Genomic DNA, 55,869 nt, shown 5'->3' on the forward strand with positions numbered 1-55,869 from the left:
CAGCACCGTGCCGCGCAGCCGCAGGTCGGGCCACGCGCCCTCCTGCACCCCCGGCACCGCGACGACCTCCCACTCCCGGCCGGCGGCGGCGTGCGCGGTCAGCACCGCCACGGCCTCGCCGACGGGTGCGGCGGCGGCCAGCGTGTCGCCGACGATCCGCTGCGACTCCAGGTAGTCCGCGAAACCGGCCACACCGGAGCCCGGCAACCGGTCGACGTACTTCGCGGCCGCCTCGAACAACGCCACGATCGCGTCGAGGTCGCGGTCGGCCTGCATGCCGGTCACGCCGCGGCGCGCCGACTGCGTGACCCACCGCTCCTGCAGCCCGGTGGCCGTCCACAGCTCCCACAGCACCGACTCGACCGTCGCACCGCGGCCGATCGCCTTGCGCGCCAGCGACAGCAGGTGCGAGATCCGGCGGGCGGGCAGCGACTCGACGTCCTCCAGCGCGGCCAGCCGGTCGTCGGTCAGCAGCACCTCGACCAGCAGCTCCCCGCTCGGCCGGTCACCGCCGGCGGCCATCTCCAGCCGCCGCAGACCACGCCGCAACCGCCGCAGCGCCAACGGGTCCGCGCCACCGTACGACGACGACAGCAGCATCGCCGCCGTGTCCTCGTCCAACGCGGACGGTGAGGCCGCCGCACGCACCAAGGCCAGCAACGGGCGCACGGACGGCTGTTGCGCCAACGGCAGCTCGTCCGACGGCACCGCCACCGGTACGCCCGCGGCGAGCAGCGCGCGCTGCAACACCGGCAACGACAACGTGGCCGACCGCACGATCACGGCCATCTGCGACCACGGCACCTCATCGGCCAGGTGGGACCGCCGCAGCTGGTCCGCCACCCACGTGGCCTCCTGCGCGGCCGAGGCGAGCAGCCGCACCTGCACCGTCCCCTCGCCGTCGACCGGCAGCACCGACCGCGTCGGCGACGCACCGGGCAACCGGGCGGCCAGCCGCGCCACCGCGTCGCGCACCTCGGGCAGCATCCGGTGCGACTGCGCCAGCACCACCGTCTCGCCCGGCACGTCCCGCAGGATGTCCGGGTCGGCGCCGCGGAACGTGAAGATCGCCTGGTCGGGGTCACCGGCGAGAACGAACCGCGCCGCACCCGTCCCCAGCGTCCTGATCAGCGAGTACTGCATCGGGTCGAGGTGCTGCGCGTCGTCGACCAGCAGGTACCGCACCCGCCGCCGCTCGGCCCACAGCAGGTCCTCGTCCGTCGCGAACGCCGCGTAGGCCATCGCCACCAGCTCGGCCGCGTCCAGCGCGGGGGCGAACGCCGTCGCGGAGTCCATCCCCGACAGCAGGTTCACCTCCTCGTACTGCTGCCCGAACCGCCCGGCCGCCACCCACTCGTCGCGCCCGTGCCGCTCGCCCAGCTCGACCAGGTCCTCCGGGCCCAGCCCGCGTTCGGCGGCGCGCAGCAGCAGGTCCCGCAGCTCGTGCGCGAACCCGGGCAGCTCCAGCGCCGGCCGCAACCGCTCCGGCCAGTGCGCGGCGCCCAGCTCGACGTCACCGGCGAGCAGGTCGCGCACCATCGCGTCCTGCTCCGGCCCGGACAGCAACCGCGGCGGCGGCTCGCCGAGCAGCACCGCCTGGTTGCGCAGCACCGCGAACGCGTACGAGTGCACGGTGCGCACCAGCGGCTCGCGCACCGTCGGGAACCGCCCGGTCAGCAGCCGCGTGACGTGGGCGCGCAACGCCACGGACGCGCGCCGGTTCGCCGTGAGCACCAGCACGTTCTCCGGGTCGGCGCCGTGCTCCAGCACCACGTGCGCGGCCAGCTCGGCCAGCAGCGTCGTCTTGCCCGTGCCGGGGCCGCCGAGGACGCGCACGAAGCCCTCGTGCGCGAAGACCCGCTGCGCAGCGGCGTCCCACCGGGGACGCGGGCGCGTCTCCGGTCTCCTGCGGACCAGCTGGGGTGGAAGTGCCACGCCTCGATTTCACCACGCTGCACCGACAAGATCAGTCCCGCCCGCCGATCGGAGCACCCGCCGCTGCCGTCCACCTCCTCGACGGGGAGCGGTGGTTCAGCCCGTTTTGACGGTGTTGTGAGCCTCGCCACTGCGCAGCCCGCAGCCGGTCCGGACGAACTCCCCCGGCGATCGGACGTGACCCCGACCCCGTCCGGTCACCGGGGCTGCAGGCCCTCCAGGAACTCCCCGGCCGCACGGGCCACGCCGAAGTGGTCGCCGGTCGCGAAGCTCGCCCCCGCCGCACGCCACCACTCGGCCTGCTCGGCGCTGGTGATCCCGTCGACCGCCACCGACACACCGCGTTCCCGCAGCAACGGCAGCAGCGCCGCGACATACGGCGACCGGCTCTCCACCAGGCCGCGGGCCACCCGCACCGCGCGGACCGGCAGGTCGGAAGCGAGCAGGCCGAAGTCCAGCGGTCCCAGGCCGAAGTCGTCGATCGCCGTCAGCACGCCCATGCGGGTCAGGACGGCGACGTTGTCCGCGGCGTCGGCCATCGGCAGCACCGAGCCGGGCACGCTGATCATCAGCTGGTCGGTGGGCAGCCCGACCTGGTCGAGCACGCCCACGACCCGCGAGACCAGGTCCGCGTCGGCCGACTGGTGCGCGGTGAGCCGCATCGCGAGCGCGCGGTCGAACTGGCCGCGCTGGCGCCACCACACCGACTGGCCGGCGGCGACCCGCAGCGCCCACTCGCCGAGCGGCAGGATCAGCCCGGTCTGCTCGGCCAGCTCCGCGCACCGGTCGTGGCCCAGCTCGCCCGCGTCCGGCCGGTCCCAGTGCAGCGCGGCCTCGACACCGCTGACCACCCCGCCGACCAGGTCGACGACCGGCCGGTACCGCACGGTGATCTCGCCGTCCTCCCACGCGCTCGGCATCGCCACGGCCAGCGCGTCGTCACGGCGTTCCTCGGCGTCCTGGCCCGCGTGGAACAGCTCCCACTGGCCGCGGCGGCCCTTCTTGGCCCTGCGCAGCGCGCGTTCCGCCGAGCGCAGCACGTCGAGCGGCTCGCTGTCGGCGGCCGGCCGGTGCACGACGCCCGCGCTGACCGACACCGCCAGCCCGTGACCGTCCACATAGGTCGGTTCCAGCCCGAGGTCGTCGTTGATGCCGCGCATGACGGCGTCGATGCCCGGCGTGGTCGCGGTGTTCTCGACCAGCACGCCGAACTCGTCGCCGCCGAACCGGGCGATCATGACCTTCTCGTCCGCCAGCAACGCCTTCAGCCGCTGCGTGACGTGCTGCAGCAGGCGTTCGACGACCCGGCCGCCGAAGGTGTCGCGCAGCATGCCGAACGCGTCGAGGTCGAGGTGGAACACCGTGATGCCGTGCTCGGGGTCGCACTTGCGCAGCGCGATCTCCAGCTGGGTCGTGAAGAACTGCCGGTTCGGCAGGCCGGTGAGCACGTCGTGCAGCGCCTGCCGCTTGAGCTCGCCCTGCAGCAGCGCCAGCTCCGTGCCGTCCTCGACCACCACGACGAAGTGCATCGGCTTGTCGTCGGCGCCGCGCAGCAACGACGCCGTCAGCGTCACCCGCGCCGACTCGCCGTCCTTGCGCAGCAACCGCTGCGACTGCCGGACCCGCTCGGTGGCGCCGGCGGCCAGGTCGGCGAGCGCCTCCCGCAGCATGTCGGTGAAACCGGGCTGGATCAGGTCGAGCAGCGGCACACCGGTGAGCTCGTCGGAGGTGCTGCCGAGGATCTGCCCGATCGCGGCGTTGACCTGGAGCAACCGGCCGTCGAGGTCGACGATCAGCACGCCGTTGGTCGAGGAGGTGACCACCTCGTTGAAGCGGGCCTCGCTCTCCCTGAGGTTCCAGTTCGCGTCGCGGACCGCCTTGAGCAACGACTTCTGCATGCCCTCCTGCTGGGAGAGCACGGACTCGGTGCTGGCGGCGGTGAACCCGACGCCGAGGGCGCCCACGGCGAGCGCGACCCGTTCCGCGTACCGCTCGACGGGCTGGAACTCCGGCAGCGCGAGCAGGCCCTTGCCCAGCACCTCGGTGGTGCAGCGCAGACCGGCCTTCCCGAGGTGGCCCAGGCCCACCAGGTCGGCGCCCAGCTGCTCGACCGCCGTCGCGCGGAACGGTTCCTCGTGCAGCAGGGCGCACAACGCGTCGAGCCGGCCGCTCAGCTCCTCGTCGAGCTCCTGGCTGCCGCGCGGGATGACGACGGTGCCGAGCAGCCGGTAGGACCACTTGCGCGCGAGCGTCAGCCGCGCCCGGACGGCGTCCTCGGGCGACGGGGTTGCGTCACGTGCACGACTCGGCTTCGGCATTCGGGGCTGCCTCGTCACGGGCTCGGAGTGTCCGGCAGTTTAGCCACGCACCGTCGGTCCCACCTCAACCGGCGACGTGAATCGACATCACCCTATCGGTATCGGCTATGACTTACGACCGACCCCTGCGAAGGCGATCCGGTTCACCGCCGGGTCGTCGGAGATGTCGCCAGGGCCGGAAGGTCGCCATTCGGCGTACTTGACCAGTCCCGGTTCGACCAGCTCGAAATCACCGAAGAAGGCTTCGATCTCGGCGCGGTCGCGATAGGCGACGTCACCGCCGCCGGCCTTGCTCATCCGGTCGGTGACGGCCCTGGCCTCGTCGTTGACGTGGTCGCCGGCCATGTGCGAGATCGCGAGGTAGCTCCCGGCGGGCAACGCCTCGCGGTAGCGCTTGAGCAGCCCCTGCGGGTCGGCGTCGTCCGGCACCCAGTGGACCATGAACAGCAGCAGCAGCCCGACCGGCTGGTCGAAGTCGAGCAGCCGCCTGACCTCGCCGCTGCTCAGGATGCTCTCCGGGTCGCGCATGTCGGCCTGCAGCACGCCGACGCGGTCGTTGCCCGCGACGATCAGCTCACCGTGCGCCACGGCGACGGGATCGCGGTCCACGTAGACGACCCGGCACTCCGGGGCCTGCTCCTGCGCGACCTCGTGCACGTTCGCCACGGTCGGGATGCCGGAGCCGATGTCGAGGAACTGCCGCACCCCCTGCTCGGTCATGAACCGCACGGCACGGCGCAGGAAGGCCCGGTTGAGACGGGCCGCGCTGCGCGAGTGCGGCATCATCTCCTCGGCCTTGTCGCCCATCACGCGGTCGACCGCGAAGTTGTGCGCGCCGCCGAGCAGGTAGTCGTAGACCCGCGCCGCACTGGGCACGGACACGTCCACGCTCTGCGGGATCCAGTTCTCGTCGGCCACGGCGACCACCCTCTTGAGGTTGCGGACGCACAAGCTTAGTCATGCACGAAGCGCACTCGATTAGGCCGCAAGTGTGAACACACGCCACCCGAACGGGCACTGTCATCCTCACCCGAACGACTCATAAGGTGGTCCATCCTTTCCACGTCGCGAGGAGCGATGATGTCCGTCCCGGTGGCACCCGGTCGGCTGCCATTTCTCGGGCACACGTTGCCAATGCTCAGGAAAAGATTCGCCTTCACCGGGAATTTGCGTGGTCGCGGTGATCTGGTGGAAGTCCACCTGGGTCCGATGCGCACCTATTTCGTCACCAGCCCGCGGTTGACGCACCAGGTGCTGGTCACCGACGCGCCGAAGTTCCACAAGGGCCGGATGTACGACAAGTTCCGCCCGTTCGTGGGCAACGGGCTCGCGGTGTCCAGCGGGTCGTTCCACCTGCGCCAGCGCCGGATGGTGCAGCCGGCGTTCCACCGCGACCGGATCGCGGGCTACGTCACCGTCATGGCCCGCGCGGCGCGCGAGGTCGTCGACGGCTGGCGGCCGGGCGAGGTGCGGCAGCTGGAGGCCGACATGCAGGGCCTCGCCGTCACGATCGTCGGTGAGGCGCTGTTCTCCACCGAGATCGGCCAGCGGGCGATCGACGAGGCCCGGCGGTCCGTCTTCGTGATCATCCGCAACGGCATCCTGCGCGCGTTGTCACCGGGGTTCGTGGAGAAGCTGCCCATCCCGGCGAACCGCGAGTTCGACGAGGCGGTCGACCGGATGCGGGCGATCGTGCAGGAGGTCATCGCGGCCCGCCGCGACGACCCGGCCGACCACGGCGACCTGCTGTCGACCATGCTGGCCGCCAGGGACGCCGAGACCGGCGAGCCGATGACCGACGAGCAGGTCTTCGACGAGGTCATCACGCTGCTGACGGCCGGGATCGAGACCACCGCGCTCGCACTGGCGTGGATCTTCCACGAGATCGCCGCGAACCCCGACGTGCAGCGGCGGGTCGTGGCCGAGGTCGACGAGGTGCTCGCCGGGCGCGCGGTCACGGTCGACGACGTGCCGAGGCTGACCTACGTCGGCCAGGTGGCGAGCGAGGTGCTGCGGAAGTACCCGCTGTGGCTCGTCATGCGCCGCACCGCCGAGGAGGTCGACCTCGGCGGCGTCCGTCTGCCACCGGGCACCGAGGTGATCCTCAGCCCGCACACCCTGCACCACGACCCCGCGCAGTTCCCCGACCCCGAGCGCTTCGACCCGGACCGCTGGACGCCCGAGCGCGTCCGGCAGCTGCCGAAGGGCGCGTTCGTCCCGTTCGGCGGCGGTATCCACCAGTGCATCGGCAACCACTTCGCGCTGACCGAGATCGCCGTCGTCGTGGCGGCGGTCTGCTCGCGCTACCGGCTGGTCCCGGACCGGCCCGTGCGCACCACGTTCACCAATGCGGCCTACCCCAACGACCTGATGATGAAGGTCGTCCCCCGCTAGTTGGAGGTTTGTTCCCCCATGCGTTTCCGTCGGCTCTGTGCCGCCGTGCTGCTCGCCGCGCTCTTACCGGTGCCCGCGCAGGCGAACGCCGCCCAGACCACCTGTGAGGACGTGTACACGCCCGTCCAGTTCGGACTGGTCAAGCAGACGATGTACGGCCGCCTCTGCGTCCCCCGCGGGGCCAGGGCGGTCCAGGTGCTCGTCCCCGGTGGCACCTACACCAGCGGCTACTGGGACATCCCGGTCGGTCCCGAGGCCCGGTCGGTCGTGCGCGCCATGAACAGCGCCGGCATCGCCACCATGGCGGTGGACCGGATCGGCACCGGCAAGAGCACCAAGCCGCTCAGCATCCTGGTCGACGTCCCCAACCAGGCCGAAGCGGTGCACCAGATCGTCGAGCGCCTGCGGCAGCGGTTCGCGAAGGTGCTGATCGGCGGGCACTCCATCGGTTCCGCGATCGCGATGGCCGAGGCCGGCCGGTACCGCGACGTCGACGGCGTGCTGGTCACCGGCATGACCCACCAGTGGGACTACGTCCGGGCCGTGCCCGCGCTGACGAACCTGATCCCCGCCGTGCTCGACGCGAAGCTGAGCCTGCGCGGTCTCGACCTCGGCTACCTGACCACGGCACCCGGCACCCGTTACACCATGTTCCACGCACCGGGCCCGAAGGTCACCGACGTGGTGAACCTCGACGAGTCCACCAAGGACGTCGTGTCGGCCGGTGAGTTCGTCACGACCGCGCTGATGTCGAACATCGTGCTCCCCGCGAGCGGTGCCATCGACGTGCCGGTGATGACCGTGCAGACCTCGGCCGACTACTTCTGCGGCACCCCGCCGCTCGGCGCCGACTGCTCGTCGTCCGCGGCACTGGCCCGCTCCGAGCGGCCGTTCTACCCGCGCGCACCGCGGCTGGACGCCTTCGTGGTCAACGGGTACGGCCACTGCTTCAACTTCTCGGTGACGGCCGCTGACGCCTACCACACGGCCGTCGTCACCTGGCAGCGCAGCGTCTGACGGCATCTGCAAGGGGGCTAGAGCTTCTGCAGGAACTCGCCTGCGTCGCGTGGAACGCCGAAGTGGGTGCCGATCGCGAGGTCGGCGCCCGCTCGCGCCCACCACTCGGCCTGGGCGGCGGTCTCGACGCCGTCCACGCAGATGTTCACGCCCAGCTCGTGCACGGCGGGGATGAGCGCGGCGCACCGCTCGTCCTGCTTGCGCACCAGGTCCCCCGGCACCAGCACGGACGCGATCGGCAGCTCCGAGAGCCAGTTCAGGTCGCGCGGGCCGAGAGCGAAGTCCTCCAGCGCGATCCGCACTCCCCTGGCCGCCAGCGTGCCCAGGTTCTCCGCCGCGCCGGCCACGCCCAGCACGCCGACCGGCATGCTCAGCGTCAGCCGCTCGTGCGGCAGGCCGGTCTCCTCGATCACCCGCGCCACGCGGGACACGAGGTCGCCGTCGGTCGACTGGTGGCGGGTGAGCCGGACGCCGAACTGCGCGTCGAGCTCACCGCGGTGCCGCCACCACTGGGCCTGACCGGCGACGATCCGGATCAGCCACTCGCCCATCGGCAGGATCAGGCCCGTGGCGTCGGCGAGCTCGGCGCAGCGGTCGGTGAGGTCCCAGTGCAGCACGGCCTCCACGCCCGCCAGCTCACCGGTCGCGAGCGCGCGCACCGGCCGGTAGCAGACGCCGATGTCACCCTGTTCCCACGCGCCCGGCATCACGACGGCCAGCGCGTGGTCACGGCGCCGTTCGGTGTCCTGGTTGCTGTGGAACAACTCCCACTGGCCGCGCTGGTCCTTCTTGGCCTGCCGCAACGCGAGGTCGGCCATGCGCAGCAGCTCGACCGGGTCGACGTCCGGCGAGGGCCGGTGCACGACGCCCGCGCTCACCGACACCGCGAGCCCGTGCTCGTCGACGAACACCGGTTCGGCCAGGTCGGCGTTGATCGTGGTCATCATCGTCGCGATGTCCGGTGTGGCGGCGGAGTTCTCGACGACGACGCCGAACTCGTCACCGTCGAACCGGGCGACCATCGCCTGTTCGCGCGACAGCAACGCGCGCAGCCTGCGGGCCACGTGCTGCAGCAGCCGCTCGCCGACCCGGCCGCCGAGGCTGTTGCACACCAGGCCGAACGCGTCGAGGTCGAGGTGGAACACCGTCACGCCGAGCACGGGGTCGGCCCTGCGCAGCACGGTCTCCAGGTGGGTGGTGAAGAACTGCCGGTTCGGCAGGCCGGTCAGCACGTCGTGCAACGACTGCCTGCGCAGTTCTCCTTGCAGCAGCGCGAGTTCCGTGGCGTCGTCGGCGACCACCAGCACGTGGCTGGGCTTGTTGTCGCCGTCGCGCAGCAGTGACGCCGTCAGCGTCACCTTGGCCACGTCGTCCTCGCCGCGCAACAGGTGCAGCGGTTCCCGTTCGAACTCACGGCGTTCGGCCAGCACGCGTTCGACCATCTCGCGGAACACGACGACCGACCCCGGCGCGACCAGGTCCATGAGCCGCGTGCCCGGATCGGGCTTGTGGCCCAGGACGTCGCCGACGGCGTCGTTGACCCACACCACCTTGCCGTCGAGGCCGACGACGAAGATGCCGCTGGTCGACGACGTCGCGATGCCGGCGAACCTGGCCTCGCTGCGCCGCTGGTCCCGCTGCGCGTCACGGGCGGCCTTGAGCAGCGCGAGCTGCATGCTCTCCTGCTGGTCCAGGATGGAACGTGCCCGCGCCGCGCTGAAGGCGCACATCAGCGCGCCCATGCCGCCGACGACGCGCACGACGTGCTGCTTGCTCCCGCTGAACTCGTCCAGGCCCAGCAGGCCCTTGCCGAGCACGTCGACGGTGCGGCGCAGCCCGGGCTCGTTGACGTAGCCGACGCCGGCGAGCCGCTCGCCCACCTGCTCGAACGGAGCGGGGTCGAACGGCTCGCTGTGCAACGCCGTGCACAACGCGTCGAGCTGGTCGCCCAGTTCGGCGTCCAGCTCGTCCCGGCTCAACGCGACCATCACGACGCTGCTGAGCAGGTAGCTCCACTTGCGCGCCAAGGCTTCCCGCGCGCGGGCGGTGGCGGTGCCCGCGGGTGGAGCGGCATCGGGTCTACGGCTCGGTTTCGTCATTCCCGTTGCCCTGTATGGGTTGAAGAGTGCCCGGCAGTTTACCCACCACGAGTCGGCGTCCGTTGCGCCAACAGTGTGAAAGCGCCACTCCTTGGAGTGGTTTTAACCCTTACGACCTACTTCAGCGTACCGGAACACGTTCACGGGCGCCTCCGCAGCGACGCCGCCGGGACCGACCGGCCACCGCGCGGCCGTCGCCTCCTGGGCGGTGCGGATCTGACCCTAGACTCGGCGCATGGACGAAGAGATCCACGAGCGGATCCGCGACACCATCAAGGCGATCCCCCGCGGCCGCGTCGCCACCTACGGCGACATCGCCGATCTCGCCAAGGCCCCGTCGCCCCGGCTGGTCGGCCGCATCCTGAACGAGGACGGCCACGACCTGCCCTGGCAACGCGTCCTGAAGGCGGACGGCACCTGCGCCCCGCACCTGCGCGACACCCAGCTGCAGATGCTGCACGAGGAAGGGGTGCCGAACCTCGACGGGAAGGTCAACCTGCGGGAGTACCGGTGGGAGGACGCGCGCGAAGAGGAGCTCCCCCGGGCTCTGGTAGGCGGCGCGCAGGTCGGCGACCGGCCTCGCGCTCACGCCGACCTGCGCACCCCCGCAACGCCCTCCCGGTACTTCCGCACCAACGCCTCGACCACCAGCGGATGCGCTCCGATCGGTTCCGCCACCACGTCCGCCCCGCACGCGGCCAGGCCGCCCTGGAAGACACCGGGCGCCAGCAACCACGACGCCACCACGACCCGCCGCCCGCCGTGGCGGACCGAGGCCACCACGTCCGCGATCCGGGGCGTGGCCGTGGCGACGTACCCGACGGCCTCCGCCCCCACCAGCACCGCGGCCCGCCGCACGTCCGCCAGGGCCCGCGCGTCCGACGAACCGGCCGCGCCGAGCACCACCAGGTCGCCGCGCCGGACCCCGGCCTCGCGCAACCGGTCCACCACCGCCGGCACCGCGGCCACGCCCAGCGGCTCGGTCACCACGACCCCGGGGCGTGACCCGATCTGCTCCGGGATGTCCACCCGCACGTGGTACCCGGCCGCCAGGAACACCGGCACGACGACGCACGGACCGTCCACAACGGACCGGACGTCCGGCTGGAGCACGTCGGCGTACGCGACCGCGACGGGTGCGTCCACCGCGGCGCGCACCAGGGCCGCGATCTCCTCGCACACCGCGACCCCGCGCGGGTTCCGCGTGCCGTGGAAGGCCAGGACGAGCTTCATGCGGGCTCCATCGCGAGTCGGTATCCGCGCTTGACCACGGTGCACACCATCTGCGGCGCCCCCAGTGCCGTCCGCAGCCGTCCGATCGCCGTCTCCACGGCGTGTTCCTCGCCGCCGGAGGGCAGGGCGGCCAGCAGCTCCTGCCGGGACACCACCCGTCCGCGGGCGGCGACGAGGGTGCGCAGCACCGCCATCGGCGCCGGTGCGACGGGGCGCAGCTCGCCGTCGATCACCACGGCCTGGGCGCGCATCTCCATGTCCAGCGAGGCGATCCGCAGCCGGGTCGCCCGCGCGGGCAGCTCGACGGCCAGTTCGCGCACCATCGAGCCGATGCGCGAGCGGGCCGGCTGCACCACCGGGATTCCTGCGGCCACCAGGGGACCTGCGGTGATCGCGCCGACGCCGACCACCAGCACGGTGCGGCGCAGGGCCTCCACCAGGTCGGCGCGGCGGTCTCCGGCCGTGCGCAGCACCGACGAGGCGGCCGGGGCGCTGGTGAACGTCAGCGCGTCCACCTGGCCGTCGAGCACCGCGTCGATCAGCCGCTCCAGCGGGCCGGGGTCGGCGGGCGGTTCCCAGCGGTAGACCGGGATCTCGACGACGTCGGCGCCCGCGGCCTGGAGGGTGCCGACGAAGTCCGGCAGCGGTTCGCCGTGCAGCTGCACGGCCACGCGTTTGCCGGAGACGCCCATCCGCAGCAGGTACTGCAGCAGCTCGGCGTTCGACTCGGACGACGGCGACCACGTCTCGGTCAGGCCGGCGGCCCGCACCGCGCCCTTCGCCTTCGGGCCGCGCGGCAGCACCACGGCCGACGACAGGGCGCGGTGCAGGCGCGCGCCCAGACCCCAGCCCTCCGCGGCCTCGAACCAGCCGCGGAAACCGATCGCGGTGGTCGCCACGACCACGTCGACCGGCGCCGACAGCAGGGCGGACGTCGCGGCCAGCAACGAGGTGTCGTCCGGCAGCGGCACGATGCGGATGGCCGGGCCGTGCAGGACCGCGGCGCCCTTGCGTTCGAGCAGCGCGATGAGCTCGTCGGCACGGCGGGCGGCGGTGACGCCGATGGTGAACCCGGCCAGCGGACCGGTCACGTCAGCTCCACCACACCGTCACGCACACGCACCCCGTGCACGGCGACCGACACCTCGGGCGAGTCGAGGCACTTGCCCGTGGCCAGCTCGAAGGCCTGCTTGTAGACCGGGGACACGACCACGGGCACACCGCCGCGGTCACCGAGGATGCCGCGGGAGAGCACCGCAGCGCCGCTGAACGGGTCGACGTTGTCCAGCGCGTGCAGGGTGCCCTCCGCGGTCAGGAACACGGCCACCTGCGAGCCGTCGGGGAGCAGGGCCGCGACGCCCTGTTCCGGGCGCAGCAGGGCGAAGTCACAGACCTTCGTCATCGCACGACCTCCGGGATGCCGAGCTGGACGGGAACGCGCTGACCGCGTTCGGCGCGGAACGAGATCGACGGGTCGGGGGTGCCGGGGGCGTTGACGAACGACGTGAAGCGCGCCAGCTTCTCCGGGTCCTCCAGCACGCCCTTCCACTCGTCGGCGTACGAACCGACGTGGGCGTCCATCGCGGCCTCCAGGTCGGCGCAGATGCCGAGCTCGTCGTCCACGACCACCTCGCGCAGGTGGTCGAGGCCGCCGTCGAGGCCCTCCAGCCACGCCGACGTGCGCTGCAACCGGTCCGCGGTGCGGATGTAGAACATCAGGAACCGGTCGATGGTGCGGATGAGCGTCTCCGTGTCCACATCGGACACCAGCAGGTCGGCGTGGCGGGGTGTGAAGCCGCCGTTGCCGCCGACGTAGAGGTTCCAGCCGTTCTCGGTCGCGATGATGCCGAAGTCCTTGCTGCGGGCCTCCGCGCACTCGCGCGCACACCCCGACACCGCGGACTTGAGCTTGTGCGGCGACCGCAGGCCGCGGTAGCGCAGCTCCAGGTCGATCGCGAGCCCGACGGAGTCCTGCACGCCGTAGCGGCACCAGGTCGTGCCGACGCAGGACTTCACCGTGCGCAACGCCTTGCCGTACGCGTGCCCGGACTCGAAGCCGGCGTCGACCAGGCGGCGCCAGATCTGCGGCAGCTGGTCGACCGTCGCACCGAACAGGTCGATCCGCTGCCCGCCGGTGATCTTCGTGTAGAGCCCGAAGTCGCGGGCGACCTCGCCGATCACGATGAGCTTCTCCGGCGTGATCTCACCGCCGGGGATGCGCGGCACGACCGAGTAGGTGCCGTTGCGCTGCATGTTCGCGAGGAACCGGTCGTTGGTGTCCTGCAACGAGACCTGCGCCTCGCCGAGGATGTGCCCGTTGTTCAGCGACGCCAGGATCGAGGCCACGGCGGGCTTGCAGATGTCGCACCCGCGCCCGCTGCCGTGCTTCTCGATCAGCGCGGTGAACGTCGTGATCCGGGTCGCGCGGACGATCTCGAACAGCTCCGCGCGCGAGTGGGTGAAGTGCTCGCACAGCGCCTTGGACTGCTCGACGCCGCAGTCGGTCAGCAGCTTCTTCAGCATCGGCACGCACGAACCGCAGCCCGTGCCCGCCTTGGTGCACGCCTTCAGCTCGGCGACGTCGCACGCCACACCGGACCCGATGGCGTCGGTGATCGTCTGCTTGGTGACGGCGTGGCACGAGCAGACCTGGGCGTCCGCCGGCATGTCCACGTCGACGGCGGCACCCGGCTGCAACAGGGCCGCGGGGACCTCCTTGCCCACCAGCGGGCGCAGCGACGGGTAGGCCGACGCGTCACCGACCAGCACGCCGCCGAGCAGGGTCTTCGCGTCGTCGGACACCACGAGCTTGCTGTACGTGCCCGCGACGGCGTTGTTCACGACGACTTCCAGCGCACCCTCGGTCGTGGCGTGCGCGTCACCGAACGACGCCACGTCCACGCCGAGCAGCTTCAGCTTCGTCGACACGTCCGCACCGGGGAACACCTTCGTGCCACCGGCGAGCTGGTCCGCGACCACCTCGGCCATCGCGTAACCGGGCGCTACCAGCCCGTACGTCACGCCCTCGACCGCCGCGCACTCGCCGATCGCGAACACGTGCGGGTCGGCGGTGCGGCAGGAACCGTCGACCAGGTACCCGCCGCGCGGTCCCAGCTCCAGCCCGAGGTCCAGGTCGGTGCGGGGCCGGATGCCGGCGCTGAACACCACGACGTCGAGGTCGAGCTCCAGACCGCTGGCCAGCTTGGCGATCAACCGCGACCCGTCGCGTTCGATCGAGGAGGCGGAGGTGCCGGTGTGCACGGTCAGGTCGAGCTTCTCGACCAGCCGCTTCAGCAGTCCGGCGCCGCCGTCGTCGACCTGGATCGGCATCAGCCGGGGTGCGAGCTCCACGACGTGCGGCGAGACCCCCATGCCGCGCAGCGCGTTGGCCGCCTCCAGGCCGAGGAGGCCACCGCCGAGCACCATGCCGGAGTGCCGGCCCGGCCGGTCGGCGGCCTGGACCGTCGCCCGGATCTCGTCCAGGTCGTCGATGGTCCGGTAGACGTGGCAGCCGGGCAGGTCCCGGCCGGGGACGGGCGGCACGAACGGCACGGAGCCGGTGGCCAGCACCAGCGCGTCGTAGCCGACCTCGACACCGGAGGCGCCCACGACGACCCGGTGTTCCCGGTCGACGGAGACCGCTTTCTCGCCGAGGCGGAGCTCGCACCCGTTCAGCGCGGGCAGCTCCAGGCCGACGGAGCTTCCACGTGTCCACATAGGACGACAGGGCGACCCGGTCGTAGGCGGGGCGGGACTCCTCGCCGAACACGACGATCCGCCACCCGGAGTCGTGCAGGAGTTCGGTGAGCCGGTGGCCGACCATGCCGTGGCCGATCACGACCAGGGTTCGAGTCATCGGAGTCCCTCCTTCCACCCGGAATCGTCACCGGGCGGTGTGTCGTGCCGAGGTCAGCTGTGTGTCCGAGCTGTTACACGCCCGCGTAGGCCAGGGACGGCCGCGCCGCGAAGACGGTGCGCCGCAGGTAGAACCACCACGTGGTGCCCAGGCAGAACGCGTAGAACACGAGGATCGCGGTCAGCGCGGGCGTGAGCGTCTTCGAGCCCTCCAGCGAGAACTTGAAGACCAGGTTCACCAGCACGCCACCGGCCGCGCCGACCGCGCCCGCGATGCCGACCACGGCGGCGGCCTGGCGCTTGGCGGACTTGTCGTCGTCCGACTGCGTGCGGAAGATCGCCGGGATCATCCGGTACGTCGAGCCGTTGCCGACGCCGGCCAGCACGAACAGCGCGATGAACGAGCCGAAGAACAGCGCGAAGTTCTTCGTGTCGACGCTGATGATCACGCCGATCGTGCCGACGCCGAGCCCCACGAACGTGCCCAGCGTCACCTTCGCGCCACCGACCCGGTCGGCGAGCCACCCGCCGGCGGGCCGGGCGACCGAACCGATCAGCGCGCCGAGGAACGCGAGCGCCACCCACCCCTTGTGGTCCACGAAGCTGAGCTTGATCAGCGACGGGAACGCGAACGAGTAGCCGATGAACGACCCGAACGTCCCGATGTACAGGAACGACATCACCCAGGTGTGCTTGTTGGACAGCGCCAGCCGGTACGACTGGCCGTCCGGCTTGGCCTGGGTGAGGCTGTCCATGAAGAACCAGGCGCACAGCGTGGCGACCACGATGAACGGCATCCAGATCAGCGCCGCGTAGGCCAGGTGGATGCCGGTGCCGAGCGTGATGACGACCGGCACGATGAGCTGCGTGATCGCGACGCCGAGGTTGCCGCCGGCGGCGTTCATGCCGAGCGCGAGGCCCTTCTTGCCCTCCGGGTAGAAGAACGAGATGTTCGCCATCGACGACGAGAAGTTCCCGCCGCCCAGGCCCATGGCGGCCGAGGTGAGCAGGAAGAACCAGTACGGCGTGCCGGGCGTGGACACCGCGTGGGCGAGCATCGTGCAGGGGATCAGCAGGAGTCCCGCGCTGATCGTCGTCCAGACCCTCCCGCCGAACCGCGGCACCGCGAACGTGTAGGGCACCCGCAGCACCGCGCCCACCAGGTTCGGCACGATCAGCAGCCAGAACTGCTGGCCGACGCTGAAGTCGAACCCGACCGGGCCGAGGCTCACCACCACGATGCTCATCAGCACCCAGACGCTGAACCCGAGGTTCTCCGCGAAGATGGAGAGCGCGAGGTTCTTGCGTGCGATCCGCTTGCCGGTGGACTCCCAGAACTCGGGCTTCTCCGGCTCCCAGTGGTCGATCCAGCTCATGTACGTCCTCCGCGGGGTCGGCGATTGCCGAGAAACCTAGGAACCGCGCGTTACCAGGGCGTTCTGGTCGATGACGGCGGCGGCAACTCCGCCGCACATCACGCGGTGGCCGGTTGTGAGGCCCCGAGCCAGTCGAGCAGCCCGCACACGGCGTCCTTGCAGCCACCGCAGCCCGTGGTCGCCCGCGTGGCCTCCGCGAGCTGCGGCAACGACTCCGCGCCCGCACGCCACGCGGACACGATCTGTCCTTTGGAGACGGTGTTGCAGCGGCAGATCACCGCGCTGGACGGCAGGTCCGCCGGTGACGCGGCCTCGGCCGGGAGCGCCCGGCCCAGCAGCAGCGCCAGCCGGTCGGTCGGCGCGGGGATGCCGCGGTCGTAGAGCTGGGTGATCGTGGCGGCCGCGTCCGGTGCGCCCAGCACGATCGCGCCGGTGACCCGGTCGTCGCGCAGCACCAGCTTGGCGTACCGGCCGCGGGAGGGTTCCTGGAAGCACAGGACCTCCGAGTCGGGGCAGTCCACGTCGGTGTGCACGTCACCCAGTGCCGCGAGGTCCACGTCGCGGGCCTTCAACCGGGTCACGACGGACGTGCCGCTGTAGCGCGCGGCCGGGTTCGCGCCGGTCAGCCGGTCGGCGAGCACGGCGGCCTGGTCCCACGCGGGCTGCACGAGACCGGAGACGGTGCCGGGGTGCTGGGCGCAGTCGCCGATCGCGTGGACGCGCGGGTCGCTGGTGCGCAGCGCGTCGTCCACGACGATGCCGCGGTCCACGTCCAGTCCCGCCCGCACCGCCAGCCCGGTCTCCGCCCGCACACCGGCGGAGACGACCACCAGCTCTGCGGGCACGTGCGTGCCGTCGTCGAGGACCAGGCCGTCACCGGGCAGGTACTTGGCGGCCCGCGCGTTCAGCCGGAACTCGATGCCGAGCTTGCCGAGCGTCCGCGCGAGGACACCGCCGGCGCCGGGGTCGAGCTGGCGTTCCATCAGGTGGCCGACCGGGTGCACGACCGTGACCAGGCAGCCGCGCCCGGCCAGGCCGCGTGCCGCCTCGATGCCCAGCAGGCCACCGCCCAGGACCGCGACCGGCATGCCCTTCTGCGCCTTGGCCTCGATCCGCGCGCAGTCGTCCAACGTCCGGAAGGCAACCACCCCGTCGGCGAGCTTCCCGTCCTCGACGAGCCCTTCGGCCGGCGGCACCCACGGCACACTCCCCGTAGCCAACACCAACGCGTCGTACGCGACGGTCACGCGGGGCCCCCGCGTTCCCCCCAGGGGAACGCGGGACTCCCGCGTGACCTCCAGGGGAACGTGCACGCGGGGCCCTTCCGTGCTCTCTGAGGGTACGAAAGCGCCCCGCGTGCACCTGACGTCCACCGTTCGGGTGAGGCGGTCGAGGGAGACGACCTCGTGGGAGAGGCGCAGGTCGATGTTGTGGGTGGCGGCCCAGGATTCGTCGTGGAGGCGGGTCGCTGAGGGAATCATGGTCCCGGCGACCACGGTTGAGAGCAGCACGCGGTTGTACGCCGCGTGCGGCTCGGCTCCGATGACGGTGATGGAGATGTCCTGGTCACGGCGGCGGAGCTCGTCCGCCAGCCGTGCGCCCGCCATGCCGTACCCGACGATCACGACTCGTCGCATGCCCGCTCCAATCGCACCGCGCAGACCTTGAACTCGGGCATCCGGCTCGTGGGGTCGAGCGCGGGGTTGGTGAGCAGGTTCGCCCGCCCGTCACCGGGGAAGTGGAACGGCAGGAACACCGCGTCGACGCGCATGCTCGGCACGCAGCGCACGGTGGCCGTGACACGACCTCTTCTGGACACGACGTGCGCGGGCTCGCCGGGAACGAGTCCCGCCCGCGCGGCCGTGTCGGGGTGCACCTCGACGTACGTCCCGGGAACGGCCGCGGCCAGCTCCCCGATCCGCCGCGTCTGCGCACCCGACTGGTAGTGCTGCAGGACCCGCCCGGTGGTGGCCTGCAACGGGAACTCGGCGTCCGGCGGTTCCGCCGGGCCGGTGTGGTCGACCGGGACGAACCGCGCCAGACCGTCGGCGTGGGCGAACCGGTCCAGGAACAACCTGGGGGTGCCGGGGTGGTCGGTCGAGGGCACCGGCCAGTGCAGCTGCTCGGCGTCGAGCCGCTCGTAGGTGATGCCGGAGTAGTCGGACAGGCCGCCCTGCGAGACCTTCCGCAGCTCCTCGAACGCCTCGCGCGGCGACGTGGGGAACCCCGTCGGCACGCCGAGGCGCGCGGCCAGGCCGTTGATCAGCTCCAGGTCGCTGCGGACTCCCGGCGGCGGGTCGAGCGCCTTGCGGCGGCGGATGACCCGGCCTTCGAGGTTGGTCATCGTGCCGTCCTCCTCGGCCCACTGCGTGACCGGGAACACGACGTCCGCCATCGCGGCGGTCTCCGACAGGACGAAGTCGGCGACCACCAGCAGGTCCAGCGCCTTCATCCGCTCGGTGACGTGGGCCGCGCGCGGCGCCGAGACGACCGGGTTGCTGCCGAACACGAGCATCGCCTTCAGGTCGTCGGCGGTGAGCAGCTCGTAGGCGCTGCGGCCGGGACCCGGCAGCTCGTCGACGCCCCAGACGGCCATGACGTGCGCGCGGGCCGCCGGGTCGTCGATCTTGCGGTAACCGGGCAGCTGGTCGGCCTTCTGACCGTGCTCGCGACCGCCCTGGCCGTTGCCCTGCCCGGTCAGGCAGCCGTAGCCGGAACCGGTCCTGCCCGGCAGGCCCAGCGCGAGCGCCAGGTTGATCCACGCGGAGACGGTGTCGGTGCCCGACGCGTGCTGCTCGGTGCCCCGCCCGGTGAGGACGTACGGCTTCCCGGCCAGCATCTGCACGGCCGCGCGCTGGTCGGCGGCGGACACGCCCGTGACGCGTTCGGTCTGCTCCGGCCACCACTGCGCGGCGATCCGCCAGGCGTCGTCGAACCCGGTGGTGCGCTCGGCGATGTACTCCTTGTCGACCAAGCCCTCGATCACCGCGGTGTGCAGCAGTCCCAGTGCCAGCGCCAGGTCCGTGCCCGGTGCGGGCTGCAGGTGCAGCGTGGCGCGTTCCGCGGTGGCCGTGCGGCGCGGGTCGATGACGATCAGCCGGGCGCCTTCGAGGTGCCGCAGGAACGGCGGCATGGTCTCGGCCGGGTTGGAGCCCGCGAGCAGCACCGTGTCGGCGGTCCGCAGGTCGGTGAGCGGGAACGGCATGCCCCGGTCCAGCCCGAACGCACGGTTGCCCGCCGCCGCGGCCGACGACATGCAGAACCGGCCGTTGTAGTCGATCTGCGAGGTCTTCAGCGCGACCCTGGCGAACTTGCCCAGCAGGTACGCCTTCTCGTTGGTCAGCCCGCCGCCACCGAACACGGCGACCTCGTCGGGTTCGCAAGTCCTGATCCTGTTGACCACGTAGTCCATCGCCTCGTCCCACGAGGCGGGTTCGCCGTGGACCAACGGCGTGGTGAGGCGGCCTGGATGGCGCAGCAGCTCCCCCGCCGTCCAGCCCTTCTGGCACAGCCCACCGGGGCCGGGGGCCACCTGGCCGTCGATGACGCTCATGGCGCACTGGAGCGCGCAGTACGGGCAATGGGTCACGCCGCTGACGCTAAGAAGCGCGCGTTAACCCGAAGCTCCGCAATGTTTCAGGCCGGGAAAATGGCCCGCTCAGAGCAGCTCGGTCACGTGGTGAGCAGCTCGTTCCAAGCCCGCAAACGACCGCGGCGTTGACAACGGGTGCAGCGCGTGCACGGCCAGCCGGTACAGCACCGCCCGCACCAGCGCCTGCTCCCACTCGGCCTGGTGGCTCCACCGGTGGAACAGGCCGGCGTCCGCGCCACCCCACGCGACGGCGTCCACCGCGACCACGGCCGCCGCCCACTCGGCCGGCCGCCAGTACGCGGCGAAGTCGATGACCGCGGGCGGCGCGGTGCCGGCGAACAGCACGTTGCCGAACAGGTCGCCGTGCACGACCTGCGGCTTGAGGTTGATCGGCTTCTGCACCTCGGCGAGCAGCTCGAACAGCCGGCCGCCGAGGTCGGCGTCGAGCGGCACGTCCTCCTCGCCCCACGCCAGGCGGTCGGCGACGGCGAACACGTCGGTGCGCGCGTCGAGGAACCGGGGTCTGGGCAGGTCCGCCGTGGCCTGGTGCAGGCGCTGGGCGACGGCGATCACCTCGTCGTGGCGTGCCTCGGCGCGGCCGGCGAGGAACTTGGTGGCCGACCAGCCGCCGACGACGTAGCGGCCGTCGGTGGACCGCAGCGGGCGGCCGATCCTGAGGTTCGGCACGTCGAGGTTGTCGAGGGTCTTGGCGATCCAGGTGGCCTCGGCGGGCCTGGGCGCCGGGCGGATCGTGGCGTCGCCACACCGCCACGCGGGGCCGCCGTCGATGAGCTCTGGTTCGGCGTCACGTGCCCCGAACGCCGCACGCACGTGCGCTGGGGGCGGTTCGGGACTGCGGGTCACGGCTGGGCACGCTACCTGGCTGGACCGTCCGGGTGGTGGACCACGACACGACCGATTTTCACGTCACCACGTTCGGGTCCCCTGCTCCGGCGTCTGCAAGTACCACCGACAGGGTGGTCGGCAGTACTTGCAGACGCCGTCGAGCGAGGAGGGATCAGTACGTCGGCAGGCTCGGGTCGACCTCGCGGGCCCACGCCAGCACACCGCCGCCGACGTGCACGGCGTCGGAGAAACCCGCCTTGTGCAGCGCCGCGAGCGCCTCCGCGGACCGGGCGCCGGACTTGCAGTGCAGCACCAGCGGCTTGTCCTGCGGCAGCTCCGAGAACGCCTCACCCGAAAGGATCTTGTCCTTCGGGATGAGCACCGAGCCCGGGATCTTCACGATCTCGTACTCGTGCGGCTCGCGGACGTCCACCAGCAGGAAGTCCTCGCCGGACTCCTGCTTGTGCTTGAGCTCGAGCGGCGTGATCGTGTTGCCCGCGGCGGCCTGCTGCGCGTCCGTGGACACGACACCGCAGAACGCCTCGTAGTCGATCAGCTCGGTGATCTTCGGCGACTCCGGGTCCTTGCGGATCTTGATGGTCCGGTAAGACATCTCCAGCGCGTCGTAGACCATCAGGCGGCCCAGCAGCGGGTCACCGATGCCCGTGAGCAGCTTGATCGCCTCGGTGACCATGATCGAGCCGATCGACGCGCACAGCACGCCCAGCACGCCGCCCTCGGCGCACGAGGGGACCATGCCGGGAGGCGGCGGCTCCGGGTAGAGGTCGCGGTAGTTGAGGCCCTGACCGTTCGGCGCGTCCTCCCAGAAGACGCTGACCTGGCCCTCGAACCGGAAGATCGAGCCCCACACGTACGGCTTGCCCAGCAGCACCGCGGCGTCGTTCACCAGGTACCGCGTGGCGAAGTTGTCCGTGCCGTCGAGGATCAGGTCGTAGTCGCGGAAGATCTCCAGCGCGTTCTCGGAGTTCAGGTGCGCCTGGTGGAGCACGACCTTGACGAACGGGTTGATCTCCGCGACCGAGTCGCGCGCGGACTCGGCCTTGGGGCGGCCGACGTCGGACTGGCCGTGGATGACCTGGCGCTGCAGGTTCGACTCGTCCACGACGTCGAAGTCGACGACGCCGAGCGTGCCGACCCCGGCCGCGGCCAGGTACAGCAGTGCCGGGCTGCCCAGGCCGCCCGCGCCGACGACGAGCACCTTCGCGTTCTTCAGCCGCTTCTGCCCGTCCACCCCGACGTCCGGGATGATCAGGTGCCGGCTGTAGCGCGCGACTTCTTCCTTGGTCAGCTCCGCGGCTGGCTCAACGAGCGGCGGAAGCGCCATGCTGGTCCTCCTCGACGAATGTCTCCGTGTCCGAGACAACGTCTACCCTGCCTCGACTCTTCCCCGTTGGAAAGCCGTCTCACCCAGCGGGAAACGCGTTCGGCTTGCACACCTTGCCGTCGGCGGGCACCACGTCCAGACCGGCGTTGAGCTGGGCGACGAAGTCGTTCGAGACGCCGAACGTCTGCTGCATCATCACCGGGGCCGGCGCGTCGGTCTCCTGGCAGGCCGCGTGGCCGCTGCCCAGGGCGTGACCGACCTCGTGGTTGATCACGTAGTTGCGGTACCCGGACAGGTCGCGGCTGTAGACCATGGCGCCGCGCACCCAGCGGGCCACGTTGATGATCACGCGCTTGCTCTGGTTGTCGTAGCACGACGTCTCGAACGGGATCTCCTTGCCGCAGATCGCGTGCGTCGTCTTCGTGCTGGTCAGGATGATCGTGAAGTCGGGGTTCTGGTTCGCCTCGACCCGTTGCAGCGCGACCGTCTTCGTGCCGATCCAGCTGCGCGGGTCGGACAGGAAGCCCTCGACCGTGCGCCCGAACGCCGCCGCGTCGTCGTTGTAGTCCGCGGGCCGCACGCCGTCCTCGATGGCGATCGCGTACCGGCGGAACTTGGCCGCGTTCGCCTCGCCGACGCGCGGGCCGCTGCCCGGCACGGCCTTGAACGTGCCGACGCCGTCCTGCGAGAAGTCCGGGCCCGGCGGCAGCTCGGCGGTGGGGATGTTGAGCTGCGGCTTCTGCCCCTGCACCTCGGTCGCGGGCGGCTCGACGGGGTTGACCGGCGACTCGGCGGCGTTGGTGCCCCCGGCGTCGCCGGTCGGCGTCTTCGGCTGGACCGTGTCGAGCACCACGAGCGCGGTGAGCACGACCAGCACCGGGATCGCGTAGATCCGCCAGCCGTAGTGGGAGACGAGCCGCTTCACGCCACCGGGCCTGCGGGGTCGCTGCAGCCGCCCGGTGCCCTCCGGCTCCCAGGCGGCGGCGAGCGGTTCCGCACTGGTCCGCCGCGCGCCACGGCGGTAGCGGTCTGCGGGCGGAGCACTTCGTCCTCGCTCGGGGGCGCGATTCACGTCGCCCAGGGTCCCACACCCCCTGTATGGCCGTCGTTCGTCACCACGAGTGCCGGTCGACCGCCTCCCACATGCCCAGCACCGCCCTCGCGACGGTGGCGGGCCGTTCCATCTGGGCGACGTGCCCGGTGTTGGGCAGCACGAGCAGTCGTCCCTTGGGCAGCAGCTGCGCAGTGCGGGGTCCCTTGCGGACGCTGACCAGCCGGTCGTGCTCGCCCCACAGCACCAGCGTCGGCGCCTGGACCTGCGGCAACAACCGCCACAGCGACTTCGCGCCCGGCGTGAGCCAGTGCGTCATCAACCCGACGGTGCTGCGGTTGAGCGCCCGGCCGGCCCACCGCTGCCGCGCGCGTTCCTCGTTCTCCGCGATCGACTCCTCGATCCGGTTGTCGGGCACGATGCTCGGGTCCGCGAAGCAGAGCTGGAGCATCTGCCGGGTGCGGTCGTGCGGGGTCAGCTTCGCGAGCTCGCGGCGCACCCTCGCGCCGATGACCGGCAGCACGGCGAGCGCCATCCGCGGGTCGGACATGCGGTCCAGGCGCGGCCGCAGGTCAGGCACGGCCGGCGAGACCAGCGTGAGCGTGCGGACCAGGTCCGGCCTGGTCGCGGCGACGATGACCGAGATCGCACCGCCCATGGAGTTGCCGAACAGGTGCGCGGGCTCGCCGCGGGTCTCCAGGTAGCCGATGACCGTGCGGGCGTGCGTGGCGAGGCTGAAGTCGTAGCCGGGGATCGGCTCCGACCGCCCGAAGCCGGGCAGGTCGATCGAGGAGCCGCTGACGTGGTCCCGCAGCTGCGCCGCGAGGTCCGTCCAGTTGGTCGCGCTCCCACCGAGCCCGTGCACGTAGACCGCGGGCGGCCCGTTCCCCGGCGTGACCCTGACGTGCACCTCGTGGTCGTCGATCCGGCAGAACTCACCCGGCCAGGGCGGCTGGTCGGTGTCCAGCGGCGGCAGCTCGGCCGTGGACAGCGGGGCGGGGATCAGCGTGCTCATCTCCCCAGGATGCGGGAACCGGGCGGGAGATGGTTCCCTCAAGTGGGCTACCAGCGAGTAAGGTTGGCCACGCCGCGGTCGGCCGGCGCTCGACCCGACGGCAGTGATGACCAGTGCTGGAGGCACCATGACGGAGACGGCGCAGAGCGCACCCGCAGGCAGGGGCGTTCGACTGCCGCGCACCGCACGCCGCGCGCAACTGCTGGCAGCGGCGCAGGACGTGTTCGTCACCAACGGCTACCACGCCGCGGCGATGGACGAGATCGCGGAACGCGCGGGCGTGTCCAAGCCGGTGCTGTACCAGCACTTCCCGGGCAAGCTGGAGCTGTACATGGCCCTGCTCGAATCCCACGTGGACGAGCTGGTCGGCCGCGTGCGCACTGCCATCGGCTCCACGACGGACAACAAGCTCCGCGTCCGCGCCGCCGTGGCCGCGTTCTACGACTTCGTCGACGGCGAGGGCCAGGCCTTCCGCATGGTCTTCGAGTCGGACCTGCGCTCCGAACCGGCGGTCCAGTCCGCGGTCGAACGCGCCACCACCGACTCGGTCGACGCCATCACGGACACCATCACGGCCGACGCGGGCCTCGACCCGGAGCGCGCACGGCTGCTGGCCGTCGGTCTCGTCGGGTTGTCGCAGGTCACGGCCCGGTCGTGGCTCGCGGACAACCGCCGGGTGCCGAAGGAGGACGCGGTGGCGTTGATCTCCAACCTGGCGTGGCGCGGGATCGGTGGCGGGTTCCCGCTGCAGCACTGACGTGACGCGAACGGCCTCTCACCCACGTGGGCGAGGGGCCGTTCGACCGAGCACGAAGCTCACATCAGCGCGGCGATGCGTCGCGCCACGTCCTCCGACCGTTCCAGCGGCAGCATGTGCCCGGTCTTCGGGTAGATCACGAACTCCGCCGACGGCAGCGCCTCGGCGATGGCCCGCGCGTGCCGCATCGGCGTCAGCAGGTCCCAGGACCCGGCCATCACCACGGTCGGCACGGACGACAGCACCGCGAGCGCTTCCCGGCGCTGGTGCCGGGTGAGCTCCTCGCGGAGGCCGACGAACGCGGTCCCGGTCGTGTTCCCCGCCATGGCCGCGGCGGCGCGCACGTCGGACCACCGGGGACGGCGCCCGAAGGTCACGCGCAGACCGGGCGCGAGCACCCGGCCGAACCCGATCTTCGGGCGTGTGACCAGCCACTTCGCCGCCAAGCGCTCGACGGCGCTCACCGCGGGGAGGTTCCCGCACGACGTGGCGATCAGCGCCACCCCCGTGACGCGCGCGAACAGTTCTGGGTGGGACTCGGCGAGCGCCATGATGGTCATGCCGCCCAGCGAGTGGCCGGCCAGCACGATCCGGCCGGTGGGGGCGTGCTCCGCCAGCACGGCGGCGAGGTCGTCGGCCAGTTCCGCCAGGGTCGGGCACGGGCCCTCGCCGGGGGAACGGCCGTGGCCGCGCACGTCGTAGCGGACGACCCGGCCCGGCAACGCCTCGGCGACGCGGTCCCACGTCGTGAGGTCCATGGTCCAGCCGTGCAGCAGGACGGCGGTCACGCCGGCGGACGAGGGCCCCGACGTGACGACGTTCAGGCGATCAAGAACGAGCGGCGCCACGAGCGCATCCCCGGCTTTCCGACGAGTCCGGCCTCCTGCAGGAACGACATGATCCGCTCACCGGACCAGCGGATGGTCTCCTGGAAGCGGGGGTTGGCGAGCGCCTGGCGGCGGGCCTCGCGCACGTCCAGGCCCACGGCCGCGTAGACGTCCGGGTTGACGATCGTGCGGGTGATCATCATCGAGACGTAGCCGATGAGCCACTTCTGGTACGGCTTCTCGAAGCCGCGCAGGCCCTCCATGCCGCGCAGCAGCTCCTCGCGGGCGAACCGGACGTGGCGGGCCTCCTCCAGCACGTGGATGCGGTTCACCATCCGCACGAGCGGCTGCACGGTCTCGTCGTTCATCGCCTCGCGCTGCAGGCGGTCGAGGATCTCCTCGGCGACCAGGATCGAGCCGTACATCGCGGGGCCGTAGCCGATCGCCGGCAGCAGCTTGCCCAGGCGGTGGGTGTGCTTGACCGGGCCGTACGGCGGGCAGCCGACGCGTTCGACCAGGCGCGCGAACATCGTGGAGTGGCGGCACTCGTCGGCCACCTCGGTCAGGGCGTACTGGGCGTGCCGGGTCGTGGGATCGGAGTTGTAGACGACCTTCACCAGCATCTGCATCAGCAGCAGCTCGAACCACAGGCCGACGGACGCGATCGAGGCCAGCTCGTGCTTCGAGAAGCTCGATGCGCTGCTCGTGCGTCAGCGAGTCGTACAGGGGTGTGCCGTAGAGCGAGATGCGCTGCTCAGGGATGTAGAAGAGACCGTCGACCAGCGGTGCGGACCAGTCGATGTCCACCTCCGGGTCGTAGAACTTCTCCGCGGACGACTTCAGCAGCCTCTCCGCCGTCTTCTCCCGATCGGCGACCCTCATCGGTTGCCCTCCCCGGTAAGTGTTACTTGAGGTAACGGTTACTTCTGGTAGCGTGCGTCACATGGCACGCACTGTCAAGGGGCCGGACGCGCGACGTGAGCGGTGGAAGGGGCATCGCGAGCAGCGCAGGGCGGAGTTCGTGGAGGCCACGATCGCCGTCGTGGCCAAGAAGGGCCCCGACGTCGGCATGGAGGACGTCGCCGCGGAGGCGGGCGTCAGCAAGCCCGTGCTGTACCGGCACTTCACCGACAAGTCGGACCTGTACCTCGCGGTCGGCCAGAAGGCCACCGAGCTGCTGATGGAGCGGATGGGGCCCGCGCTCGCCGCCGACGGCCCGATCCGCGCCCGCATCGAGCGGATCGTCGACGCCTACCTGTCGGTCATCGAGGAGAACCCGAACCTCTACCGGTTCGTCGTCAAGGGCTCGTTCGTGGACCGCCCGGTGGAGAAGGACGTCGCGCAGGAGGACAAGAACCTCATCGCCGCGACGCTGGCCCGAATCCTCGGCGACTACCTGCGCGCGTTCGACATGGACTCCGGCGGTGCCGAGCCGTGGGCGCACGGCCTCGTCGGCATGGTGCAGAACGCGGGCGACTGGTGGCTCGAACGGCAGACCATGTCCCGCGCGAACCTCAGCGACTACCTCGCCACGATCATCTGGCACGCCATCGACGGCCTGCTGCGCGCGGGCGGCATCCAGATCGACCCCGAACAGCCCCTCACCCAGCTGCGATTGGTGGACTGATGAGCGAGCACGACCACGACGAAGAGGGTTACACCGGCGCGGCCACGCTCGTCTTCGGGGAGGAGGAGGTCGCGGTCGAGGTCGAGCTGCGCGGCTACTTCCAGCCGATCGACGGCCGCTACCACTGGTACGGCCGCGTGAAGAAGAACGACGAGGTCACGAACCGGGTCGAAGCGGGCGCGCGGACCGCGCTGCTGCGCACCCCCACCGGGCAGGCGGAGGGGACGCTCACCGACCAGGACCCGTGGGGCCGGTACCGGGTCGGCGGCACCTCCACGCCGCCCTACCGGGTCGAAGAGCCCGCCGGGCACTGACGCCGAGCAGCGAGAAGGGCCCCGGTCGCGGTGACCGGGGCCCTTCTCGTCGACCGTGCTTCAGGCGCCGAACCCGACCTTGCGCGAGTCCTGCGGGCCGATCTCCACGTACGCGACGCGGCCAGCGGGCACGACGAACCGCGCACCCTTGGCGTCCACCAGCGACAGCACGCTGGACTTGCCGGACACCGCGTCCGCCACCAGAGCCTCGACCTCGGACGGGTTGAGCTCACTGGTCACGACGAGTTCCCGCGGGCTGTCCGCGACGCCGATCCTGACCTCCACGCTGACCTCCGTGCTCAAGAGAAAAATCTACGGCCGAGCCTACCTAGCCCAGACCCAGCTGCGTCATGCGCCGCGCGTGCGACTGCTGGAGACGGCGGAACAGCTGACCGATCCCGGCGAGGTCCCCCGACCCCCTGATGATCAGCTCCGAGAGCCCGTCCCGCTCCGCCACCACGTACTGGGCCTGCGTCAACGCCTCTCCGAGCAGCCGGCGGCCCCACAGCGCGAGCCGGTCGCGCACCCGCGGATCCGACTCCACGGCGGCCCGGACTTCGCGCTCAGCGAACGCCGAGTGACCCGTGTCGGCGAGCACGGCGAGCACCAGCTCGCGGGTCGGCTCGTCGTCGAGCCACGCCGCGACCTCGCGGTAGAAGTCCGCGGCGAGGCCGTCGCCCACGTACGCCTTCACCAGCGACTCCAGCCACGACTTGGGGCTCGTCGACTCGTGGAAGGCGTCGAACCCGGTGACGAACGGCGCCATCGCGTCCTCGACCCTGAGGTCGTGCTCGGCCAGGTGCTTCTGCAGCAACGTGAAGTGCCCGATCTCCGCGGCGGCCATCTGCGCGAGCGCGGCACGCCCGGACAGCGTCGGCGCCGAGCGGGAGTCCTCCGTCATCCGGTCGAAGGCGGAGAGCTCGCCGTAGGCCAGCGCTCCAAGAAGATCAACAACACCCTCCGCAACACCCATGGCCCGAACTCTAGTGGCGCGACCGGTGCCCACCGCCCGTCACGCCGCCCGTCACGCGCTCGGCCTGCTCCGAACGCACCCGTCGCGTGCCCCCAGCACGTGCTCGTCAGGCGTGGGAGCGGTCCCGGCGGGCCCCGGTGCCGGTCGTGTTCGGCGTAGCAGGTGGTCAAAGGCGTCTTTCCAGGTAGAATGTGCAGCAGGCGCCCGGCGTGACGAGTGTGACGACCACGCTGTGACCCCTGTCGTTCCTGGGCAGGCGCCGCGAATGGGTGCGTGCACACCTTTCCCGCAGCTCCATCGGAGAGCGCGGTCGAGAGGCCCGGCCAGGGCTGAGTGCGCGCTGGTACGAGAGAGGCTGATCACCCTGACCGCTGAAGTAGAAGCACATCTGGACCCGGTTCTCCTGGAGCACAGCGAGACCGTCCCCGTCGAAGACACGTCGCACCCGCTGCAGGCCGACGCCCCGGTGCGCACCGACTCCCCCACGTTCGCCGAGCTCGGCGTGCGCGACGAGATCGTCAAGGCGCTCGGCGAGGCCGGCATCGAGCGCACGTTCGCCATCCAGGAGCTGACGCTCCCCATCGCGCTCGCCGGTGACGACGTCATCGGCCAGGCGCGCACCGGCACCGGCAAGACCCTCGGGTTCGGCGTGCCGCTGCTGCACCGCCTCGACACGCCCGGCGACGGCACCCCGCAGGCCCTCGTGGTCGTCCCCACCCGTGAGCTGTGCCTCCAGGTGACGCAGGACCTCACCGCCGCGGCGAAGCACCTGGGCGTGCGCGTGACCGCGATCTACGGCGGCATCCCCTACGAGCGGCAGATCGCACAGCTGCGCAAGGGCGTCGACGTGGTCATCGGCACGCCGGGCCGCCTGCTCGACCTGGCCGAACAGCGCCACCTGGTGCTCGGCAAGGTCGGGATGCTGGTGCTCGACGAGGCCGACGAGATGCTCGACCTGGGGTTCCTCCCCGACATCGAGCGCATCCTCAACATGGTCCCCGACCAGCGCCAGACGATGCTGTTCAGCGCGACCATGCCGGGCCCGATCATCACGCTGGCCCGCACGTTCCTGACGCAGCCGACGCACATCCGCGCCGAGGAGAACGACGCCGGTCAGACGCACGAGCGCACCAAGCAGTTCGTGTACCGGGCGCACTCGATGGACAAGCCGGAGATGCTGGCCCGCGTGCTGCAGGCGCGCGACCGCGGCCTGTCGATGATCTTCGCGCGGACCAAGCGGACCGCCCAGAAGGTCGCCGACGACCTGACCGAACGCGGGTTCGCCGCGGCCGCCGTGCACGGTGACCTGGGCCAGGGCGCGCGCGAGAAGGCGCTGCGGGCGTTCCGCAGCGGCAAGGTCGACGTGCTGGTGGCCACCGACGTCGCCGCTCGCGGCATCGACATCGACGACGTGACGCACGTCATCAACTACCAGTGCCCCGAGGACGAGAAGACCTACGTCCACCGCATCGGCCGCACGGGTCGCGCGGGGCGCGAGGGTGTCGCCGTCACGTTCGTCGACTGGGACGAGACCGCGCGCTGGAAGTCGGTCAACGACCTGCTGAACCTGGGCCAGGACGAGCCGCTGGAGACCTACTCCACGAGCGACCACCTGTTCGCGGACCTGGGCATCCCGTCCGGTTCCACGGGCCGGCTGCCGCTCAGCCACCGAACGCGGGCCGGTCTGGACGCCGAGGAGGAGGAGAAGCTCGACGACGGCAAGCGCAAGCGCCGTCGCCGCACCGGCACCAAGGGCGCGGGCGAGCAGGCCGCACCCGAGGCGGCCGAGGAGACCAGGCCGAAGCGGTCCCGGTCGCGCACCCGCAGCCGCGGTGGCGTGTCGCTCGCGGGTGAGCAGACCGAGGCGCAGGCACCCGCCGAGGCCGCCGAGAACTCCGCGTCGGACAAGCCGCGCCGGCGCCGTCGTCGTCGAACCTCTGCCGAACAGGCCGCTCCTTCGGCAGACTGATCACCATGTCCACCCCCGGTTCCGACGTCACCGATGTCGAGGACGTCCTCGACGAGCCCGAGCACGACCCGGCGCCCGTCGAGGAACGTCCGCGTGCCAGGTCCTGGCGCACCCGCGCCGACTTCGTCGCGGTCGCGCTGATCGCGGTCGCCGCGGTCGTCGCGTCCGTGCTGACCTGGGCGTTCAGCGATGCACGGGCCACGACGTCGGTCACCGGGCCGTCCACCTGGCCGCAGCTGCCCGAGGTGGCCGCCCTGCCGCCGACGCTCGGCGAGGTCTGGCGCGCGAAGAGCGGTGCGACGCCGTGGCCGGTGGTCGTCCAGACCCAGCTCAAGGAGACGGGCGAGGAGAAGCCGTCGACGGTCGTGACCGGCGACGGCGGCGAGGTCACCGGGCGCGACCCGCTGACGGGTGACGCGCGCTGGAGCTACACCCGTGACCTGCCGCTGTGCGTGGTGGGCACGGGCTGGGGCCGCGCGATGGCGCTGTACTCCAAGGGCACCAACTGCTCCGAGCTCACCTCGCTCGACGGGGTGAGCGGTGAGCGGAAGGCGCAGCGCACGGGTGACGCCGAACCGGGTGCCGCGCTGCTGAACGAGGGCTCGCACCTCATCACGACCGGCGACCGGTTCGTCGAGGTCTACCGCCGCGACGACCTGGTGCGCTCGATGGAGTACGGCGCGCTGCGGGCGATCGTGAACCCGGGCAAGCAGCCGCGGGTCGGCTGCTCCTACGGCTCGATGGCCGTCACGTCCGGCCGGGTGGCGCTGGTGGAGCGCTGCCCGGACGACGGCTCCGACCGGATCACGGTCCTCAAGCCGAACCCGGACAAGTCCGACGAGCCCAAGGTGTTCGCGAGCGTGCTGACCGGCGGCAAGAACGCCCAGGTCGTCGCCGTCACCGACCGGCTGGTCGCGGTCGCGCTGCCCGACCCGGGCCGCATCGTCGTGTTCGACGCCGAGACCGGCTCGCAGGTCTCCGAGGCGCCGGTCGACCTCCCCTCCACCGACTTCACCGACCCGCCGCGCCACGTGGCGCGGTCGTTCACGACGGCCACGAACGTGTTCTGGTTCAGCGGCTCCAAGACGGTCGCGCTGGCGCAGGACTCGCTCACTCCACAGTGGACCGCGGACGCCACGTCCGGTGCCGGCACCACGCTCGCGGGGCGCGCGTTGGTCCCGGTGCGCGAAGGCCTGCGGGTGTACGAGCAGGCCACGGGCGCACTGGTGGGCACGATCCGGGTGAACCGCGACGACTGGACCGGCCCTGTGCAGCTCGCCACAGCCGGACCCGTGGTCCTCGAGCAGCGTGGCGAAACCCTGGTGGCGCTGCGATAGTTCGTGAGGTGTACTCGCAGATCAGCCCGCACCGGGCAGCACGCGTCGACCTCCCCGGCCGCTACGGCACGATCGCGGCGTTGCGCGCGCCGGCGGTCGACGACGCGCTGCGGGTGACGGCACTGCTGGTGCCGGGGTACACGGGGTCCAAAGAGGACTTCTGCCCGATCCTCGACCCCATCGCGGACGCCGGGTTCGAGGTGGTCGCCATCGACCTGCCCGGCCAGCAGGACTCCGCCGGTCCCGACGACGAGGCGCTGTACCGGCCGGGCCCGCTGGGCGCGGTCGTGGCGGAGCTGGTCGAGAAGATCGCCGCGGAGGGCCGCCGGGTGCTGCTGCTCGGCCACTCCTACGGCGGTCTGGTGGCGCGTGCGGCGGTGTTCGCGGGCGCACCGGTCGCGGGGCTCACGCTGATGTCGTCCGGCCCGGCCGAGCTGCCCGCCGGGGAACGCCGTTCGGTGCTGGAGGTCGGCGAGCACGTGCTGGCCGAGCAGGGCGTCGAGGGCACGCAGCGGCTGAACGAGCTGCGGTCGTCGCGGAACCCGGCGTGGGCCGCGCTGCCGCAGGAGCTGAAGGACTTCTACCGCAACCGCTTCCTCAGGTCGCCGGCCGCCGCGTTGCTCGGCATGGGCAACGGGCTGCGTTCCGAACCGGACCAGGTCGCGAAGCTGTCGCGGGCGCTGCGGTCGTCCGGTGTGCCGGCGCTGGTGGTGTGCGGTGACGCCGACGACGCGTGGAGCCCGGCCGTCCAGCGGGACATGGCCGAGCGGCTGGACGCGGACTTCGCGGTGCTGCCGGGCGTGATGCACTCCCCGAACACCGAGGCACCGCACGAGCTGATCGCCACGCTGCTGCCGACCTGGCGGGCCTGGCTGGCCCCGTGACGAGCACGCGGCCAGCCGGAACGCGCGGTCGGTGGCCGTCACGTCGAGCGTGACGGTCTCGAACCCACCGGAGCAGACCGGGCCCTCGCGGTAGGTGCCGCCGCTCGCGATGCCGCCGAGAGGACGAACGCGAGCAGCACCGCCCAGTCCGCGCACCCGCCGTGCTCCTCGCCGACGCTCAAGCTCTCAGGCCCGAGCCCAGCCCCCTACGCCCACCAGAACGTCCACAGCGTCGCCCCCGACACCGCCAGCACCGCGAGCGAGGCCACCGGTGCGCGCCAGTCGGCGTAGCGGTCGGCCACGATCTGGCCCGCGATGACGAGCACCGCGGCCACCACGTGCGCGGTCACCGAGAGTCCGCCGGGGCCCGGCAGGTCGCGGGAGTTCGCGTAGAACTGGACGCCGATGTTCCCCAGGGCGAGCAGCACCAGGCCCACCGCGAGCACCCCGCTCACGGCGCGCAGGACTCCGCTCATCCGCGCCGGCCGCTTTGCTTCGACTTCCACCTCAGCCACCCTACGGGTCCCCGATCACCCGCGGCCGGAGGGCCGCCGGCGGTCTCACGGCGCCAGCAGCGACCACGGCTCGATGGCCGGTGCCGCCGCCTGCCCCTCCGGGCAGCTGCGCCGGAAGTCGCACCACTGGCACTGCCTTCCGGTCTGCGGCGGGAACAGGACGTCCTCGTCACCGCCCGCCTTCAACGTCTCCGCGGCCAGGTCGATCTCGTCCGCCGCCTCCTCGGCCCGCCGCACGTGCCGGGCCAGCGACTCCTCCGTGTGCTCCCACACCGCCACCGACCCCGACGGCAGGTGGTGCAGCTCGACGCGGCGGCACGGCTTGCGCAGCGTGCGGCGCGCGGCCAGCGCGTACAGCGCCAGCGCCTGCGAGCCGCGGGCGTCGTCGGCGTCCAGGACGTGCCGCCCGGTCTTGTAGTCGACGATCACCAGCTCGCCGTCGCGGTGGTCGATCCGGTCGACCCGCCCCTCGGCCACGATCCGCTCGGTCGGCGACGACACCCACCGCTCCACGCCCAGCGGCTCGAAGTCGACGTCCAGCCCCGCCACGTAGTCGTGCACCCACCCGCCGGCGCGGGCCCGGTACTCAGCGGCCTGCTCGGCGTCGCGGAAGCCCTCCGACTTCCACTGCCGGTTCACCAGCGCCACGGCCTGGTCCGGCGTGCGCTTCTCGGCGGGCAGGTCGAACAACGCCTTCAACGCGTTGTGCACGACCGCGCCGAGCGTGTTGTGCGCCCAGGCCCCGCCCCTCGGTGGAGAGGGCCGGTCCAGGTACGTCATCCGGTAGCGGCGCCGGCAGCTCGTCCACGTCGAGAGCTTCGCGGGCGTGACGCGCACGAGCCGGCGTGGTGCCGCGGTGCCGAAGTCGAAGCCGAGTTGTTCCACCCCAACCAAGTTACTCAGTCACCCTGACATTTTTGGATTGCCCCTGCTTCGCGGGCGGCGGTGCGTTCGCGGAAGATGAACGGCATGGAGATCTGGCACAACCCGCGCTGCTCCAAGAGCCGCGCCGCCAAGCAGCGCCTCGACGACGAGGGCGTCGAGTACACCGAACGCCGCTACCTCGACGACGCCCCGACCGCGGAGGAGCTCGACCACGTCCTCACGCTGCTGGGCAAGGAGCCGTGGGAGATCGCGCGCACCAAGGAACCGGCCTACCCCGCCACCCTGGAGCACGACCGCGTGAAGTGGATCGAGCACATGGTCGCCAACCCGAGCCTGATCGAGCGCCCGATCCTCATCGACGGCGACAAGGCGCACATCGAACGGTAGAAGCGCTAGACGCCCGACGTGATGAAACCCTGCACGGACGACGCGACGAGCTGCACGGCGATCGCGGCCAGCAGCAGACCGGCGATCTTGGCCATCAGCAGGATTCCGCTCTCCTTGAACACCTTGATCAGCAGCCCGGCCGACCGCAGCGTCCCGAGCAGCACGAGGTGGACGGCCACGATCGCCGCGGCCAGCGCCAGGTAGGAGCCCACCACCCCGTCGGCCTGCCGGACGAACACGATGGTCGCCGCGATCGCACCCGGCCCGGCCAGCAGCGGCGTGCCCAGCGGCACCAGGGCGATGTTGACGTCCTCGACCTCGGGGTGGTTCGTCGCGCCCTTGCCGGTGAGCAGGTCGAGCGCGATGAGCAGCAACAGCAGCCCGCCCGCGCCCTGCAGGGCGGGGATGCCGATGTGCATGTAGGCCAGGATCGAGTTGCCCGCGACGGCGAACAGCGTGATCACCAGGAACGACACCAGCACGCCCTGCCGTGCGGCGCGTTTGCGGGCGTCGCGAGACTTGCGGCCGACCAGCCCCAGGAACACCGGCACGGTGCCGGGCGGGTCCATGATCACCAGCAGCGTGATCGTGGCCTCGATGAAGAGCCGCACGTTGAACACGAGTCACCTACCCCACGAGGATCTTGCCGCCCGTCGCCCGTTCGGCCAGAGCATCCAGCACCTCCGGCGCCGTCGTCTCCGCGCCGAGCCGGACGGTCTTGTTCGTGCCGTGGTAGTCACTCGACCCGGTGACGAGCAGCCCCAGTGACCCGGCCAGCGACCGCAGCGCCGCCCGCGTCTCCTGGTCGTGGTCGGGGTGGTCGACCTCGACACCGGTCAGGCCGATCGAGGCCAGCCACTCGACCACCGAGGGTGCCACGACCGGGCCGCGCGACCGGGCGAAGGGGTGGGCCAGCACCGTCACGCCGCCCGCCTCGGTGATCATCTCGATCGCGCGCTCGACGGGGGTGTCCGTGCGGCCCACGTAGTAGGCGCCGCCGGTGAGGAACGTCGCGAACGCCTCGTCGACCGACGCCACGACCCCGGCGCGGATCAGCGCCTGCGCGAGGTGCGGGCGACCGGCCGGCGCGTCGAACGGCAGCCGCTGCATCAGGTCGACCGGGTCGACCGGGAAGCCGTCGGCCTGCATCATCTCGGCCATCTTCTGCAGCCGCTGCCTGCGCTCCTGGCGCAGCCGCGACTGCTCGACCATCAACGCCGCGTGCGTCGGGTCGTAGAGGTAGGCCAGCAGGTGGACCGTGATCGTGCGGCCGTAGCCGTCAGGGCACTCGCACGACAGCTCGGCGCCGCGCACCAGCCGCAGGCCGGGTGGCAGCGCCGCCGTGGCCTCCGCCCAGCCGGCCGAGGTGTCGTGGTCGGTGATGGCCACCGCGTCGAGCCCGGCTCTGGCCGCCGCCCTCACCAGCTCGGCGGGGCTGTCGGTGCCGTCGGACTCGGACGAATGGGTGTGCAGATCGATGACCACGTCGTCCAGTGTGGACGACGTGGTGCACAGCCCGTGTTACGGGACCATCTTCTTCCCGCGGGCAGCCCGCTGCGCCTTGATCATCGAGAACCGCTCGGCCTGCGCCTTCTTGTCGCCGAAGGTCAGCTCCGAGATGGCGTCGTAGACGTCCTCCGGGTCGGGCAGGAACTCCAGGCGGTTCAACGCCTGGATCTGACCGGCCGACTCGACGATCAGCGTGCCGTAGCCGAACATGCGGCCGGCCACCGTGCGCTCGTAGGTGAGGTCGGTGACCTTGCCGATGGGCATCATCGCGACCTTGGTCTCGAAGACGCCCGACGTCAGCATGAACCGCTTGTCGGTCACGACGATGCGCTCGACCCACCACTCGATGATGAAGTAGGCGAGCCGCAGGAGCACCAGCAGCGCGCCGTACCACAGCACGTTCTGGATCACTCCGGCGTTGGCCGGGAGCAGGTACGAGATCATCATGAAGCCGGCGAGCAGCGCCGCCGCTTCGAGCACGTCCCAGATCAGGTACGACCAGTGCCTGCGCACCCGGATGACCCGACGCTCACTCGACAGCAGGTAGTCGTCTGGATCACGTGGTGCGAACATGCGCTACCAGCCCTTCCTGGTACCAGCCAGTGCCCTGTCTGCCCTGCTCCTGGCCTCCCAGCGGGAGCCGGGGAGCCTAGAACAATTGTCGCACGAAGGTGATCAGGGCCTCAGCCGCAGTGCGGAGCGAGTTGAGGATGTTCTGCACCAGCTGCGCTGCTTGCTGGGGCTCCGCGATGAGGAAGAACAGCAGCAAGGCAATACCGGCGAAAGTGAGGATCTTCTTCAAGTTCACGGTGTCCACCCCGTCCGCGTTCGCACCCGTTTGGCGCCGTTCGTGACCGTTGTACAGCACGACCGATCGCCTTGGGAGATTTGTACCGCAGCTGGGGTAGTCCACCGCACCGCCGTTCCGGTGTGACTACGCTTCGTGATCATGACGGGGAGCAGCGGGGGCATGATCCGGTGTGTCGGCGGCGTCGTGCATGACTCGAACGGGCGACTGCTGCTCGTGCGACGGGCCAACGCACCAGGTGAGGGCCTGTGGTCGATACCGGGTGGGCGCGTGGAGCCGGGTGAGGCGGATGAGGCTGCTGTGACCAGGGAACTGCTGGAGGAGACCGGTTTGGTGGTCACGGTTGGTCACCTCGTCGGCAGCGTCGAGCGACCGGCCCCGAACGGGATTTTCCTCATCCACGACTACGAGTGCCAGGTCAGGTCGGGTGTGCTCCGAGCGGGCGATGACGCCTCGGAGGTCGCTTGGGTGGACAGTGCGACCTTGGCCACACTTCGGACCGCCGAAGGGCTCGTGGAAACGCTCTCCGGCTGGAACTGCCTGCCCAGGACCTGATCGGGGTTCACACGAACGGGCGGCGGCCTTCAGCGCCAAACGAGACGTTGCCCGTGCGCCTCGGTCGTCGCCAGGGTCGCACTGGAGGGTTCGCCGTCACGCACCCGGATGAGGCGCACCTCACCCTCCTCGTGCGCCGCCCACCAGGAGTCCCTGCCCAAAGTGGACAAAGCGGGCACCAGGTCGAGTCCCGACCCGCTGGTGACGACCACGAGCGGCGCGTCGATCGGGTCGGCCGCCTTCGCGAGGTCGGTCACCGGGTCGCCGGCGACCAGGCGGGGCGGGTTCTTGCGCAACACCCCCGACGCGACGCCGAAGAGCCGCAGCCGCTCCGGCTGGTCGGCCCACACGCAGGCCTCCAGCCACGCGTAGGCGTCCTCGTCGGCCAGGTCTGCGGGCGAGATCCCGATCCCCGCCTTCGCGGCCACCTTGACCGCCTTGGGCAGCTTCGGCAGGACGGCACCGGGCGCGAGCTCCAGCGCGCAGTGCAGGCCCAGCGCGGCCTTGGCGGGCCCGGCGACGACCTGGCCGGCCTCGGCTGTCTGGTAGCGGTAGGAGTACTGGTCGAGCCCGAGCAGCAGGCCCGCGGTCGTGGCGGCCTCGACGAGCCCGATCGGCCCGCCGGCCTGCTTGGCCGCGGCGGCCACCGCCGGGTAGAGCAACGCGGCCCGGCGCACCTCGTTCGTCTGGACCACCTGGGTGGAGACCAACGCGCGCACGCGTTCGGAACGCTCCAGCAGGAAGTCCCGGAAGAGCGGCCACGTGCTCTCGTCCGCGCCGTAGGTGCCGCCCAGCGACGGGTAGTAGTTCGAGAGCCGGTGGAACGGCTCGGCCTGCACGAGCCGGTGCGCCGCCGCCAGGAGGAGCTCGCCCGTGGCGTGCTCCTCGCCGGCGGCGGTCAGCAGGTCGGCGACCTCCGGATCCTCGGCGGCGCGCGACGCGAGGTGCTCGTAGAGCGGCGAGGTCGCCGCCGCCTCCAGGGCGAACTCGCGCAGGCGCTGTCGTGCCAGGTCCAGAGAAGTCACTTCACTACCCCACAATCAGTCCGCCGCAGGTTCAGGGCGCCCGGGCTGCTCGCCACCGCGGGCCTCGCCGTAGGACTGCTTCGGCACCATGACCTTGCGCCTGAAGATGCACACGACCGTGCCGTCCTGCTTGTAGCCGCGAGTTTCCACGTAGACCACGCCCCTGTCGTCCTTCGACTTGGACGGCGTCTTGTCGAGCACCTCGGTCTCACCGTAGATCGTGTCGCCGTGGAACGTCGGCTTCACGTGCCGCAGCGACTCGATCTCCAGGTTCGCGATCGCCTTGCCGGAGACGTCGGGCACGGACATGCCCAGCAGCAACGAGTAGACGTAGTTGCCGACGACGACGTTCTTGCCGAAGTCCGTCGTGTTCTCCGCGTAGTTCGCGTCCATGTGGAGCGGGTGGTGATTCATCGTGAGCAGGCAGAAGAGGTGGTCGTCGTATTCCGTCACCGTCTTGCCGGGCCAGTGCTTGTAGACCGCTCCGACCTCGAACTCCTCGTAGTACCGACCGAACTGCACCGCGCCTCCAACTACGTGTGATCGAGATCTGTCCCAGGTGGGGAGACAGTGTTATGGGAGGGGGAGTAGTCTCGGCAACCGGTGTGTGAGGATTTCCACCACCGACGACTTCGCCCCGAGGAGGTGAGGACCCCTAAATGAGCAAGGACCCCCACCCTGCCAGTACCAAGCGCGTCCTCACCGAGGTGGCCCGCTAGATCGTTCCAGTTCTAGGCGGTTCGAGCTTTCCCGGTCAGGACGCCCGTCGTGTTCACGATCTTCGACGACGTGTGGCCCTGGAGGAACTCACCATGCCCAGCCTGCCCTCGATCCGCGGCCGCGGTGCGCAGCAGCGCCCCGCACCGCCGCACATCTCCGTGCCGTTGTCGCACTACGTGGTCGACTGCGCGGTCTACGTCGACGGCAAGCGCCTGCCCGGCCGCTGGACCCACACCGACGCGGTGAAGGAGGTCCGCAAGCGCAAGGACGGGTTCGTCTGGATCGGCCTGCACGAGCCGGACGCCGAGCAGATCGAGGGCATCGCCGAGACGTTCGGGCTGCACGAGCTCGCCGTCGAGGACGCGGTGCACGCGCACCAGCGCCCGAAGCTGGAGCGCTACGACAACACGCTCTTCATGGTCTTCAAGACCGTGCGCTACGTGACGAACGAGTCGCCCGACACCGCCAACGAGATCGTCGAGTCCGGCGAGATCATGGTGTTCCTGGGCAAGGACTTCGTCATCACCGTGCGGCACGGCAACCACTCCGGCCTCTCCCGGCTGCGCCACGTGCTGGAGGACGACCCGGAGCGACTGGAGATCGGCCCCTCCGCGGTGATGCACGCGATCGCCGACCAGGTCGTCGACAACTACCTCGAGGTCACCGACCACATCGAGGACGACATCGACCGCATGGAGGAGCGGGTCTTCGCGCCGCGCACCGAGGTGAGCGCCGAGCAGATCTACATGTTCAAGCGCGAGGTCGTCGAGCTGCGCCGCGCGGTCATGCCGCTCGCGAACCCGTTGCGGCGCTTGGCGGAGGGCTACACGCCGCTCATCCCCGAGCAGGTGCGGGCGTTCTTCCGCGACGTCGACGACCACCTCACCGAGGTCTCCGAACGCGTCACGGCGTTCGACGAGCTGCTGACCACGCTGGTCGACGCGACGCTCGCGAAGATCACGCTGCAGCAGAACACCGACATGCGCAAGATCACCTCGTGGGTCGCGATCATCTCCGTGCCCACCATGGTCGTCGGCGTGTACGGCATGAACTTCGACTACATGCCCGAGCTCAAGTGGAAGTTCGGCTATCCCCTGGTGATGAGCCTGGTCCTCATCGCCTGCCTGACGCTCTACCGAATACTGCGCCGAAATCGCTGGCTGTGAGTCCTGATTTCGCACGCATTCTTCGTTGTAGAAGGGCCCCGTCATGACCAGGCTGCTGACCAACATCCGGTTCTGGATCCTCGCGTTCCTGCTGTGCTGGATCACCACCGTGTTCGTGCTGATCTCCGGAACGCCCTGACGTGCACGACCGGCTGCGCAACCTGCGCTTCTGGATCCTCGTCTTCGCCGTGGGCTGGCTCGCGATGGTGTTCGTCTCCATCGCGACCTGGTCCGAACCCGGTGGGGACACGCCGGAGGAGCTGGCGGCGGAGGTGACGAGTGCGTTGCGCGCCAACGACTTCCACCGGCTCCAGCCGTTGCTCGCCGTCGGCGGCGAGGACGTGGCGAAGTCGACGGTCGAGCACTTCGCGACCGCGCGCGTGGACGGCGGGTTCTACCGCGACGGCGCCGTCGTCGTGCAGTACACCCGTTACGGCACGCGGTCGGAGTTCACGGCGCCCGTCGAGGAGAGGGACGGCCGGTACGTCGTGAACCTGGTGGTCACTCCCACGGGGTGACGTTCCAGGTGAACGGGATGCCGTGGCCCTCGCCGACGCCCAGGCACAGCGAGATCCCGGCCGGCCAGAGCTTGAGCATCAGCGCGAACCTGTAGTCGATCTCGCGGCGCGGTTCGAACACCAGCAGCGCCAACGGTGCCGTGGGCGTCGCCCTCGCCGCCGCGTCGGCGAGCACGGCCCTGCCCATCGCCCGGTCGGCCGGTGAGACGTACTGCCAGACCACCGAGTGCCACACGACGGTGAGCACGTCGCGTTCGGCGCGGGCCAGCTGCCGCGCGAGCCACTCCGGGCCCGCCGACCGGTCGACCCGCACCGGGTCCGCCGCGGCGAGGTCGAGCGCGGCGCGCAGCCGGTTCCACCGCAGCGGCTGGTCGGCCCAGACGAACGAGCTCAGGTGCAGCCGGCCGTCCTCGGTGGACACGTCGACCGGGTCGAGGTCGCAGCCGGCGCGCCCGACGACGCGCAGCCGGTGGCCGAGGTCGGCGGGCGGGCGGCCGGTCCACTCCGGGTCGAGCACGAGGGTGCTGCCGGGGTCGCCGAGCACCCGGTCCGGCAGCCGGTAGCCGACGTGGTGCGGGCGCAGGTTGAGCCCGCCGCTCGCACCGACCTCCAGCAGCCGCACGCAGAACGGCACGTGCCGGCCCGCCGCACTGGCCGCCTCCTGCGCCGCGACCAGCAGGCCGCCGTAGAGGGGCGCGCTGCGGCCGGGTTCGTTCGTCTGCACGACCGTGGCGCCGACCCGCCGCCGCAGCAGGTCGGCGTGCTCGTCGAGGGCGGGCAGCGCGTCCTCCCACAGCCGCGGCAGGTCGGGCCGGCCGCCGACGGACGGGTAGTGCTTCGCGAGCGCGGGCGCGCGTCCTTCGAGGACGAGCCGGTGCACGGCCCCCGCGAACCGCAGGCCGGGCACGCTGCCCTCGCGGTCGCGTTCGGCACCGGCCATGACCCGCGCGGTGACGCCGCCGCGCCGGAGGTCCTCGGCGGCGTCGGTGAGGAGTCGCTGGGTCAGCGGACTGCGGTCGCGGCACCCGTGGGCGGCCGCGGCGAACAGCTCGGCAAGCACGCCGTCGACGCTAGTGGCAGCGCTGTCCCGCGTCATCCCGGCGCAGCGTCATTACGCTGCTGGAATGCCTCGAATTCTGGCGGTGGCCGACGAAGTGGTCGAACAGCTGTGGACCGATCAGGTGCACCAGCACTCGGACGTCGACCTCGTCCTGGCGGCGGGCGACCTGCCGTTCGACTACCTGGAGTTCCTGGCCAACGCCCTGGACAAGCCGCTGGTGTTCGTCCCCGGCAACCACGACGCCGACCTGTCCGGCTACTCGAACGTGCGCGGCCTGTGGACCAAGGCGGGTGTGCCGGTCCGCTGGCCAGGTCCACCCGGTGCGGTGAACGCGGACGAACGCGTGGTCGACGTCGCCGGCCTGCGGATAGCGGGCCTCGGTGGTTCGATCCGCTACAACAGGGGTCCGAACCAGTGGACGGAACGGCAGCAGGCCCGCCGCGCCCGCCGGGTCTCCCGGCTGGCCGGGTGGCGCAGGCTGCGGGACGGACGTGGCGTGGACGTGCTGCTGACCCACTCACCGCCGCTCGGCTGCGGCGACGAGCCCGACCCACCCCACCGCGGCTTCTCCTGCCTGCACGACCTGGTCTCCCGCCTGCAGCCGGGCTTCCTGCTGCACGGCCACATCCACCCGCACGGCGTCCCGCGCCCCGACCGCCTGCTGGGCGGCACGCGCGTGGTCAACGTCGTCGGGCACAAGGTGCTGACGATCCCCGGAGCCCCCGATGAGACGTGACACCGGTTTCCCCCTCGCCGACGCCGAGAACGACTTCACCCGCGCCCGCCGCCGCCAGGTGATGTCCCGCCTGGCGGCCTGGCTGCGCCGCGAGCCGGACGACGTGAACATCATGCTGCCGTTCCACGAGGTCGTGGACGCCCTCGGCATGGTCTCGGAGAAACGCCTCGGCCTGCAGAACATCCGCCTCGACTCGATCGTCGGCAGCGTCGACCGCGGCCGCGACTTCGACCGCCGCTTCCGCCCGACCTCCGGCCGCGTGCGCGAACGCTGGCAACGCCTCGCCCTGGCCGCCCGGCGTGGCGAGAACGTCCCGCCGATCGAGGTGTACCGCATCGGCGAGCTGCACTTCATCATCGACGGCCACCACCGCGTGTCCGTCGCGCACGCCATGGGCCTGTCCACGATCGACGCCTACGTGACGCAGGTGATCACCCGGATCAACGCGGCCGGCATCCGCTACCGCGGCGACCTGATCGTGAAGGACTACCGCCGCCTGTTCCTGGACCGCGTGCCGCTGACCGGGGAGGCCCGCGCGGACGTCGTCCTGTCCGACCCGTGGGACTACGCCGAGCTCGGCGAGTGCGTGGAGGCGTGGGGCTTCCGCCTGTCGCAGGACGAGGGCGAGTTCCTGGACCGCGCCACGGTCGCCCGCCGCTGGTACACCGAGGAGTACCGGCCGGTCGTCGCACTGCTGCGGCAGGCCGACATGATCGGCGACCGCACCGAGGCCGAGGCCTACCTGTGGGTGGCGGCGGAGCGGTACCGCCTGATCAGAACGCACCGCTGGGACCCGGAGGTGATCAACGCCGTCCGCGCGGAGGCACGACCGCCCGGCCGGCCGACGCGCGGGTAGCGGGCTGGGAGTGTGGCGGCGCGGGCGGGGCGTGGGGTGCTGGGTTGCGGGCTAATGGCTTGCGGGCCGGGCGGGTGGTGGGCTGGCGGGTGGCGGGTGGCGGGCTGGCGGGTGGCGGGCTGGCGGGTGGCGGGCTAATGGCTCGCGAGCCGGGCGGGTGGTGGGCTGGCGGGTGGCGGGATGGCTGGCCGCTGGCCAGGCTGGTGGTGGGCTGGCGGGTCACGGGCTGGCGGTCGCGGCCGAGCACACCGCCAACGCTGCCCGCGTGCCGGACACGGCTCGCGGGCGACGCGGGTCGCGGCCAAGCGGGTCGCGGCCAAGCGGGTCGCGGCCAAGCGGGTCGCGGCCAAGCGGGTCGCGGCCAAGCGGGTCGCGGATGAGGCAGATCGCGGCCCACGCCGACCGCAGACCGGCGCCAACCGCAGACCGGCGCCCGTCGCGGACCGGCGGGACGCGAGCAGGCGGGACGCGGGCAGGCCGTGCGCCGACCACGGCTCACGGGCCGACGCTGATCGCGACCAGCGGGTCGCGGCTGAGGCGGATCGCGGACCGACGCCCGCCGTCACCCGCCCTCTGCCAGCCGCCCCTGCCAGCCGCTCGCTGTCAGCCGCCCACCGTCACCCGCCCACTGCCAGCCGCCCGCCGTCAGCCGCCGAACTCCCGCTCCACCACCTCCGGCCAGGTGCCGTCGGCGAGGCCGCCCGCCATCAGCACGTCCCGCCAGTCGACGTGGCTCAGCTCCACGAGCTTCCTCAGCTGCCCAAGGCTCCCTCCTGCCGCCAGCACCACGGCGGCGTGCACCCGTTCGACGTCCTGGTTGCCGGTTTCGGTGCCGGCCAGCTCCCGCAGGGCTTCGCCCGCTTCCTCGGGGCGGAAGTCGGCTCGCACCCGCGCGACCACCCGCTCTGACGCGTTCATGACCGCGACGGTAACCGGCAACCAGCGCGGCTGGTCGGTGCGCGACCGTTCGGCCGACCACTCGGCGCGGCACGGCGAACGAACGGCCCGCCGCTGTCATGGGCACACAGGACCACCCGCCCCGCACCGGGCAGCCGCCGACCGGTCGGCGCGTCCGTCCTGCCGGTCAGCGCGGTGCGACACGGGGGCTGTCCGCGTCCGGCAGGGGGCGGGCCTGGTCCAGCACCTCGTCGGTGTACTTGTCCAGCAGTCGCGTGCCGATCTGCTGCGCGTAGCCGAAGATGACCGCCCACAGCAGCAGTGCCGCGGCCGAGGGGATGCCGATCAGGCCGCTCGTCACGCCCGCTCCCAGGGCCAGGATGCCGACCACCGCCAGTGCCGCGCCGAGCATGATCTTGATCAGCGCCTGGTAGCCGATCATCACGTACGGCGAGAGCGATGGCCGGCGGCGCAAGAGCAGGACCACGGCGGCCAGCACCGCGCCGAACGCGCCGAGCACCTGCACGAGCCAGACGTCCACTCCGGACGCCTTGGCGGTGCCGCCGGGGCAGACCGTCGGCAGCGCGTTCTCCTTCGGGTCCACGCACAGCGGGATGATGCCCGGCTTCACGATGCTCACGACGCCGAGCACGGTGTTGATGACGAACAGCACCAGTGACGCCGCGATCAGCTTGTTGCGCAACGCCCGCGAGCCCGCGTGGGCGAAGTCCGAGTTGTCGTACGCCGCCCGCAGGGCGTCGACCACGATCGCGCGTTCCACCGCGGGCGTGAACTCCCCCGGCCGCAACGACTCCAGGGCGCGGCGGCGGGGGTCGTCGTCGTCCAGGTACTGCGCCACGCGCGCCTGCAGGCCCGGCAGCCGGCCGAGGAAACCGCGCTCCGCCGAGATCGTCGCCACCTCGGCCTCGTGCAGCGCGCGCCAGGCCCGCTCGATGTACCAGCCCGACCACCACGACGGCACCATGCGCCACCACGGCTCGCGGTCGGTCAGCATCGCCTCCACCACGGCGGCCTGCTCCTCGGCCGTGCGGCGCCAGACGTCGCCCTCCGGGTCGACCGGGTCGGACGGGCCGAGCGCAGCCAGATCCGCGCGGACCCGGTCCAACCGGGACTGCACGACGAGTCGCCAGTCGGTGACTCTGGGTTTGCGATCGGCCATGGACCGATGGTGACAGGCACCACTGACAATTTCCGCAGCCATCCGTGTGACGTGCGGAAACGTCACCCGAGCGCCTCAATCGGTGATCACATGCCCTGGAAGCGGACCGTGACGGCAGGTCCGCGCGGCCGCCGCGGGCTCAGGCGGTCTGCGACGGCTCCACCAGTGCGCGGAGCCGGGGAGGCATCCTCTTCTCCAGCCCGTACGGTTCGAGGTGGGCCTGCAGCACGCCCGTGAACGCCCGCTCCACGGAGGCGGTGTCCCAGTTGTCGCTCTCCAGGATCGGTTGCTTGAAGTACGGCTGCCCCACGATGTGCAGCTGCCTGCCGTTGCACCGCACGACCTGCCCGGTGATGCCCTCGGAACGGTCCGACAGCAGGAACAGCACCAGCGGCGCCACCTTGCCCGGTGTGCGGTCGGCCGGAATGGCGCGCAGGGAACGTTCGGACTTCCACACCATTCGCGTGTGGGCGACGGGGCAGACGGCGTTCACGCGGATGCCCTCGGACTCCAGGTCGAGCGCCCACGAGTAGCTCAGCGACGCGACCGCGCCCTTGGTCGCGGAATAGGTGCCGAGTTTGCGCTGGCCGAAGGAGGCGCCGGAGGAAATGTTGATGATCGAGCCGCCGCCGGACCCGCGCATTGCGCGCATGGCGGCGATTCCGACGTAGATGACGCCGAGCACGTTCACCTCGACGACCTCCCGGATGGTCTCCGGGTCGTCCTCCCACGGCAGCGTCTCGTAGTTCAGGCCCGCGTTGTTGACCAGGCCGTCGATGCGGCCGAACTCGTCGACGCACAGGTCCACGATCTTCGCGGCCTCGCTCGGGTCCGCCACCGTGTGGTTGGAGGCGACCGCGCGGCCGCCGTAGCCGCGGATGTGCTCCGCCACGTTCTCGGCCAGGTCACCGTCGTTGTCGTTGACCACCACCGAGGCGCCCGCCAGCGCCGCGTGCATCGCGTAGGCCTCGCCGAGTCCTCGGCCCGCCCCTGTGATGACGACGGCTTTTCCGTCCAGGATCCCCATTGCACGCTCTCTTTCGGTTCTCGGCGGTGGTTCCCCTGACCCCCCTGTGGCCCTGTACCCGCCTTCGACAAGCGTGCGGACCAACCGAAGCGGTGCTCACCACGTTTCGTTGAGGTGACGCTGCCGAGCGCCCAATGGCGCAGCGAGTTCACCCCGGCAGATGACCCCGACTGATCGGCCCGGTGGTACCCCGGGCTTTTGCCCTCACCTGTTCGAGTGACAAATTGCGAGGAAAACACCCAAATGGTCCCCGAAAGCATCGAAAAGGGCCGCCTCCCGCTGGGGGAGGCGGCCCTGAATTCGACAGTTCACCGGTCCGTGTAGGTCAGGTTCTTGCCGCTGGACGGGTCGAAGAGCTGGATCTTGTCGGCGTCGAACCAGATCTCCGCGGGGGAGCCCGCGGTGGCACCCGACGCCGACGACAGCCGCGTGACGAGCGAGATGCCGTCACCCGGCACGTCGTCCGCGCCCATGTCCGCCGCGAGGTCCTGCAGGTCGGCCGAGGTGACCTGCTCGCCCTTGAGGTTGAAGTAGGCGTACTTGTCCGAGCCCATCGACTCCAGCACGTCCACGTTGGACGTGAACTTGCCACCGGAGGACAGCACCGCGCCGTCCACCAGCGCCGCGTCCTCGAAGTGCTCCGGGCGGATGCCCATGATCACCTCGCGGGGCGCGTCGGCACCCTCCAGCAGCTGCCGCACCCGGTCGGTCAGCGTCACGTCGCCGAGCGCCGAGCGCAGGCCGCCGTTCTCCAGCGACGCCGGCACGAAGTTCATCGACGGCGAGCCGATGAAGCCCGCGACGAAGAGGTTGGCCGGGTTGTCGTAGAGGAACTGCGGCGCGCCGATCTGCTGCACGATCCCGCCGCGCATGACGACGACCCGGTCGCCGAGGGTCATGGCCTCGGTCTGGTCGTGCGTCACGTACACCGTGGTCGTGCCGAGCTGCTTCTGCAGGCGCGACACCGAGGTGCGCATCTGCACGCGCAGCTTGGCGTCCAGGTTGGACAGCGGCTCGTCCATGAGGAACGCCTTGGGGCTGCGCACGATCGCGCGGCCCATGGCCACGCGCTGCCGCTGGCCACCGGACAGGTTGGACGGCTTGCGGTCGAGGTGCTGCGACAGGTCGAGGATCTCCGCGGCCTCCTTGACCTTCTTCTCGACCGTGGCGTTGTCGACCTTGGCCAGCCGCAACGGGAAGGCCATGTTCTCCTTCACCGTCATGTGCGGGTACAGCGCGTAGGACTGGAACACCATCGCGATGTCGCGGTCCTTGGGCGCCTTCTCGTTGACGCGCTGCCCGCCGATGCGCAGCTCGCCGTCGGTGATGTCCTCCAGGCCCGCGATCATGTTGAGCGTGGTGGACTTCCCGCAGCCGGACGGTCCGACCAGGATGATGAACTCGCCGTCGGCGATCTCGAGGTTGACCTCCTGGACGGCCAGCGCGCCGTCGGGGTACCTCTTCGTCACCTTGTCCAGAACGATCTCTGCCATTGGTCAACTCACCCCTTGACGGCGCCGGAGGTCAGGCCGGCGACGATCCGGCGCTGGAAGAACAACACGAAGAGGATGATCGGGATGGTGATCACGACGGCGGCCGCCGCGATCGACCCGGCCGGGTCCTCGAACTGCGAGCTGCCGGTGAAGAACGACAGCGCCACCGGCACGGTCCGCGACTGCTCGGTCGAGGTGAGCGAGATCGCGAAGAGGAAGTCGTTCCAGCAGAAGATGAACACCAGGATCGCCGTCGTGAACACGCCCGGCGCGGCCAGCGGCGCGATGACGCGACGGAACGCCTGCCCCGGCGTCGCACCGTCCATCTTGGCCGCCTTCTCGGCTTCCCAGGGGATCTCGCGGAAGAACGCCGACAGGGTGTAGATCGCGAGCGGCAGCGCGAACGTGATGTACGGCAGGATCAGGCCGGGCCACGTGTCGAAGAGGCCGAGCGAGCGCTCGATCTCGAACAACGGCGACACGAGCGAGACCTGCGGGAACATCGCGATCAGCAGCGAGACGCCGACCAGCAGGTTCTTCCCGGGGAAGTCGAGCCGGGCGATGGCGTAGGCGGCCATGGTGCCGAACACCACGGCGATCGCGGTCGCGATGAGCGCGATGCCGATGGAGTTGATCAGCGCCCGCGTGAACTCGGACGTCGAGAAGATGTTGCGGTAGTTCTCCAGACTCCACTCGCGCGGGATGAAGTTGCCGTCCGCCAGCGTCGCCGACGACTTGAACGACAACGACACGATCCACAGCACCGGCAACAGCGCGTAGATCACCACGACGGCGTTGAGCAGGCCCCAGCCGACCTTCTTGCCGGTGGTCTCCGCTCCTCCGATTCCAGCCATCAGCGCTTCCCCCCGTCGTCACTGCCGGGGGCAGCGGTGCCGAAGAGCTTGATGAACACGAACGCGATGATCGCGACCATGATGAAGATCAGCACGGACATGGTCGATCCGATGCCGAGGTTCAAGCCCTTGATCAGGTTGTTGTAGGTCAGCATCGACACCGACGACGTGCCCTGCGAGCCCGCGGTGAGCACGAAGAGGTTGTCGAAGATGCGGAACGCGTCGAGCGTGCGGAACAGCAGTGCCACCAGGATCGCCGGCTTCATGATCGGCACGGTGATCTTGATGAACCGCTGCCACCCGCTCGCGCCGTCCATCGCGGCGGCCTTGAGCAGGTCGTCCGGCACCAGTGCCAGACCGGCCATCAGCAGCAGGGCCATGAACGGCGTGGTCTTCCAGATCTCCGCGAGGCCCACGACCATGAGCGCGGGGATCTTCTCGGTCAGCACCGGCTCACCGCCGAGGGCCTCCGCGAGGTAGCCGGTGCCGGGCGTCCAGGCGAAGCGCCAGGAGAACGCGGCCACGACCGTCACGATGCCGTACGGGATCAACGTCGTCGTGCGGACGATGCCCCGGCCGACCAGCGCGCGGTGCATGATCAGGGCGAGCGACATGCCCAGCACCAGCTCGATCGCGACCGTGACGACGGTCAGCACGACCGTCACCCACACCGCGTTCCACCAGTACGGGCTGCTGAGCACGGCGACGTAGTTGTCGAACCACACCCATTCGGTGCGGTCGGGGAACTTCAGGTCGAACTTCTGCATCGACAGCAGCAGCGAGTAGAGGATCGGCCAGCCGGTCACCGCGACCATGGTGAGCGCGGCCGGCGCGCAGAGCAGCCAGCCGAGCCTGCGCTCGGCCTTCTTGCCCTCGCTGAGCGCCACCTTCTTCTTGGGAGCGACGGGCTCCGCTGTCGCTGCCCCGGTCTTCTCCGCAGTCGCGTGGCTCACGGCAGCACCCCCTTGGAGTCGAGTGCGTCCTGGAGTTCCTGGCGCAGCCGGTCACCGGTCGCCTTGGGGTCGATGCTCGCCGGCGGCGACAGGACCGTGGCGATCACGGTCGACGCGTTCTGGTAGGCGGGCGTGCGCGGCCGCACACTCGCGTTCTTCAGCGTCTCCTTGATGGTGTCGCGCATCGGGTACGCCTCGGCCATCTCGGGCTCGTCGTAGACGGCCTCGATGGTCGGCGGCACACCGTCCTTGAGCGCGGCGAGCTTCTGGTTCTCCGCGCTGCGCAGGCACAGCACCGCGTCGAACGACTCGTCCGGGTGCCTGGTGTACGCGCTGACGGCGAAGTTGATGCCACCGACGGTGACCTTCGACTTGTCACCGCCGAACGCGGGGTACGGCGCCCACTTGAAGTTCTTCGCGAAGTCCGGCTTCTTCTGCGCCGCCGCGTAGACGTACGGCCAGTTGAGCTGGAACGCGGCGTTGCCGTTCTCCATGGCCAGGCGCGCGTTGTCCTCCGCGGCGTTGGAGAACGACGGGTCGATCGCCTTGGACGTGGCGAGCTTCTTCAGCGCCGCCAACGCTTCCACGGCCTTGTCGTCGACCACGGCCTTGGTGCCGCTCTCGTCGATGATCTTGCCACCGTTGGAGTTGACCAGGGTGTTGTACAGCACGACGAGCCCCTCGTACTGCTTGCCCTGCCCCACGATCCGGCCGGGTTTGCCCTGTGCGACCAGGTCCTCGGCCATCGTGATCATCTCGTCCCACGTCGTCGGCGCCTTCGGCACGAGGTCCGAGCGGTACCAGAGGAGCTGGACGTTCGTGTTGTCCGGGGCCGCGTAGAGCTTGCCCTCGTAGGTGGCGGTCTCCAGCGGCGTCCTCAGCGTGCCGCTCTCCACCTGCGACTTGACGGACCCGGTGAACTCCTTGAGCCAGCCCGCCTCCGCGAGCTCGGCCGTCCACGTGACGTCAAGACCGAGGACGTCCATGCTGTCGTCCTCGGCGGCGAGTCTGCGCACCATCTGCTCGCGCTGACCGTCCGCTTCCCGCGGCAGCTTGTTGTAGACGATCTTGTAGCGCCCCGCGGCCTTGGCATTGCAGTTGTCGACGATCGCCTGGAAGTTCTCCTGGGGGTATTTGTAGACGTTGACGGTGATGCCGTCGTCGCTCGACCCGCACGCCGTGACGGTTGATGCCGCGAGCAACGCGACCCCCACACCGGCGGCGAGTCGATGGCGTCGGTTCGCACCCATCGGCCCTGCCTCCTTCCCGACTGCACGGAGGAGCCAGACCGCAATGCCCGGCACCTCGTCGTGCCACCGGCCGCACCCGGCGGACCGGTGCACCGAACCTAGGCCTGGTGATCAGGAGCCGCAACCAAGAGAGGCAACGATTCAGAACCAATAGCTGTTCTTCATGTCTCAACAGCTAGGGGTTTGAAGGGCGCATGGCCAGCCTGGCCAGCAGGTCACGGCCCTTCTCCGCCGATTTCGGGTGGCACAGCACGTCGTACCGCCCTGCCACCAGCTGGCTCGCCGACTGGAAGTCCCGCTTGCCCCGCGCCGACCCGTAGCCGACCGCGGCGAACACGAGCCCGAAGAACACACCGGTGATCAGACCCGTGAGCACCGGCCCGACCGTCACCCCCGGTTCCGGGCTGAAGAGGGTCAGCAGCAGGCCGACGAACAGACCGAACCACGCACCGCTGGCGGCACCGGTCATGAGGACGCGCCCCCAGGTGAGCTTCCCGGTGACCCGCTCGACCAGCATCAGGTCCACGCCGACGATCGTCACGTCCTGCACCGGGAAGTCCTCGAGCGCCAGGAAGTCGACCGCCCGCTGCGCCTCCTCGTAGGTGGCGTACGACCCGACCGGCCACCCCGTCGGCGGCGTGGGCAGGCGTGGCGGGACACCGGGTCGGTTCGGGTTGGCGAACGGACTCGTCACAGGGGACCACCTCTGTCGGACGCGCTGATCGTCCCATCCTGCCAGTGCCCGGTGCGCCGTGCTGAGACGCCTACGGGTGTTTTGCCGGATTGCTCCACTGACCGCAACGCCCACAGCGCGCTACTCGAACCAGACGACGAACCTGTGCTCGGCGGGACGCGGCGCATCTCTCCGCCACGGCGGAGAGGATCTTGACGATCCCGAAGTCGAGCGGGCCGGCAAGCGCATCGTGAAACGCTAGCTCCCCCGTGATCGACTTTCCGTCAACGACCACCTCTCCTCCTGCTTCGAAGGACGCCTTGCTCATCGAGCCGTCCCTCAGACGTAGAAGCTTCCCCGGTTGATGATCCGACGACTTCCCACACGATCCGTGGGCCACTTGCCGCCCTCGAACCTAGGCGAAGACCAGCCCGAACCGGTGCACGAACGCACGGTGGGCGCGCGCGTAGGCGTCCTTGCCCGCCCCCACCCGCTCCCGCTCCTCCTCGATCACCGCGGCGGCCTTGCCGAGGTCGCCGTCGACGACGTGGGTGATCGCCAGCGTGCGCGGCCGGTCGAAGCCGAGCAGCGAGCGGTCAGCGCCGGGTGGTCACCGCGGCCGCGGGAGGCAGGGTGTGCGGGGGTTCGTCGGTGACCCAGGCGTACTCGATGGCGGACAACCGGCCGTTGGCGACCCACAGCAGCAGTTCGCCGATGTGCTCGCCGTTCGAGTGCACCTCGGCGCTGACCGGCAGCACGCCGTCGGGCACGTCAGCAGCGGGGCCGGAGGTGTCGAGGTCGAGGCTGGCCGATCCGTCGTACCACGGTGCGCGCACCTGGACGTGGTCGAGCTGGGCGTGCAGGCCGGGGAAGTCGGTGAGCAGGAGAGCCAGCAGTTCGCGTTCGGACGGGGCCAGTGGGCGCGGGTGGGCCGGGAGGTGGCGCAGGAGCTCGGCGGCGAGCAGGCGGAGCTCGGCCCACTGCGCGGCAGTGGGCAGTGAGGTGACGTGCCACACCGGGCCGGGGCCGCTCATCGTCTCCAGCAGGGTGTCGATGCGGTCGACGAACGGGCCGGCGGCCGGCGGGACCGGGTGCCGGCGGACGTCGTCGAACTCCAGGGCGAGCTCGTCGGTGGACGGAGCGGTGCCGATCGACTCCAGATGAGCGCGCTGGGCGGAGGCGGGCAGGGCGAGGCGGCGGGTCGGGCCGGCCAGGGGGTGCGTCATGAGGTCACCAGAGCATCGTCGAACGTGTGGTTCGAGTGTGGACCTGCGGGCAACCGGGTTTCAGTGCGGCACGGGCGGAGGAACGTCGTCAGCTCCGGCGGCACCTCGTCGAGGTGTTCGGTGAGCTGCCACAGGACCCGGCCACCGCCGGGGTGTTCGACGGCACGACGGGGTGCGGTGGCGAGAACCCGTTGCACGCCAACGAGCGCGGCGACCTGGCGCAGTCCCGGTGCGGGCCGGACGGGGAGCGTCAGGGGCCACTCCCGTGAAGGAGCGACCCCCAACGGGCTAACCCCGGCTCTGGTACTCCCGCAGCAGACCCCGGGAGATGATCGTCTTCTGGATCTCCGAGGTGCCCTCGCCGATCAGCAGGAACGGCGCCTCGCGCATCAGGCGCTCGATCTCGTACTCCTTGGAGTAGCCGTAGCCGCCGTGGATGCGGAACGCCTCCTGCGTCACCTCCGCGCAGTACTCCGAGGCGATGAGCTTGGCCATGCCGGCCTCGACGTCGTTGCGCTGACCGGAGTCCTTCAGGCGCGCCGCGTTGACCATCATCAGGTGCGCCGCCTCGACCTTGGTGGCCATCTCGGCGAGCTTGAACGCGATGGCCTGGTGCTCGGCGATGGCCTTGCCGAACGTCCTGCGCTGCTGCGAGTACTCGATCGCGAGCTCGAAGGCGCGGAGCGCGATGCCGCACGCGCGGGCGGCCACGTTCACGCGGCCCACCTCGACGCCGTCCATCATGTGCCGGAAGCCCTGGCCGGTGGCGCCGCCGAGGACCTGGTCGGCGGAGATCTCGAAGCCGTCGAACACCATCTCGGTGGTGTCGACGCCCTTGTAGCCCATCTTGTCGATCTTGCCGGGGATCGTGAGGCCGGGCAGGACCTCCCCGTAGCCCTCCGGCTTCTCCACCAGGAACGTCGTGAGGTTCTGGTGCGGCTTGTCCGCGCCCTCGTCGGTCTTCACGAGCACGGCGGTCAGGTTCGACGTGCCGCCGTTGGTCAGCCACATCTTCTGGCCGTTGATCGTGTAGCCGTCCGCGCCCTTGACGGCCTTCGTGCGGATCGCGGCCACGTCCGAGCCCAGCTCGGGCTCCGACATCGAGAACGAGCCGCGCACCTCGCCCGCGGCCATCCGCGGCAGGTACTTCTCCTTCTGCTCCTGCGTGCCGTGCTGCTTGAGCATGTGCGCCACGATGAAGTGGGTGTTGATGACACCGGAGACGCTCATCCAGCCGCGCGCGATCTGCTCGACGACGAGCGCGTAGGTCAGCAGCGACTCGCCGAGCCCGCCGAACTCCTCCGGGATCGTCAGGCCGAACAGGCCCATCTCCTTCATGCCCTCGACGATGTCGGCGGGGTAGGTGTCGCCGTGCTCCAGCGCCTGCGCGTGCGGGATGATCTCCTTGTCCACGAACGTGCGAACGGTCGCGAGGATTTCTTCCTGGATGTCCGTGAGACCCGCGGTCTGGGCGAGGCGCGCCATCGCACTTCCCTTCCGAAGCAAGAGTTACCGGCGAGTATGGACCGGTTAACGCTCGTTCGCGACCGTGGTGTGCTCTCCGCAACACAGCCATGGCGGCTGTACCGAAACAGCTTCCCCAACAGGTGTGATCGCGCACCCATGCGCGGCGAATGAACAGTGCGGACTTAAGATCCCGCCTCACCACACCTAGGGGGACCAGCGATGACCTACGACCCGTACAACCCGAAGCAGGACCCGTACGGCCAGCAGCCCGGCCAGCCCTACGGCCAGCAACCCGGCCCGTACGGCGCGCAGCCGATGTACGGCTACGGCTACCCGCCGCCCGTGCCGAAGCCGCAGACGAACGCGATCCTCGCGCTCGTGCTGTCCTGCGTGGGCATCGCGACCTGCGGCGTGACGTCCATCATCGGCGTCATCTTCGGCCACATCGCGATGGGGCGGATCAAGCGGGGCGAGGAGGACGGCCGCGGCCTGGCGCTCGCGGGCCTCATCGTCGGGTACCTGGTGATCGCCGGTTATCTGCTGTACTTCGCGATCGTCATCATCGCGATCATCGCGGCGGCCAAGCAGGGCAGCACGTACTAGCGGTGAGCTCAGCCCGCGAGGGCGATCTCCAGCGCACCACCGCAGTGGCGGCACACGTCGGCGAACACGTGGACGTCGGCATCGCATCCAGGGCAGCTGCGGAAGCTGCGCTCGAGCAGGTCGTCCTCGCGGCGCTTGAAGAGCCGCAGGCGCCTGCCCGCCTTGCCGTTACTCGAACGTGACATGCCCCAGAGCATGCACCCGCACCGGGGCGAGATCGCAAACCCCGGTCACGGATTGTGCGTCACCTCACCCGTTTTGAACGCAACCCGTGACGGTCGGCCACGTCCAGTGACATCAGGGGTGAAATGGCGCACAACCCGTGACGGAACTCAGTCCTCCGGGGGCGTCCACACGTTCGCACGCGACATGCCCGCGGCGCGTCCCTTGCCGGAGATCACGAGCGCCATCTTCCGCGACGCCTCGTCGATCATCTCGTCGCCGAGCATCACGGCGCCGCGCTTCCCGCCCGCCTCGGACGTGTAGTACTCGTAGGCGTCGAGGATGTTCTCGGCGTGGTCGTAGTCGTCCTGCTTGGGGCTGAAGACCTCGTTGGCCGCCTCGATCTGGCCGGGGTGCAGCACCCACTTGCCGTCGAAGCCCAGTGCCGCGGACCGGCCGGCGACGCGCTTGTAGCCCTCGACGTCGCGGATCTGCAGGTACGGGCCGTCGATGGCCTGCTTGTCGTGGGCCCGCGCGGCCATCAGGATCCGCATCAGGATGTAGTGGTAGGCGTCGCCCA

General features: G+C 70.8%; 54 protein-coding genes and 3 pseudogenes (2 of these 57 cut by a window edge). 17 read left to right on the top strand and 40 right to left on the bottom strand.

The annotated features are described in order from the left end of the window. From ACVDFE_RS00935 to ACVDFE_RS00945, 3 genes are all read right to left on the bottom strand, one after another. Positions 1-1,935, bottom strand: the 5' portion of a protein-coding gene (locus ACVDFE_RS00935; RefSeq protein ID WP_458429270.1) for an ATP-dependent helicase. The gene continues 1,203 nt to the left of window position 1, outside the view; the window shows 1,935 of its 3,138 coding nt (coding positions 1-1,935); its start codon is at positions 1,933-1,935; its stop codon lies off the left edge, out of view. Between the two features lie 197 nt (positions 1,936-2,132). Beyond that, positions 2,133-4,253: a putative bifunctional diguanylate cyclase/phosphodiesterase gene (locus ACVDFE_RS00940; protein ID WP_458429271.1), complete on the bottom strand. Its 2,121-nt coding sequence runs from the start codon at positions 4,251-4,253 to the stop codon at positions 2,133-2,135. Between the two features lie 105 nt (positions 4,254-4,358). Continuing rightward, complete coding sequence (locus ACVDFE_RS00945; protein WP_458429272.1) at positions 4,359-5,180, bottom strand: SAM-dependent methyltransferase; 822 nt, start codon at positions 5,178-5,180, stop codon at positions 4,359-4,361. 153 nt (positions 5,181-5,333) lie between these two features. On the opposite strand from ACVDFE_RS00945, the gene ACVDFE_RS00950 reads away from it, so the two are divergent. Together ACVDFE_RS00950 and ACVDFE_RS00955 are read left to right on the top strand one after the other, a co-directional pair. Next, on the top strand, positions 5,334-6,647 hold the full coding sequence (locus ACVDFE_RS00950) for a cytochrome P450 (RefSeq protein ID WP_458429273.1): 1,314 nt from the start codon (positions 5,334-5,336) through the stop codon (positions 6,645-6,647). An 18-nt stretch (positions 6,648-6,665) separates the two neighbouring features. Next, complete coding sequence (locus ACVDFE_RS00955; protein WP_360386369.1) at positions 6,666-7,664, top strand: alpha/beta hydrolase; 999 nt, start codon at positions 6,666-6,668, stop codon at positions 7,662-7,664. Positions 7,665-7,681: 17 nt separating this feature from the next. Here the strand turns inward: ACVDFE_RS00955 and ACVDFE_RS00960 are convergent, their stop codons facing one another. After that, a complete protein-coding gene (locus tag ACVDFE_RS00960) occupies positions 7,682-9,763 on the bottom strand; it encodes a putative bifunctional diguanylate cyclase/phosphodiesterase (protein ID WP_458429274.1) in 2,082 nt (693 codons plus the stop codon). A gap of 235 nt (positions 9,764-9,998) precedes the next feature. Here ACVDFE_RS00960 and ACVDFE_RS00965 point away from each other — a divergent pair. After that, positions 9,999-10,280 (top strand): annotated as a pseudogene (locus ACVDFE_RS00965) (MGMT family protein); the annotation flags it as partial. A 68-nt stretch (positions 10,281-10,348) separates the two neighbouring features. Here the strand turns inward: ACVDFE_RS00965 and ACVDFE_RS00970 are convergent. From ACVDFE_RS00970 to ACVDFE_RS01020, 11 genes and pseudogenes are all read right to left on the bottom strand, one after another. Beyond that, entirely contained in the window at positions 10,349-10,996 is a 648-nt protein-coding gene (locus ACVDFE_RS00970; protein ID WP_458429275.1) for a sirohydrochlorin chelatase, read from the bottom strand. Beyond that, complete coding sequence (locus tag ACVDFE_RS00975; protein ID WP_360386359.1) at positions 10,993-12,087, bottom strand: uroporphyrinogen-III synthase; 1,095 nt, start codon at positions 12,085-12,087, stop codon at positions 10,993-10,995. The genes ACVDFE_RS00970 and ACVDFE_RS00975 overlap by 4 nt, the downstream gene beginning before the upstream one ends. Next, entirely contained in the window at positions 12,084-12,398 is a 315-nt protein-coding gene (gene nirD, locus ACVDFE_RS00980) for a nitrite reductase small subunit NirD (protein ID WP_360386357.1), read from the bottom strand. The genes ACVDFE_RS00975 and nirD overlap by 4 nt, the downstream gene beginning before the upstream one ends. Further along, a pseudogene (gene nirB / locus ACVDFE_RS00985) lies at positions 12,395-14,852 on the bottom strand (nitrite reductase large subunit NirB). Before nirB ends, nirD begins: the two are co-directional and overlap by 4 nt. A 73-nt stretch (positions 14,853-14,925) precedes the next feature. Further along, entirely contained in the window at positions 14,926-16,227 is a 1,302-nt protein-coding gene (locus ACVDFE_RS00990; RefSeq protein WP_458429276.1) for an MFS transporter, read from the bottom strand. A gap of 98 nt (positions 16,228-16,325) precedes the next feature. Continuing rightward, positions 16,326-17,864, bottom strand: a complete 1,539-nt coding sequence (locus tag ACVDFE_RS00995) for an FAD-dependent oxidoreductase (protein WP_458429277.1) — start codon at positions 17,862-17,864, stop codon at positions 16,326-16,328. Beyond that, positions 17,849-19,780: a molybdopterin oxidoreductase family protein gene (locus tag ACVDFE_RS01000; protein WP_458434246.1), complete on the bottom strand. Its 1,932-nt coding sequence runs from the start codon at positions 19,778-19,780 to the stop codon at positions 17,849-17,851. The genes ACVDFE_RS00995 and ACVDFE_RS01000 overlap by 16 nt, the downstream gene beginning before the upstream one ends. A 105-nt stretch (positions 19,781-19,885) precedes the next feature. Next, positions 19,886-20,683, bottom strand: a complete 798-nt coding sequence (locus ACVDFE_RS01005; protein ID WP_360386346.1) for a TIGR02569 family protein — start codon at positions 20,681-20,683, stop codon at positions 19,886-19,888. A 154-nt stretch (positions 20,684-20,837) separates the two neighbouring features. Continuing rightward, positions 20,838-22,010, bottom strand: a complete 1,173-nt coding sequence (moeZ, locus tag ACVDFE_RS01010; RefSeq protein ID WP_360386343.1) for an adenylyltransferase/sulfurtransferase MoeZ — start codon at positions 22,008-22,010, stop codon at positions 20,838-20,840. Positions 22,011-22,089: 79 nt separating this feature from the next. Next, entirely contained in the window at positions 22,090-23,082 is a 993-nt protein-coding gene (locus tag ACVDFE_RS01015; protein WP_458429278.1) for a DUF3152 domain-containing protein, read from the bottom strand. A 40-nt stretch (positions 23,083-23,122) separates the two neighbouring features. Beyond that, on the bottom strand, positions 23,123-24,076 hold the full coding sequence (locus tag ACVDFE_RS01020) for an alpha/beta fold hydrolase (protein ID WP_458429279.1): 954 nt from the start codon (positions 24,074-24,076) through the stop codon (positions 23,123-23,125). Between the two features lie 127 nt (positions 24,077-24,203). Here ACVDFE_RS01020 and ACVDFE_RS01025 point away from each other — a divergent pair, with 127 nt between their 5' ends. Further along, complete coding sequence (locus ACVDFE_RS01025) at positions 24,204-24,833, top strand: TetR/AcrR family transcriptional regulator (RefSeq protein WP_360386336.1); 630 nt, start codon at positions 24,204-24,206, stop codon at positions 24,831-24,833. A 59-nt stretch (positions 24,834-24,892) separates the two neighbouring features. Here ACVDFE_RS01025 and ACVDFE_RS01030 read toward each other — a convergent pair whose 3' ends face one another. Both ACVDFE_RS01030 and ACVDFE_RS01035 read right to left on the bottom strand, forming a co-directional pair. Then, positions 24,893-25,681 carry an alpha/beta fold hydrolase gene (locus ACVDFE_RS01030; protein WP_458429280.1) on the bottom strand — a complete coding sequence of 263 codons (789 nt, stop codon included), beginning with the start codon at positions 25,679-25,681 and terminating at the stop codon, positions 24,893-24,895. Beyond that, positions 25,654-26,542, bottom strand: a pseudogene (locus tag ACVDFE_RS01035) (AurF N-oxygenase family protein). The gene ACVDFE_RS01030 and the pseudogene ACVDFE_RS01035 overlap by 28 nt, the downstream one beginning before the upstream one ends. Positions 26,543-26,603: 61 nt before the next feature. Between ACVDFE_RS01035 and ACVDFE_RS01040 the strand changes: the two are divergent. Both ACVDFE_RS01040 and ACVDFE_RS01045 read left to right on the top strand, forming a co-directional pair. Then, on the top strand, positions 26,604-27,287 hold the full coding sequence (locus ACVDFE_RS01040; RefSeq protein ID WP_360386328.1) for a TetR/AcrR family transcriptional regulator: 684 nt from the start codon (positions 26,604-26,606) through the stop codon (positions 27,285-27,287). Continuing rightward, on the top strand, positions 27,287-27,601 hold the full coding sequence (locus tag ACVDFE_RS01045; RefSeq protein ID WP_360386325.1) for a DUF4873 domain-containing protein: 315 nt from the start codon (positions 27,287-27,289) through the stop codon (positions 27,599-27,601). The genes ACVDFE_RS01040 and ACVDFE_RS01045 overlap by 1 nt, the downstream gene beginning before the upstream one ends. Before the next feature lie 60 nt (positions 27,602-27,661). Here ACVDFE_RS01045 and ACVDFE_RS01050 read toward each other — a convergent pair whose 3' ends face one another. Together ACVDFE_RS01050 and ACVDFE_RS01055 are read right to left on the bottom strand one after the other, a co-directional pair. Continuing rightward, a complete protein-coding gene (locus ACVDFE_RS01050; protein WP_053739329.1) occupies positions 27,662-27,886 on the bottom strand; it encodes a DUF3107 domain-containing protein in 225 nt (74 codons plus the stop codon). Between the two features lie 43 nt (positions 27,887-27,929). Beyond that, positions 27,930-28,574 carry a ferritin-like fold-containing protein gene (locus tag ACVDFE_RS01055; RefSeq protein ID WP_360386323.1) on the bottom strand — a complete coding sequence of 215 codons (645 nt, stop codon included), beginning with the start codon at positions 28,572-28,574 and terminating at the stop codon, positions 27,930-27,932. Positions 28,575-28,839: 265 nt separating this feature from the next. On the opposite strand from ACVDFE_RS01055, the gene ACVDFE_RS01060 reads away from it, so the two are divergent. From ACVDFE_RS01060 to ACVDFE_RS01070, 3 genes are read left to right on the top strand one after another with little or no spacing between them, the layout of a single operon-like run. Beyond that, positions 28,840-30,543 carry a DEAD/DEAH box helicase gene (locus ACVDFE_RS01060; RefSeq protein WP_458429281.1) on the top strand — a complete coding sequence of 568 codons (1,704 nt, stop codon included), beginning with the start codon at positions 28,840-28,842 and terminating at the stop codon, positions 30,541-30,543. A gap of 5 nt (positions 30,544-30,548) precedes the next feature. After that, entirely contained in the window at positions 30,549-31,880 is a 1,332-nt protein-coding gene (locus tag ACVDFE_RS01065) for an Rv3212 family protein (RefSeq protein WP_458429282.1), read from the top strand. 8 nt (positions 31,881-31,888) lie between these two features. After that, entirely contained in the window at positions 31,889-32,764 is an 876-nt protein-coding gene (locus ACVDFE_RS01070; protein ID WP_360386315.1) for an alpha/beta fold hydrolase, read from the top strand. Between the two features lie 206 nt (positions 32,765-32,970). Here ACVDFE_RS01070 and ACVDFE_RS01075 read toward each other — a convergent pair whose 3' ends face one another. Together ACVDFE_RS01075 and ACVDFE_RS01080 are read right to left on the bottom strand one after the other, a co-directional pair. Further along, complete coding sequence (locus ACVDFE_RS01075) at positions 32,971-33,270, bottom strand: hypothetical protein (RefSeq protein ID WP_360386312.1); 300 nt, start codon at positions 33,268-33,270, stop codon at positions 32,971-32,973. A gap of 54 nt (positions 33,271-33,324) precedes the next feature. Beyond that, positions 33,325-34,164, bottom strand: a complete 840-nt coding sequence (locus tag ACVDFE_RS01080) for a RecB family exonuclease (protein WP_458429283.1) — start codon at positions 34,162-34,164, stop codon at positions 33,325-33,327. A gap of 84 nt (positions 34,165-34,248) precedes the next feature. On the opposite strand from ACVDFE_RS01080, the gene ACVDFE_RS01085 reads away from it, so the two are divergent. Then, positions 34,249-34,551 carry an ArsC/Spx/MgsR family protein gene (locus ACVDFE_RS01085; RefSeq protein WP_360386308.1) on the top strand — a complete coding sequence of 101 codons (303 nt, stop codon included), beginning with the start codon at positions 34,249-34,251 and terminating at the stop codon, positions 34,549-34,551. 5 nt (positions 34,552-34,556) lie between these two features. Here ACVDFE_RS01085 and ACVDFE_RS01090 read toward each other — a convergent pair whose 3' ends face one another. The 4 genes from ACVDFE_RS01090 to ACVDFE_RS01105 all read right to left on the bottom strand — a co-directional run bounded on the left by ACVDFE_RS01090 (position 34,557) and on the right by ACVDFE_RS01105 (position 36,868). Then, positions 34,557-35,171 carry a MarC family protein gene (locus ACVDFE_RS01090; RefSeq protein ID WP_458429284.1) on the bottom strand — a complete coding sequence of 205 codons (615 nt, stop codon included), beginning with the start codon at positions 35,169-35,171 and terminating at the stop codon, positions 34,557-34,559. Between the two features lie 7 nt (positions 35,172-35,178). Then, positions 35,179-36,036, bottom strand: a complete 858-nt coding sequence (locus ACVDFE_RS01095; RefSeq protein ID WP_360386303.1) for a PHP domain-containing protein — start codon at positions 36,034-36,036, stop codon at positions 35,179-35,181. A gap of 36 nt (positions 36,037-36,072) precedes the next feature. After that, the gene (locus ACVDFE_RS01100; protein ID WP_360386300.1) at positions 36,073-36,633 is read right to left on the bottom strand and encodes a PH domain-containing protein; all 561 of its coding nucleotides are present in this window, start codon (positions 36,631-36,633) and stop codon (positions 36,073-36,075) included. Positions 36,634-36,709: 76 nt separating this feature from the next. Beyond that, positions 36,710-36,868 carry a hypothetical protein gene (locus ACVDFE_RS01105; RefSeq protein WP_170067890.1) on the bottom strand — a complete coding sequence of 53 codons (159 nt, stop codon included), beginning with the start codon at positions 36,866-36,868 and terminating at the stop codon, positions 36,710-36,712. Positions 36,869-37,009: 141 nt separating this feature from the next. Here ACVDFE_RS01105 and ACVDFE_RS01110 point away from each other — a divergent pair, with 141 nt between their 5' ends. Then, complete coding sequence (locus ACVDFE_RS01110) at positions 37,010-37,423, top strand: NUDIX hydrolase (RefSeq protein WP_458429285.1); 414 nt, start codon at positions 37,010-37,012, stop codon at positions 37,421-37,423. Positions 37,424-37,452: 29 nt separating this feature from the next. On the opposite strand, the gene ACVDFE_RS01115 is transcribed toward ACVDFE_RS01110, so the two are convergent. Both ACVDFE_RS01115 and ACVDFE_RS01120 read right to left on the bottom strand, forming a co-directional pair. Next, positions 37,453-38,448 carry a DUF2332 domain-containing protein gene (locus tag ACVDFE_RS01115; RefSeq protein WP_458429286.1) on the bottom strand — a complete coding sequence of 332 codons (996 nt, stop codon included), beginning with the start codon at positions 38,446-38,448 and terminating at the stop codon, positions 37,453-37,455. 15 nt (positions 38,449-38,463) lie between these two features. Continuing rightward, positions 38,464-38,970: a MaoC family dehydratase gene (locus tag ACVDFE_RS01120; protein WP_360386292.1), complete on the bottom strand. Its 507-nt coding sequence runs from the start codon at positions 38,968-38,970 to the stop codon at positions 38,464-38,466. A gap of 290 nt (positions 38,971-39,260) precedes the next feature. Here ACVDFE_RS01120 and corA point away from each other — a divergent pair, with 290 nt between their 5' ends. Both corA and ACVDFE_RS01130 read left to right on the top strand, forming a co-directional pair. Next, positions 39,261-40,334 carry a magnesium/cobalt transporter CorA gene (corA, locus tag ACVDFE_RS01125; protein WP_458429287.1) on the top strand — a complete coding sequence of 358 codons (1,074 nt, stop codon included), beginning with the start codon at positions 39,261-39,263 and terminating at the stop codon, positions 40,332-40,334. A 140-nt stretch (positions 40,335-40,474) separates the two neighbouring features. Then, positions 40,475-40,852 (top strand): hypothetical protein, encoded by a 378-nt coding sequence (locus ACVDFE_RS01130; RefSeq protein ID WP_360386287.1) that lies wholly within the window; start codon positions 40,475-40,477, stop codon positions 40,850-40,852. On the opposite strand, the gene ACVDFE_RS01135 is transcribed toward ACVDFE_RS01130, so the two are convergent. After that, a complete protein-coding gene (locus ACVDFE_RS01135) occupies positions 40,836-41,912 on the bottom strand; it encodes a DUF2332 domain-containing protein (protein ID WP_458429288.1) in 1,077 nt (358 codons plus the stop codon). The two genes, ACVDFE_RS01130 and ACVDFE_RS01135, sit on opposite strands and share 17 nt — an antisense overlap. A gap of 64 nt (positions 41,913-41,976) precedes the next feature. On the opposite strand from ACVDFE_RS01135, the gene ACVDFE_RS01140 reads away from it, so the two are divergent. Both ACVDFE_RS01140 and ACVDFE_RS01145 read left to right on the top strand, forming a co-directional pair. Next, on the top strand, positions 41,977-42,648 hold the full coding sequence (locus ACVDFE_RS01140) for a metallophosphoesterase family protein (protein WP_458429289.1): 672 nt from the start codon (positions 41,977-41,979) through the stop codon (positions 42,646-42,648). Continuing rightward, a complete protein-coding gene (locus ACVDFE_RS01145) occupies positions 42,638-43,504 on the top strand; it encodes a ParB N-terminal domain-containing protein (protein ID WP_360386279.1) in 867 nt (288 codons plus the stop codon). Before ACVDFE_RS01140 ends, ACVDFE_RS01145 begins: the two co-directional genes overlap by 11 nt. Before the next feature lie 645 nt (positions 43,505-44,149). Here ACVDFE_RS01145 and ACVDFE_RS01150 read toward each other — a convergent pair. From ACVDFE_RS01150 to ACVDFE_RS01190, 9 genes are all read right to left on the bottom strand, one after another. After that, entirely contained in the window at positions 44,150-44,422 is a 273-nt protein-coding gene (locus ACVDFE_RS01150) for a hypothetical protein (protein ID WP_458429290.1), read from the bottom strand. Between the two features lie 166 nt (positions 44,423-44,588). Further along, positions 44,589-45,581, bottom strand: coding sequence for a hypothetical protein (locus ACVDFE_RS01155; protein ID WP_360386274.1), 993 nt, complete (start codon positions 45,579-45,581; stop codon positions 44,589-44,591). A gap of 139 nt (positions 45,582-45,720) precedes the next feature. Then, entirely contained in the window at positions 45,721-46,608 is an 888-nt protein-coding gene (locus tag ACVDFE_RS01160; protein ID WP_360386271.1) for an SDR family NAD(P)-dependent oxidoreductase, read from the bottom strand. 308 nt (positions 46,609-46,916) lie between these two features. After that, positions 46,917-48,101 carry an ABC transporter ATP-binding protein gene (locus ACVDFE_RS01165; RefSeq protein ID WP_360386268.1) on the bottom strand — a complete coding sequence of 395 codons (1,185 nt, stop codon included), beginning with the start codon at positions 48,099-48,101 and terminating at the stop codon, positions 46,917-46,919. A gap of 8 nt (positions 48,102-48,109) precedes the next feature. Then, entirely contained in the window at positions 48,110-48,955 is an 846-nt protein-coding gene (locus ACVDFE_RS01170; protein ID WP_458429291.1) for a carbohydrate ABC transporter permease, read from the bottom strand. Next, positions 48,955-49,908, bottom strand: a complete 954-nt coding sequence (locus tag ACVDFE_RS01175; RefSeq protein ID WP_360386262.1) for a carbohydrate ABC transporter permease — start codon at positions 49,906-49,908, stop codon at positions 48,955-48,957. Before ACVDFE_RS01175 ends, ACVDFE_RS01170 begins: the two co-directional genes overlap by 1 nt. Beyond that, positions 49,905-51,158 carry an ABC transporter substrate-binding protein gene (locus ACVDFE_RS01180; protein ID WP_360386260.1) on the bottom strand — a complete coding sequence of 418 codons (1,254 nt, stop codon included), beginning with the start codon at positions 51,156-51,158 and terminating at the stop codon, positions 49,905-49,907. The genes ACVDFE_RS01175 and ACVDFE_RS01180 overlap by 4 nt, the downstream gene beginning before the upstream one ends. A 175-nt stretch (positions 51,159-51,333) precedes the next feature. Next, positions 51,334-51,852 (bottom strand): general stress protein, encoded by a 519-nt coding sequence (locus tag ACVDFE_RS01185; RefSeq protein ID WP_360386258.1) that lies wholly within the window; start codon positions 51,850-51,852, stop codon positions 51,334-51,336. Between the two features lie 575 nt (positions 51,853-52,427). After that, positions 52,428-53,057: a hypothetical protein gene (locus tag ACVDFE_RS01190; protein ID WP_458429292.1), complete on the bottom strand. Its 630-nt coding sequence runs from the start codon at positions 53,055-53,057 to the stop codon at positions 52,428-52,430. A gap of 26 nt (positions 53,058-53,083) precedes the next feature. On the opposite strand from ACVDFE_RS01190, the gene ACVDFE_RS01195 reads away from it, so the two are divergent. Continuing rightward, positions 53,084-53,326, top strand: a complete 243-nt coding sequence (locus ACVDFE_RS01195) for a hypothetical protein (RefSeq protein WP_458429293.1) — start codon at positions 53,084-53,086, stop codon at positions 53,324-53,326. 19 nt (positions 53,327-53,345) lie between these two features. On the opposite strand, the gene ACVDFE_RS01200 is transcribed toward ACVDFE_RS01195, so the two are convergent. Next, positions 53,346-54,542, bottom strand: a complete 1,197-nt coding sequence (locus tag ACVDFE_RS01200) for an acyl-CoA dehydrogenase family protein (RefSeq protein WP_360386246.1) — start codon at positions 54,540-54,542, stop codon at positions 53,346-53,348. 201 nt (positions 54,543-54,743) lie between these two features. Between ACVDFE_RS01200 and ACVDFE_RS01205 the strand changes: the two genes are divergently transcribed. After that, the gene (locus ACVDFE_RS01205; protein WP_458429294.1) at positions 54,744-55,127 is read left to right on the top strand and encodes a DUF4190 domain-containing protein; all 384 of its coding nucleotides are present in this window, start codon (positions 54,744-54,746) and stop codon (positions 55,125-55,127) included. An 8-nt stretch (positions 55,128-55,135) separates the two neighbouring features. Here ACVDFE_RS01205 and ACVDFE_RS01210 read toward each other — a convergent pair whose 3' ends face one another. Beyond that, entirely contained in the window at positions 55,136-55,312 is a 177-nt protein-coding gene (locus ACVDFE_RS01210; RefSeq protein WP_360386241.1) for a hypothetical protein, read from the bottom strand. 147 nt (positions 55,313-55,459) lie between these two features. Next, positions 55,460-55,869: the final stretch of an HpcH/HpaI aldolase/citrate lyase family protein gene (locus tag ACVDFE_RS01215; protein WP_360386239.1), read on the bottom strand. The gene runs 550 nt beyond the window's last position; only the last 410 of its 960 coding nucleotides appear in the window; the start codon falls outside the window, past its right edge; its stop codon occupies positions 55,460-55,462.

The sequence above is a fragment of the Lentzea chajnantorensis genome (genome assembly GCF_054300775.1).

Bases quoted from the DNA above. Each gene is read 5' to 3' on its own strand.
- ACVDFE_RS00955 (WP_360386369.1), top strand. From the start codon at position 6,666: ATGCGTTTCCGTCGGCTCTGTGCCGCCGTGCTGCTCGCCGCGCTCTTA.
- ACVDFE_RS01085 (WP_360386308.1), top strand. From the start codon at position 34,249: ATGGAGATCTGGCACAACCCGCGCTGCTCCAAGAGCCGCGCCGCCAAG.
- ACVDFE_RS01155 (WP_360386274.1), bottom strand. From the start codon at position 45,581: ATGGCCGATCGCAAACCCAGAGTCACCGACTGGCGACTCGTCGTGCAG.
- ACVDFE_RS01150 (WP_458429290.1), bottom strand. From the start codon at position 44,422: ATGAACGCGTCAGAGCGGGTGGTCGCGCGGGTGCGAGCCGACTTCCGC.
- ACVDFE_RS01145 (WP_360386279.1), top strand. From the start codon at position 42,638: ATGAGACGTGACACCGGTTTCCCCCTCGCCGACGCCGAGAACGACTTC.
- ACVDFE_RS01025 (WP_360386336.1), top strand. From the start codon at position 24,204: ATGACGGAGACGGCGCAGAGCGCACCCGCAGGCAGGGGCGTTCGACTG.
- moeZ (WP_360386343.1), bottom strand. From the start codon at position 22,010: ATGGCGCTTCCGCCGCTCGTTGAGCCAGCCGCGGAGCTGACCAAGGAA.
- ACVDFE_RS01210 (WP_360386241.1), bottom strand. From the start codon at position 55,312: ATGTCACGTTCGAGTAACGGCAAGGCGGGCAGGCGCCTGCGGCTCTTC.
- ACVDFE_RS01100 (WP_360386300.1), bottom strand. From the start codon at position 36,633: ATGTTCGCACCACGTGATCCAGACGACTACCTGCTGTCGAGTGAGCGT.
- ACVDFE_RS01160 (WP_360386271.1), bottom strand. From the start codon at position 46,608: ATGGGGATCCTGGACGGAAAAGCCGTCGTCATCACAGGGGCGGGCCGA.
- ACVDFE_RS01065 (WP_458429282.1), top strand. From the start codon at position 30,549: ATGTCCACCCCCGGTTCCGACGTCACCGATGTCGAGGACGTCCTCGAC.
- ACVDFE_RS01180 (WP_360386260.1), bottom strand. From the start codon at position 51,158: ATGGGTGCGAACCGACGCCATCGACTCGCCGCCGGTGTGGGGGTCGCG.
- ACVDFE_RS01190 (WP_458429292.1), bottom strand. From the start codon at position 53,057: ATGACGCACCCCCTGGCCGGCCCGACCCGCCGCCTCGCCCTGCCCGCC.
- ACVDFE_RS01060 (WP_458429281.1), top strand. From the start codon at position 28,840: ATGGGTGCGTGCACACCTTTCCCGCAGCTCCATCGGAGAGCGCGGTCG.
- ACVDFE_RS00970 (WP_458429275.1), bottom strand. From the start codon at position 10,996: ATGAAGCTCGTCCTGGCCTTCCACGGCACGCGGAACCCGCGCGGGGTC.
- ACVDFE_RS01040 (WP_360386328.1), top strand. From the start codon at position 26,604: ATGGCACGCACTGTCAAGGGGCCGGACGCGCGACGTGAGCGGTGGAAG.
- ACVDFE_RS00940 (WP_458429271.1), bottom strand. From the start codon at position 4,253: ATGCCGAAGCCGAGTCGTGCACGTGACGCAACCCCGTCGCCCGAGGAC.
- ACVDFE_RS00995 (WP_458429277.1), bottom strand. From the start codon at position 17,864: ATGCGACGAGTCGTGATCGTCGGGTACGGCATGGCGGGCGCACGGCTG.
- nirD (WP_360386357.1), bottom strand. From the start codon at position 12,398: ATGACGAAGGTCTGTGACTTCGCCCTGCTGCGCCCGGAACAGGGCGTC.
- ACVDFE_RS01020 (WP_458429279.1), bottom strand. From the start codon at position 24,076: ATGAGCACGCTGATCCCCGCCCCGCTGTCCACGGCCGAGCTGCCGCCG.
- ACVDFE_RS00960 (WP_458429274.1), bottom strand. From the start codon at position 9,763: ATGACGAAACCGAGCCGTAGACCCGATGCCGCTCCACCCGCGGGCACC.
- ACVDFE_RS01170 (WP_458429291.1), bottom strand. From the start codon at position 48,955: ATGGCTGGAATCGGAGGAGCGGAGACCACCGGCAAGAAGGTCGGCTGG.
- ACVDFE_RS01045 (WP_360386325.1), top strand. From the start codon at position 27,287: ATGAGCGAGCACGACCACGACGAAGAGGGTTACACCGGCGCGGCCACG.
- ACVDFE_RS01000 (WP_458434246.1), bottom strand. From the start codon at position 19,780: ATGAGCGTCATCGACGGCCAGGTGGCCCCCGGCCCCGGTGGGCTGTGC.
- ACVDFE_RS00950 (WP_458429273.1), top strand. From the start codon at position 5,334: ATGTCCGTCCCGGTGGCACCCGGTCGGCTGCCATTTCTCGGGCACACG.
- ACVDFE_RS01165 (WP_360386268.1), bottom strand. From the start codon at position 48,101: ATGGCAGAGATCGTTCTGGACAAGGTGACGAAGAGGTACCCCGACGGC.
- ACVDFE_RS01055 (WP_360386323.1), bottom strand. From the start codon at position 28,574: ATGGGTGTTGCGGAGGGTGTTGTTGATCTTCTTGGAGCGCTGGCCTAC.
- ACVDFE_RS01200 (WP_360386246.1), bottom strand. From the start codon at position 54,542: ATGGCGCGCCTCGCCCAGACCGCGGGTCTCACGGACATCCAGGAAGAA.
- ACVDFE_RS01205 (WP_458429294.1), top strand. From the start codon at position 54,744: ATGACCTACGACCCGTACAACCCGAAGCAGGACCCGTACGGCCAGCAG.
- ACVDFE_RS01140 (WP_458429289.1), top strand. From the start codon at position 41,977: ATGCCTCGAATTCTGGCGGTGGCCGACGAAGTGGTCGAACAGCTGTGG.
- ACVDFE_RS00990 (WP_458429276.1), bottom strand. From the start codon at position 16,227: ATGAGCTGGATCGACCACTGGGAGCCGGAGAAGCCCGAGTTCTGGGAG.
- ACVDFE_RS01110 (WP_458429285.1), top strand. From the start codon at position 37,010: ATGACGGGGAGCAGCGGGGGCATGATCCGGTGTGTCGGCGGCGTCGTG.
- corA (WP_458429287.1), top strand. From the start codon at position 39,261: ATGCCCAGCCTGCCCTCGATCCGCGGCCGCGGTGCGCAGCAGCGCCCC.